The 55883-nt window shown below is 41.4% G+C and carries 67 protein-coding genes and 1 pseudogene (1 of these 68 running past the window's edge); 28 read left to right on the top strand and 40 right to left on the bottom strand.

The window, feature by feature from the left end:
- Nucleotides 1-762 carry the 5' portion of an amino acid permease gene (locus LQ203_RS16400; RefSeq protein WP_230159441.1) on the bottom strand. The gene continues 561 nt to the left of window position 1, outside the view, so 762 of the gene's 1323 nt are visible here — the first part of the coding sequence; it begins with the start codon at nucleotides 760-762; its stop codon lies beyond the left edge, outside the window.
- A 375-nt stretch (nucleotides 763-1137) separates the two neighbouring features.
- Entirely contained in the window at nucleotides 1138-1965 is an 828-nt protein-coding gene (locus LQ203_RS16395; protein ID WP_290370600.1) for an undecaprenyl-diphosphate phosphatase, read from the bottom strand.
- A 152-nt stretch (nucleotides 1966-2117) separates the two neighbouring features.
- Here LQ203_RS16395 and LQ203_RS16390 point away from each other — a divergent pair, with 152 nt between their 5' ends.
- On the top strand, nucleotides 2118-2861 hold the full coding sequence (locus LQ203_RS16390; protein ID WP_230159440.1) for a glycerophosphodiester phosphodiesterase: 744 nt from the start codon (nucleotides 2118-2120) through the stop codon (nucleotides 2859-2861).
- Between the two features lie 60 nt (nucleotides 2862-2921).
- Here the strand turns inward: LQ203_RS16390 and LQ203_RS16385 are convergent, their stop codons facing one another.
- Nucleotides 2922-3125, bottom strand: a complete 204-nt coding sequence (locus LQ203_RS16385; protein WP_063234094.1) for an alpha/beta-type small acid-soluble spore protein — start codon at nucleotides 3123-3125, stop codon at nucleotides 2922-2924.
- A gap of 167 nt (nucleotides 3126-3292) precedes the next feature.
- Between LQ203_RS16385 and LQ203_RS16380 the strand changes: the two genes are divergently transcribed.
- Nucleotides 3293-4579 (top strand): glycoside hydrolase family 18 protein, encoded by a 1287-nt coding sequence (locus LQ203_RS16380; protein WP_230159439.1) that lies wholly within the window; start codon nucleotides 3293-3295, stop codon nucleotides 4577-4579.
- A 273-nt stretch (nucleotides 4580-4852) separates the two neighbouring features.
- Nucleotides 4853-5845, top strand: coding sequence for a potassium channel family protein (locus LQ203_RS16375; protein ID WP_230159438.1), 993 nt, complete (start codon nucleotides 4853-4855; stop codon nucleotides 5843-5845).
- On the opposite strand, the gene LQ203_RS16370 is transcribed toward LQ203_RS16375, so the two are convergent.
- From LQ203_RS16370 to LQ203_RS16360, 3 genes are all read right to left on the bottom strand, one after another.
- Complete coding sequence (locus LQ203_RS16370; RefSeq protein WP_230159437.1) at nucleotides 5842-6246, bottom strand: YugN-like family protein; 405 nt, start codon at nucleotides 6244-6246, stop codon at nucleotides 5842-5844. The genes LQ203_RS16375 and LQ203_RS16370 overlap by 4 nt on opposite strands.
- A gap of 382 nt (nucleotides 6247-6628) precedes the next feature.
- Nucleotides 6629-7975, bottom strand: coding sequence for a glucose-6-phosphate isomerase (locus LQ203_RS16365; protein WP_230159436.1), 1347 nt, complete (start codon nucleotides 7973-7975; stop codon nucleotides 6629-6631).
- Nucleotides 7976-8123: 148 nt separating this feature from the next.
- Entirely contained in the window at nucleotides 8124-9287 is a 1164-nt protein-coding gene (locus LQ203_RS16360) for an iron-containing alcohol dehydrogenase (RefSeq protein ID WP_230159435.1), read from the bottom strand.
- Between the two features lie 209 nt (nucleotides 9288-9496).
- Between LQ203_RS16360 and LQ203_RS16355 the strand changes: the two genes are divergently transcribed.
- Nucleotides 9497-9730, top strand: coding sequence for a DUF378 domain-containing protein (locus tag LQ203_RS16355; protein ID WP_230159434.1), 234 nt, complete (start codon nucleotides 9497-9499; stop codon nucleotides 9728-9730).
- 201 nt (nucleotides 9731-9931) lie between these two features.
- Here LQ203_RS16355 and yugI read toward each other — a convergent pair whose 3' ends face one another.
- Nucleotides 9932-10336 (bottom strand): S1 domain-containing post-transcriptional regulator GSP13, encoded by a 405-nt coding sequence (gene yugI / locus LQ203_RS16350; RefSeq protein ID WP_061143894.1) that lies wholly within the window; start codon nucleotides 10334-10336, stop codon nucleotides 9932-9934.
- Between the two features lie 527 nt (nucleotides 10337-10863).
- Between yugI and LQ203_RS16345 the strand changes: the two genes are divergently transcribed.
- A complete protein-coding gene (locus LQ203_RS16345; RefSeq protein WP_230159433.1) occupies nucleotides 10864-11217 on the top strand; it encodes a helix-turn-helix transcriptional regulator in 354 nt (117 codons plus the stop codon).
- A 157-nt stretch (nucleotides 11218-11374) separates the two neighbouring features.
- Here LQ203_RS16345 and LQ203_RS16340 read toward each other — a convergent pair whose 3' ends face one another.
- Entirely contained in the window at nucleotides 11375-12544 is a 1170-nt protein-coding gene (locus LQ203_RS16340; protein WP_230159432.1) for an aminotransferase, read from the bottom strand.
- The gene (locus tag LQ203_RS16335) at nucleotides 12541-13041 is read right to left on the bottom strand and encodes an Lrp/AsnC family transcriptional regulator (protein WP_230159431.1); all 501 of its coding nucleotides are present in this window, start codon (nucleotides 13039-13041) and stop codon (nucleotides 12541-12543) included. Before LQ203_RS16335 ends, LQ203_RS16340 begins: the two co-directional genes overlap by 4 nt.
- A gap of 287 nt (nucleotides 13042-13328) precedes the next feature.
- Between LQ203_RS16335 and LQ203_RS16330 the strand changes: the two genes are divergently transcribed.
- Nucleotides 13329-14165 (top strand): alpha/beta hydrolase, encoded by an 837-nt coding sequence (locus LQ203_RS16330; protein ID WP_230159430.1) that lies wholly within the window; start codon nucleotides 13329-13331, stop codon nucleotides 14163-14165.
- Between the two features lie 3 nt (nucleotides 14166-14168).
- Here LQ203_RS16330 and LQ203_RS16325 read toward each other — a convergent pair whose 3' ends face one another.
- Nucleotides 14169-14351, bottom strand: a complete 183-nt coding sequence (locus tag LQ203_RS16325) for a hypothetical protein (protein WP_230159429.1) — start codon at nucleotides 14349-14351, stop codon at nucleotides 14169-14171.
- 121 nt (nucleotides 14352-14472) lie between these two features.
- Nucleotides 14473-14733 carry a DUF1871 family protein gene (locus LQ203_RS16320; protein ID WP_230159428.1) on the bottom strand — a complete coding sequence of 87 codons (261 nt, stop codon included), beginning with the start codon at nucleotides 14731-14733 and terminating at the stop codon, nucleotides 14473-14475.
- A gap of 101 nt (nucleotides 14734-14834) precedes the next feature.
- Between LQ203_RS16320 and LQ203_RS16315 the strand changes: the two genes are divergently transcribed.
- Nucleotides 14835-16010 carry a PatB family C-S lyase gene (locus tag LQ203_RS16315; RefSeq protein ID WP_230159427.1) on the top strand — a complete coding sequence of 392 codons (1176 nt, stop codon included), beginning with the start codon at nucleotides 14835-14837 and terminating at the stop codon, nucleotides 16008-16010.
- A 265-nt stretch (nucleotides 16011-16275) separates the two neighbouring features.
- Here LQ203_RS16315 and LQ203_RS16310 read toward each other — a convergent pair whose 3' ends face one another.
- The 4 genes from LQ203_RS16310 to LQ203_RS16295 all read right to left on the bottom strand — a co-directional run bounded on the left by LQ203_RS16310 (nucleotide 16276) and on the right by LQ203_RS16295 (nucleotide 18532).
- Nucleotides 16276-16890, bottom strand: a complete 615-nt coding sequence (locus LQ203_RS16310; RefSeq protein WP_230159426.1) for a PH domain-containing protein — start codon at nucleotides 16888-16890, stop codon at nucleotides 16276-16278.
- Nucleotides 16891-16930: 40 nt separating this feature from the next.
- Complete coding sequence (locus tag LQ203_RS16305; protein WP_230159425.1) at nucleotides 16931-17407, bottom strand: GNAT family N-acetyltransferase; 477 nt, start codon at nucleotides 17405-17407, stop codon at nucleotides 16931-16933.
- Between the two features lie 177 nt (nucleotides 17408-17584).
- The gene (locus LQ203_RS16300; RefSeq protein WP_230159424.1) at nucleotides 17585-17809 is read right to left on the bottom strand and encodes a hypothetical protein; all 225 of its coding nucleotides are present in this window, start codon (nucleotides 17807-17809) and stop codon (nucleotides 17585-17587) included.
- Between the two features lie 132 nt (nucleotides 17810-17941).
- Nucleotides 17942-18532, bottom strand: coding sequence for a peptidylprolyl isomerase (locus LQ203_RS16295; RefSeq protein WP_290370599.1), 591 nt, complete (start codon nucleotides 18530-18532; stop codon nucleotides 17942-17944).
- A 178-nt stretch (nucleotides 18533-18710) separates the two neighbouring features.
- Between LQ203_RS16295 and LQ203_RS16290 the strand changes: the two genes are divergently transcribed.
- Complete coding sequence (locus LQ203_RS16290) at nucleotides 18711-19097, top strand: kinase-associated lipoprotein B (RefSeq protein WP_230159423.1); 387 nt, start codon at nucleotides 18711-18713, stop codon at nucleotides 19095-19097.
- 40 nt (nucleotides 19098-19137) lie between these two features.
- Here LQ203_RS16290 and kapD read toward each other — a convergent pair whose 3' ends face one another.
- Complete coding sequence (gene kapD / locus LQ203_RS16285) at nucleotides 19138-19761, bottom strand: 3'-5' exonuclease KapD (RefSeq protein ID WP_230159422.1); 624 nt, start codon at nucleotides 19759-19761, stop codon at nucleotides 19138-19140.
- A gap of 270 nt (nucleotides 19762-20031) precedes the next feature.
- Here kapD and LQ203_RS16280 point away from each other — a divergent pair, with 270 nt between their 5' ends.
- Nucleotides 20032-21894: a transglycosylase domain-containing protein gene (locus tag LQ203_RS16280; RefSeq protein ID WP_230159421.1), complete on the top strand. Its 1863-nt coding sequence runs from the start codon at nucleotides 20032-20034 to the stop codon at nucleotides 21892-21894.
- A gap of 36 nt (nucleotides 21895-21930) precedes the next feature.
- On the opposite strand, the gene LQ203_RS16275 is transcribed toward LQ203_RS16280, so the two are convergent.
- Nucleotides 21931-22488 (bottom strand): DUF5366 family protein, encoded by a 558-nt coding sequence (locus tag LQ203_RS16275; RefSeq protein WP_230159420.1) that lies wholly within the window; start codon nucleotides 22486-22488, stop codon nucleotides 21931-21933.
- Nucleotides 22489-22821: 333 nt separating this feature from the next.
- On the opposite strand from LQ203_RS16275, the gene LQ203_RS16270 reads away from it, so the two are divergent.
- From LQ203_RS16270 to mnhG, 7 genes are read left to right on the top strand one after another with little or no spacing between them, the layout of a single operon-like run.
- The gene (locus LQ203_RS16270) at nucleotides 22822-25227 is read left to right on the top strand and encodes a Na+/H+ antiporter subunit A (protein WP_230159419.1); all 2406 of its coding nucleotides are present in this window, start codon (nucleotides 22822-22824) and stop codon (nucleotides 25225-25227) included.
- Complete coding sequence (locus tag LQ203_RS16265; protein ID WP_230159418.1) at nucleotides 25224-25646, top strand: Na(+)/H(+) antiporter subunit B; 423 nt, start codon at nucleotides 25224-25226, stop codon at nucleotides 25644-25646. Before LQ203_RS16270 ends, LQ203_RS16265 begins: the two co-directional genes overlap by 4 nt.
- A complete protein-coding gene (locus tag LQ203_RS16260) occupies nucleotides 25646-25987 on the top strand; it encodes a Na(+)/H(+) antiporter subunit C (RefSeq protein WP_230159417.1) in 342 nt (113 codons plus the stop codon). Before LQ203_RS16265 ends, LQ203_RS16260 begins: the two co-directional genes overlap by 1 nt.
- Complete coding sequence (locus tag LQ203_RS16255) at nucleotides 25980-27461, top strand: Na+/H+ antiporter subunit D (RefSeq protein ID WP_230159416.1); 1482 nt, start codon at nucleotides 25980-25982, stop codon at nucleotides 27459-27461. Before LQ203_RS16260 ends, LQ203_RS16255 begins: the two co-directional genes overlap by 8 nt.
- Nucleotides 27462-27467: 6 nt before the next feature.
- Nucleotides 27468-27944 carry a Na+/H+ antiporter subunit E gene (locus LQ203_RS16250; protein WP_230159415.1) on the top strand — a complete coding sequence of 159 codons (477 nt, stop codon included), beginning with the start codon at nucleotides 27468-27470 and terminating at the stop codon, nucleotides 27942-27944.
- Complete coding sequence (locus LQ203_RS16245) at nucleotides 27944-28228, top strand: Na(+)/H(+) antiporter subunit F1 (RefSeq protein ID WP_137016372.1); 285 nt, start codon at nucleotides 27944-27946, stop codon at nucleotides 28226-28228. Before LQ203_RS16250 ends, LQ203_RS16245 begins: the two co-directional genes overlap by 1 nt.
- On the top strand, nucleotides 28212-28550 hold the full coding sequence (gene mnhG, locus LQ203_RS16240; protein WP_230159414.1) for a monovalent cation/H(+) antiporter subunit G: 339 nt from the start codon (nucleotides 28212-28214) through the stop codon (nucleotides 28548-28550). The genes LQ203_RS16245 and mnhG overlap by 17 nt, the downstream gene beginning before the upstream one ends.
- A gap of 53 nt (nucleotides 28551-28603) precedes the next feature.
- Here mnhG and LQ203_RS16235 read toward each other — a convergent pair.
- The 6 genes and pseudogenes from LQ203_RS16235 to LQ203_RS16210 all read right to left on the bottom strand — a co-directional run.
- Nucleotides 28604-28774 (bottom strand): annotated as a pseudogene (locus tag LQ203_RS16235) (MOSC domain-containing protein); the annotation flags it as partial.
- Between the two features lie 4 nt (nucleotides 28775-28778).
- A complete protein-coding gene (locus LQ203_RS16230; protein ID WP_230159413.1) occupies nucleotides 28779-29171 on the bottom strand; it encodes a hotdog fold thioesterase in 393 nt (130 codons plus the stop codon).
- A gap of 129 nt (nucleotides 29172-29300) precedes the next feature.
- Complete coding sequence (locus LQ203_RS16225) at nucleotides 29301-29864, bottom strand: HAD family acid phosphatase (RefSeq protein ID WP_230159412.1); 564 nt, start codon at nucleotides 29862-29864, stop codon at nucleotides 29301-29303.
- Between the two features lie 15 nt (nucleotides 29865-29879).
- Nucleotides 29880-30977, bottom strand: a complete 1098-nt coding sequence (locus LQ203_RS16220) for an FAD-dependent monooxygenase (RefSeq protein WP_230159411.1) — start codon at nucleotides 30975-30977, stop codon at nucleotides 29880-29882.
- Between the two features lie 17 nt (nucleotides 30978-30994).
- Entirely contained in the window at nucleotides 30995-32095 is a 1101-nt protein-coding gene (gene ribD / locus LQ203_RS16215; RefSeq protein WP_230159410.1) for a bifunctional diaminohydroxyphosphoribosylaminopyrimidine deaminase/5-amino-6-(5-phosphoribosylamino)uracil reductase RibD, read from the bottom strand.
- Between the two features lie 14 nt (nucleotides 32096-32109).
- Nucleotides 32110-32859 carry a GTP cyclohydrolase II gene (locus LQ203_RS16210; protein WP_230159409.1) on the bottom strand — a complete coding sequence of 250 codons (750 nt, stop codon included), beginning with the start codon at nucleotides 32857-32859 and terminating at the stop codon, nucleotides 32110-32112.
- 254 nt (nucleotides 32860-33113) lie between these two features.
- Here LQ203_RS16210 and LQ203_RS16205 point away from each other — a divergent pair, with 254 nt between their 5' ends.
- Entirely contained in the window at nucleotides 33114-33509 is a 396-nt protein-coding gene (locus tag LQ203_RS16205) for a hypothetical protein (protein ID WP_230159408.1), read from the top strand.
- A 61-nt stretch (nucleotides 33510-33570) separates the two neighbouring features.
- Here LQ203_RS16205 and LQ203_RS16200 read toward each other — a convergent pair whose 3' ends face one another.
- A complete protein-coding gene (locus LQ203_RS16200; protein WP_230159407.1) occupies nucleotides 33571-35076 on the bottom strand; it encodes a leucyl aminopeptidase in 1506 nt (501 codons plus the stop codon).
- A 283-nt stretch (nucleotides 35077-35359) separates the two neighbouring features.
- Here LQ203_RS16200 and LQ203_RS16195 point away from each other — a divergent pair, with 283 nt between their 5' ends.
- Nucleotides 35360-35842: a divergent PAP2 family protein gene (locus tag LQ203_RS16195; protein ID WP_230159406.1), complete on the top strand. Its 483-nt coding sequence runs from the start codon at nucleotides 35360-35362 to the stop codon at nucleotides 35840-35842.
- Nucleotides 35843-36640: a cobalamin-binding protein gene (locus LQ203_RS16190; protein ID WP_356714615.1), complete on the top strand. Its 798-nt coding sequence runs from the start codon at nucleotides 35843-35845 to the stop codon at nucleotides 36638-36640.
- 102 nt (nucleotides 36641-36742) lie between these two features.
- On the opposite strand, the gene LQ203_RS16185 is transcribed toward LQ203_RS16190, so the two are convergent.
- The 5 genes from LQ203_RS16185 to LQ203_RS16165 form a co-directional block, all read right to left on the bottom strand.
- A complete protein-coding gene (locus LQ203_RS16185) occupies nucleotides 36743-37435 on the bottom strand; it encodes a 3D domain-containing protein (RefSeq protein WP_230159404.1) in 693 nt (230 codons plus the stop codon).
- Between the two features lie 129 nt (nucleotides 37436-37564).
- Complete coding sequence (locus LQ203_RS16180) at nucleotides 37565-37882, bottom strand: YuiB family protein (RefSeq protein ID WP_230159403.1); 318 nt, start codon at nucleotides 37880-37882, stop codon at nucleotides 37565-37567.
- Nucleotides 37883-37989: 107 nt separating this feature from the next.
- Nucleotides 37990-38469, bottom strand: coding sequence for an NUDIX domain-containing protein (locus tag LQ203_RS16175; protein ID WP_230159402.1), 480 nt, complete (start codon nucleotides 38467-38469; stop codon nucleotides 37990-37992).
- Nucleotides 38424-38621 carry a hypothetical protein gene (locus tag LQ203_RS16170; RefSeq protein ID WP_230159401.1) on the bottom strand — a complete coding sequence of 66 codons (198 nt, stop codon included), beginning with the start codon at nucleotides 38619-38621 and terminating at the stop codon, nucleotides 38424-38426. The genes LQ203_RS16175 and LQ203_RS16170 overlap by 46 nt, the downstream gene beginning before the upstream one ends.
- Before the next feature lie 97 nt (nucleotides 38622-38718).
- Complete coding sequence (locus LQ203_RS16165; protein ID WP_230159400.1) at nucleotides 38719-39936, bottom strand: NAD(P)/FAD-dependent oxidoreductase; 1218 nt, start codon at nucleotides 39934-39936, stop codon at nucleotides 38719-38721.
- A 469-nt stretch (nucleotides 39937-40405) separates the two neighbouring features.
- Here LQ203_RS16165 and LQ203_RS16160 point away from each other — a divergent pair, with 469 nt between their 5' ends.
- Both LQ203_RS16160 and LQ203_RS16155 read left to right on the top strand, forming a co-directional pair.
- A complete protein-coding gene (locus tag LQ203_RS16160) occupies nucleotides 40406-41398 on the top strand; it encodes an NAD(P)/FAD-dependent oxidoreductase (protein ID WP_230159399.1) in 993 nt (330 codons plus the stop codon).
- 301 nt (nucleotides 41399-41699) lie between these two features.
- Nucleotides 41700-42341, top strand: coding sequence for an SDR family oxidoreductase (locus tag LQ203_RS16155; protein WP_230159398.1), 642 nt, complete (start codon nucleotides 41700-41702; stop codon nucleotides 42339-42341).
- Between the two features lie 235 nt (nucleotides 42342-42576).
- On the opposite strand, the gene LQ203_RS16150 is transcribed toward LQ203_RS16155, so the two are convergent.
- Nucleotides 42577-42939: an iron-sulfur cluster assembly accessory protein gene (locus tag LQ203_RS16150; RefSeq protein ID WP_230159397.1), complete on the bottom strand. Its 363-nt coding sequence runs from the start codon at nucleotides 42937-42939 to the stop codon at nucleotides 42577-42579.
- A 343-nt stretch (nucleotides 42940-43282) separates the two neighbouring features.
- A complete protein-coding gene (locus LQ203_RS16145; RefSeq protein ID WP_230159396.1) occupies nucleotides 43283-43519 on the bottom strand; it encodes a YuzB family protein in 237 nt (78 codons plus the stop codon).
- Between the two features lie 304 nt (nucleotides 43520-43823).
- Here LQ203_RS16145 and LQ203_RS16140 point away from each other — a divergent pair, with 304 nt between their 5' ends.
- A complete protein-coding gene (locus LQ203_RS16140; protein WP_230159395.1) occupies nucleotides 43824-44891 on the top strand; it encodes an NAD(P)/FAD-dependent oxidoreductase in 1068 nt (355 codons plus the stop codon).
- A gap of 82 nt (nucleotides 44892-44973) precedes the next feature.
- Here LQ203_RS16140 and LQ203_RS16135 read toward each other — a convergent pair whose 3' ends face one another.
- Nucleotides 44974-45303 carry a YuzD family protein gene (locus LQ203_RS16135; RefSeq protein WP_230159394.1) on the bottom strand — a complete coding sequence of 110 codons (330 nt, stop codon included), beginning with the start codon at nucleotides 45301-45303 and terminating at the stop codon, nucleotides 44974-44976.
- 167 nt (nucleotides 45304-45470) lie between these two features.
- Between LQ203_RS16135 and LQ203_RS16130 the strand changes: the two genes are divergently transcribed.
- Nucleotides 45471-45707: a NifU family protein gene (locus LQ203_RS16130; protein WP_057912127.1), complete on the top strand. Its 237-nt coding sequence runs from the start codon at nucleotides 45471-45473 to the stop codon at nucleotides 45705-45707.
- Between the two features lie 180 nt (nucleotides 45708-45887).
- Here LQ203_RS16130 and thrB read toward each other — a convergent pair whose 3' ends face one another.
- The 5 genes from thrB to yutH form a co-directional block, all read right to left on the bottom strand.
- Nucleotides 45888-46832, bottom strand: coding sequence for a homoserine kinase (gene thrB / locus LQ203_RS16125; protein WP_230159393.1), 945 nt, complete (start codon nucleotides 46830-46832; stop codon nucleotides 45888-45890).
- The gene (gene thrC, locus LQ203_RS16120; protein ID WP_230159392.1) at nucleotides 46829-47890 is read right to left on the bottom strand and encodes a threonine synthase; all 1062 of its coding nucleotides are present in this window, start codon (nucleotides 47888-47890) and stop codon (nucleotides 46829-46831) included. The genes thrB and thrC overlap by 4 nt, the downstream gene beginning before the upstream one ends.
- The gene (locus LQ203_RS16115; protein ID WP_230159391.1) at nucleotides 47887-49185 is read right to left on the bottom strand and encodes a homoserine dehydrogenase; all 1299 of its coding nucleotides are present in this window, start codon (nucleotides 49183-49185) and stop codon (nucleotides 47887-47889) included. The genes thrC and LQ203_RS16115 overlap by 4 nt, the downstream gene beginning before the upstream one ends.
- Nucleotides 49186-49375: 190 nt before the next feature.
- The gene (locus tag LQ203_RS16110; protein WP_230159390.1) at nucleotides 49376-50290 is read right to left on the bottom strand and encodes a L,D-transpeptidase family protein; all 915 of its coding nucleotides are present in this window, start codon (nucleotides 50288-50290) and stop codon (nucleotides 49376-49378) included.
- Between the two features lie 116 nt (nucleotides 50291-50406).
- Nucleotides 50407-51408, bottom strand: a complete 1002-nt coding sequence (yutH, locus tag LQ203_RS16105; RefSeq protein ID WP_230159389.1) for a spore coat putative kinase YutH — start codon at nucleotides 51406-51408, stop codon at nucleotides 50407-50409.
- Between the two features lie 200 nt (nucleotides 51409-51608).
- On the opposite strand from yutH, the gene LQ203_RS16100 reads away from it, so the two are divergent.
- The gene (locus LQ203_RS16100; protein ID WP_230159388.1) at nucleotides 51609-52106 is read left to right on the top strand and encodes a phosphatidylglycerophosphatase A; all 498 of its coding nucleotides are present in this window, start codon (nucleotides 51609-51611) and stop codon (nucleotides 52104-52106) included.
- Nucleotides 52107-52215: 109 nt separating this feature from the next.
- Here LQ203_RS16100 and LQ203_RS16095 read toward each other — a convergent pair whose 3' ends face one another.
- Both LQ203_RS16095 and LQ203_RS16090 read right to left on the bottom strand, forming a co-directional pair.
- Nucleotides 52216-52983, bottom strand: coding sequence for a TIGR01457 family HAD-type hydrolase (locus LQ203_RS16095; RefSeq protein WP_230159387.1), 768 nt, complete (start codon nucleotides 52981-52983; stop codon nucleotides 52216-52218).
- Between the two features lie 23 nt (nucleotides 52984-53006).
- Nucleotides 53007-53444 carry a DUF86 domain-containing protein gene (locus LQ203_RS16090; RefSeq protein ID WP_230159386.1) on the bottom strand — a complete coding sequence of 146 codons (438 nt, stop codon included), beginning with the start codon at nucleotides 53442-53444 and terminating at the stop codon, nucleotides 53007-53009.
- A 402-nt stretch (nucleotides 53445-53846) separates the two neighbouring features.
- On the opposite strand from LQ203_RS16090, the gene LQ203_RS16085 reads away from it, so the two are divergent.
- Complete coding sequence (locus tag LQ203_RS16085) at nucleotides 53847-54113, top strand: DUF3055 domain-containing protein (protein ID WP_230159385.1); 267 nt, start codon at nucleotides 53847-53849, stop codon at nucleotides 54111-54113.
- Nucleotides 54114-54179: 66 nt separating this feature from the next.
- Nucleotides 54180-54470 (top strand): cytosolic protein, encoded by a 291-nt coding sequence (locus tag LQ203_RS16080; protein WP_230159384.1) that lies wholly within the window; start codon nucleotides 54180-54182, stop codon nucleotides 54468-54470.
- A gap of 31 nt (nucleotides 54471-54501) precedes the next feature.
- Here the strand turns inward: LQ203_RS16080 and LQ203_RS16075 are convergent, their stop codons facing one another.
- Nucleotides 54502-54777, bottom strand: coding sequence for a YutD family protein (locus LQ203_RS16075; RefSeq protein ID WP_230159383.1), 276 nt, complete (start codon nucleotides 54775-54777; stop codon nucleotides 54502-54504).
- A 113-nt stretch (nucleotides 54778-54890) separates the two neighbouring features.
- Here LQ203_RS16075 and LQ203_RS16070 point away from each other — a divergent pair, with 113 nt between their 5' ends.
- Together LQ203_RS16070 and LQ203_RS16065 are read left to right on the top strand one after the other, a co-directional pair.
- Entirely contained in the window at nucleotides 54891-55550 is a 660-nt protein-coding gene (locus LQ203_RS16070; RefSeq protein ID WP_230159382.1) for a YhcN/YlaJ family sporulation lipoprotein, read from the top strand.
- 82 nt (nucleotides 55551-55632) lie between these two features.
- Nucleotides 55633-55883, top strand: a 251-nt coding sequence (locus tag LQ203_RS16065) for a transposase (RefSeq protein WP_230155323.1), incomplete at its 3' end; no start/stop codon positions are given.

Genomic DNA, 55883 nt, shown 5'->3' with positions numbered 1-55883 from the left:
GACTCCCTCTGCTCCCAATACATGAAGCATGGCAAGGTTTACAGCTAAGTAAGCGACCATGACCACGACTAAGCCCGTTATGATTGCTCTCGGCAACGTTTTCTGCGGGTTTTTCATTTCTCCTGCCATGAAGCCGACATTCATCCAGCCATCATACGCCCAGAGCGTAGCCAAAATCGCACCGGCCATACTGATTTTCATTGAACCTTCACTGTTGATATTGAATACAGGCATATCACCTTGTGCGATACCGAACACTGCTATGAAAATGATGGGGATCAATTTAGCAACGGTCGATATGGTTTGTATCATACCGCCGTATTTTGTCCCCAGCAGGTTCATCCCTGCTATAAATACAATCGTAAGAATTCCTATTGCCAAAGTGTAGTCTGAAGCGATATTAAATATTCCTGCGACTAATAACCCGAAGTATAAACTGAGTGCACCCATGACTGCAGGTCCATATACCAATGTTTGAACCCAGCCGCATAGGAATCCCCATGCTTTTCCATACACTTCTTCCATATAAACATATAAGCCTCCCGTTTTAGGAATCCGTGTACTCACTTCCGCAATCGTCAATCCGCTTGCCAGGGTAATTAGACCACCTATCAACCAAGCCAACAAGCCCATGGTTGAATTACCGCTTAACTCAAGCACGTCACCAGGTCTCATGAAAATACCAGAACCAATAACTGTACCAACTACAATAGATGTTCCAACCCAAAAGCCAACCGTTTTCTTCAATTGGTCATTTCCCATGACGTCCTCCCCAGGTGTACACATGTACTTATTTTATACTAAAATTATATCATGAAAATTATCCAAGAATAGTTTATGTAATAGTCAGAATCTTCTTGTAAATAACAAGACCCATTGGTATTACTGTGCTCAGGGGACTATATTACATTTATATTTTTTTTACTAATTATGCCTGGAACTGCACTTAAAACCGAATATTTTTTTCAATACAAAAGATTATTCTATTTTTTTATCAAAAATAACGAATTAAAAATCTCTAAACATAAAAATCATTCGTTATATCATTTCGGTAATTCTCTGCATATTTTTCGGGCATAAAAAAACCACCCCATATAAACAGGGTGGTTTCACTCCTCTTTCATGCTTCGGTTCGTATTACCAAATAATGAATAGAAGCACAACTGCCAAGACAATCCGATAGATGGCAAATGGAGTCAATTTAACTTTATTGATTAATTTCAAGAAAAAGCGAATGCAGAATAAAGCAAAGATAAATGCACTGATGAAACCAGCGATAAAAAATGGCAAAACATCAGGTGTGAAGAATTCCCAATATTTCACGATTTTCAACAGACTGGCGCCTGCCATGATCGGCACTGCCATGATGAACGTGAAATCGGAAGCAGCCCGATAGCTCATCCCTAAAAGCACACCGCCGGAAATCGTTGAACCTGAACGGGAAAATCCAGGCCATAATGATAAACATTGAATTAACCCAACTCCAAGGGCTTGTTTATATGTGATTTGGTCAACCGTTTCAGCAGTCAACCTTGGACGGAATTTATCCGCAGCAATCATCAATAACGCGCCCAGGAACAATCCGACGATAACCGTCTTCATCGTAAATAAATTTTCATCGATGTAATCTTCGAACAATAAACCTAAAACGGCAGCCGGTAACAAACCGACGATGATCTGCAATAGGTTTAGCTTTTTGCCCTTCACAGCAGATGTGTCCTTCAATCTTCTTAATCCAAGCAAGTCCATAAACCGCCCCCAGAAGAGCACGACTACAGCCAGTATCGAACCAAGCTGGATGACCACCTTGAACGCATTGGCCACTTCACTCCCGTAAAGCTCGCTCGACTTCAGCCATAAATCATCGACGATAATCATATGCCCAGTGGACGATACTGGAGCAAATTCAGTTAATCCTTCAACAAGCCCAAGGACAACCGCAACAAAAATTTCCCACATATTCATTATTTTCACCTCATAATTCGAACACCTATTTATGGAAATACCATTAGTATTGTACTCGTTGTTTAAATCATTGTCTATTAAACATAGCTAAAACATTTTAAGGGTATATGTATGATAGGTTCTAGATAAAGTTTAAAGGGGAAGTGATGAATTTGCAAAGCATAAAAATTTTCGCCCATAGAGGGTCCAAAGGAACTCACCCTGAAAATACCATGGCCGCCTTTCAAAAGGCTGCAGAAATCGGTGCAGAGGGAATCGAGTTCGATGTCCATCTTAGTTCTGATGGGGAGTTGGTCATAATTCATGATGAAACACTTGATCGAACGACCTCACTTACAGGGTACGTAAAAGATCATTCGGCACAAATGCTGAAAACAGCGGATGCCGGGGGTAAATTCTCCAAGAAATTCCTTGGAGAGCCGATCCCTTTTTTAACGGATGTTTTCGACTGGGCCAGGGGTAATGCACTTTTGATGAATATCGAAATAAAAACGGATAAACTCGCTTACGAAGGAATCGAACAGAAGATTATAGATGCAATTCGTCAATATCGAATGGAAAGCCGGGTGGTCCTTTCCTCCTTCAACCATGATTCGATTGAAAAAGCGAAGGTGCTTGCTCCAGAACTTGAACGCGCTTTATTGTTCGAGGGGCTTCCTGATAACTTCGAAGAAATATTAAGTAAAAAAATGGAATCCGGATTTCATCCTGATAAAAATAGCCTCACTGAAGCCATAGCTGAAGCGGCAAAAAAACTTGGATACAAAATCCGGCCTTGGGTCGCCAATGATGAAACGGACATCATCAAGCTCGCTAAGATGGATGTGGACGTTATCATGACAGACTTCCCTGAAAAGGCAATCAAAATTTTAAAGGCTTGGAAGGCAACTAGCTGAACAATGCGAAAGAGAAGGAGCGATGCTCCTTCTCTTTCTAATCCATTTTTATTCAGTTAATTAACGAGCATATCCGCCTAATTGTTGCTCAGCCATTTGTACTAAACGTTTTGTGATTTCCCCACCAACAGATCCGTTAGCGCGAGAAGTAGTGTCAGCACCTAGGTTTACACCAAATTCACTAGCGATTTCATTCTTCATTTGTTGTAGAGCTTGCTCTGCACCAGCTACTACTAGTTGATTGCTGTTATTGTTGTTTGCCATTTGTTTTCACCTCCTACTAATATTAATTAGCATTTTAGGCTTAAATTATTATTGCCAATTTATTGAATTATTTTTTCTTTTCTATTCCTTCAATCCAAAGCTCTTTATCATGAATTTCTTTTTATGCTCATAAACTGTTAGGAAACTTTCAGTAGGAGGGAAAATAATTGCAAATACATGTGGTTAGGCCAGGCCAGACGTTATTTGGCATCGCCCAGACGTACAGCGTAACCGTCGATCGGCTCGTGGAAACAAATAAGATTCCTAACCCAAATAATCTTGTTTCGGGGCAGGCCCTTGTCATTCCAATTGTCGGAAGCTATTATTTCGTTCAACCGGGTGATAGTCTTTATTCCATTTCCCAAAAGGTTAATGTCCCTTTTCAAGAATTGGCAAAAATAAACGGAATTTCCGAAAATCAGTCCTTATCCGTGGGATATCGTCTCTATGTTCCGGCACGTAAGAAAAGGACCGCCGAATTCAACGGCTATGTCGAGCCGAGGGGTACGACCGTTGCACCTGCCCTTGTGACGGCCACAAGAGAGGCTGCGCCCTATTTAACCTACTTAGCTCCATTCAGCTTCCAGGTGCTTCGTGACGGCTCCTTAAAAGAGCCCTTGCTCGATGATTTCCCTGCCATCGCCAGGGAAAACAAAAATGTCTTAATGATGGTGATCACGAATCAGGAAAATGACCAATTCAGCGATGAGCTCGGACGAATCATCTTAACGAATACTTCCGTTCAAAATAAATTCCTGAACAACATCGTTGCAACCGCCAAGAAATACGGTTTCAGGGATATCCACTTTGACTTTGAGTTTTTGCGGCCGGCAGATAAAGAAGCCTATAATCAATTTCTCCGAAAAGCCAAGGAGCGATTCAAGAAAGAAGGATGGTTCATTTCAACGGCACTTGCCCCGAAAACAAGTGCGGAACAAAAAGGACGCTGGTATGAGGCACATGACTATAAGGCACATGGTGAAATCGTCGACTTTGTTATCATCATGACTTACGAATGGGGATTTAGCGGCGGACCGGCAATGGCAGTGTCTCCAATTGGACCTGTTCGCGATGTACTCGAATATGCCATCACCGATATTCCCGCCAACAAAATCCTGATGGGTCAAAACCTTTACGGCTATAATTGGACCCTGCCTTTTGTTCAGGGATCCACAGCCAAGGCTGTAAGCCCTCAGCAGGCCATCCAAATTGCGGCGGCCAATAATGTAGCCATCGAGTATGATGAAACCGCCCAGGCCCCACATTTCAGATATACAGATATTGAAGATAAGCAGCATGAGGTATGGTTTGAAGATGCCAGATCGATTCAGGCAAAATTCGATTTACTTAAAGAACTGAATTTGAGAGGGATGAGTTATTGGAAACTCGGCCTATCCTTCCCGCAAAACTGGCTGCTCATCAGCGATAACTTTAACGTACGCAGAAGGGTTTGAGGCCAGAATGAGCCTATCCTCAATTTCTTGGAATGCCAAAGCGTAAACGGGCATATAATCCATCAACGAGCATGAAGTCCAGGTTCAGGATACGTGACTCAACCACAAAAGCCTTCCGGCGTTTTCCGGAGGGCTTTTGTCATTTTCCCGTATTCTAGTTGCAGTTTTCCAGTTAATTTGCCGGAATTCATAACTTAAAGTTTTCCGCCTTCACCTTATGAGCAAAGCTTTTTTTGACCATACTAAAAGGAACAGCTTAAGGGGTGTGAAAACATGATTCGAATCAGTCCATTCAATAGCGCCTTTCCTAGAATTCCGCGTATCATTAGATTGCTTTCCATCATCGCGTTATTTTTGCTCTCATTCGGGATTGTGATTCACCTTGTGGAGCCAAAGAGATTTCCCACCTTACTTGATGGCATCTGGTGGGCAATCGTGACGATGTCAACGGTAGGTTACGGAGATTACACGCCAGTGACCAATCTTGGTAAAGTCATTGGGATCATCCTCATATTGTCAGGTGCGGGTCTGGTCACCTCTTATTTTGCGTATATTGCTAAAATGTCCATTTCCACCGAACAGCAATTTTTAACGGGAAAAAAAGAATTCAGTGGCGGCGGTCATATTATCATAGTGGGCTGGAATGAACGCTCCAAGAGAATCATCCAAAACATCCATGACCTTAAACATCATCAATCCATTGTTCTTATAGATGATACGCTGCAAAAGCACCCGCTTCCAAGAACGAATATCCACTTCGTTCAAGGAAAAGCTACTTTGGATCCCGTTTTGCAAAAAGCTAATATCAAACAAGCCATACGTGTCCTTATCACAGCGGACCTCAAGCAAGACGAGCTGCAAACGGATATGTTCTCGATATTAACGTTACTGGCTGTCAAAGGCATGAATCCGAGCGTTTATTGTCTTGTGGAGATTTTGACGTATGAACAAAAGGGAAACGCTTTACGGGCTGGAGCGGACGGGATCGTCGAAACGAATAAATTCGCAAGTAACTATATGCAGGATCGCTTATCTAAAGGGATTCTTTGGGATGCCGATGGGCAAAATGAAAGGCATGGATTGAACGTCAAAGAGCTGCCCCTTCAGATGGAATGGGCAGAATTAACCTTCAAACAGTTGAGCGTAAAGCTAATTGACAAGAACATGATATTGGTCGGTATCATTTCAGGAGGCAGGACAGTCATCAAGCCCCCTCTTGATGTAATCATACATCTTAATGATACCCTACTAATCATTGAAGATTAATGTAATAAAAGCTTTTCCAAATCACGGACAAGCGATTTTCCATAAGAGATATAGTTTTCAGGAAATTCAGCATCCGGGTCTTCCGGTTCAGCAAACTGATTGAAGGAAGCAGAGAGGTTACCGATATTCCCTTCATCGTCAACACCATCCTCGTATTTATGAGATAACAAAAACGGTTGTAAAAGTTCCACCATTACCCCATCCTTATCGAGTGAACCATCAACAGCCTTGAAAGGAACACGTAAGAACTGGTATCCATCACTGTCATCCATTTTATAATCAAAAGACCCGTGATCATAATCCCAGCCTCCGCCGATCACATAGCCTTCCGGTTTTAACTTCGTTTCCAGATCGAACAGCCCGAATGTTTTCCCTTCCAACTCAGAAGAAACTTTAATCATTGTAAAAAACCTCTTTCGCTAATTTTCTATTAGCATAACCAAAAGGTCATTAAAAAAACCTGGATTGACCCTATACTTAGCATAAAGGGGATCGAGCCTCCTCAATAATTTCCAAGCTCTTTTCACCTTGGTTGCTTCACCCGACTTCTCCAATTGCAATGGCTGGATCTCTCATCTCGATTTAGCGCATTTCCTGTTGCAACCGCTGGTTCGCCTGCAGCTTTTCTTTAGCTGTTTCACCCAATTATATCGGACTGGAGCCGCGCTCTCAGTCTCCCTAACCTCTTGATGCTACTGCCGAACCATTTTTGAGCAGAATTTGCAAGTTCAAAAAAAAGGTACCAAGCTGGATGTATATTACATCTGCTTGATACCTTTTTTATTATAAGCGCTGCTCTAGCTCCGCTTTTTTCTCTTCATAACCCGGCTTGCCTAAAAGCGCAAACATGTTCACTTTATACGCTTCCACTCCAGGCTGATCAAACGGATTGACACCTAATAGGTAACCGCTCATTGCACAAGCTTTTTCGAAGAAATACACAAGATAGCCAAAAGTATATGCATCAAGCTGTGGAACCGTTACGATCAGGTTTGGAACGCCACCGTCCGTATGGGCTAAAAGCGTACCCTCGAATGCTTTATTATTGACGAATTGCACGGTTTCCCCTGAAAGATAATTCAGACCATCCAAGTCATTATCCGCTTCTTCAATTAATAATTCATGACGCGCCTTTTCCACTTTGATGACTGTTTCAAAAAGGTCACGCCGACCTTCCTGAACATACTGCCCTAATGAATGCAGATCAGTTGAAAAGTTAGCTGATGAAGGGAAAATCCCTTTTTGATCCTTTCCTTCACTTTCTCCGAATAATTGTTTCCACCACTCAGAGAAGTATTGAAGTCCAGGCTCATAGTTTATCAGCATTTCAATGGTTTTCCCTTTATTGTATAGGACATTACGAACCGCAGCATATTGGTAGGCCTGATTATCAGCAAGCTCGGAAGAACTGAAGTCCACCCTGGCACGCTCAGCTCCCTCCATGATTTGATCAATATCCGCCCCGCTGACCGCAATCGGAAGCAACCCAACGGCTGTTAAAACCGAATAACGTCCGCCAACATCATCAGGGATTACGAAAGTTTGGAAGCCTTCCTCCGTTGCCACCGTTTTTAATGCGCCCTTTTCTTTATCAGTGGTCGCATAAATACGGCTTTTAGCTTCTTCCACTCCATATTTTTGTTCCAGCAGTTTCCGGAAAATCCTGAAGGCTAGTGCAGGTTCAGTGGTTGTACCCGATTTAGAAATAACATTGATTGAGAAATCCCTATTTTCCAATAGGTCCATTACGTCTTGCATATATGTAGAGCTTATATTGTTACCTACAAAAAGAATCTGCGGTGTATTCCTTTTGTCCGAAGGCAAAATGTTATAAAAACTATGTTGAAGCATCTCAACTGCCGCACGTGCTCCCAAGTATGATCCACCGATTCCGATAACCAATAACACATCAGAATCTTCTTTTATTTTTGCTGCCGCTTTTTTGATTCGCGAGAACTCTTCTTTATCATAATTGGCGGGTAAATCAATCCAGCCAAGATATTCATTGCCTGCCCCTGTCTGTTCATGCAGAGAATGGTGTGCCACTTTTACAGCATCCTGTAAATAAGTTATTTCATGCTCCCCGAAAAACGGCAGGGCTTTTGAATAATCGAAACGTATATGGGACATTCCAATTCCTCCTCGAATTTTAACTTTCCCTTTCACTTTATCTGATGTAATTCTCATAATCAAGAAAACATAAAGTAAAAAAACGGATTATGCCTTTCAAAGTACTCTCCCACCTGCCAAGGCGGGAGATCTGCAACATTTCACTGAATTATAATGAAGCCCTTAAAATGGCTAGGACATCTTCGCGGTTCAGGATTTTGAATCGTCCAAATTCCCCTCTGCTCATCGCTTTATCAGCCATGACTTCCAACTGTGAGTCATCGATGCCATAATCCGAGAGATTGGTCGGAGCCCCTAAGCTGCTCCAAAATGCCCGAAGTCGTTCAATGCCCTCTAATGCCGCTTCCTCATCCGTTTTACCTTCAGGATCGACATGGAACACGCGGACTGCAACTTGTTTAAAACGTGTGACATTTTCATGGAGCACATGTTTCATCCAATTCGGGAATAAGATCGCCAATCCGCCGGCGTGAGGGATATCATAAACCGCTGAAACGGCGTGCTCAATGTTATGAGTTGCCCAATCACCACTGTAACCAACCCCAAGTGAACCATTCAAGGCTAGATTTCCCGCGTATAAGATAGTGGCACGATGCTCATAATCCTCAAGTTCTTCCAATAATTTAGGAGCCGCTTCAATAACGGTCAATAACAGCGATTCACAAAAACGGTCCTGAAGAGGTGCATGCGTTTCCGGATGGAAGTACGTTTCGAACACATGTGACATCATATCAACCATTCCGTATACCGTTTGATCTTTTGGAACCGAAAAAGTATTTTCAGGATCCAAAATCGAGAATTGAGGAAATACCAATGGACTTCCCCATCCATATTTCTCTTTCGTTTCCCAGTTTGTTATGACAGAGCCTGAATTTGCTTCAGAGCCCGTTGCAGCTAACGTCAGTACCGTTCCAAATGGAAGGGCTTCTTCGACTGGTGCCTTTTTAATGACGAGATCCCATGGGTCCCCCTCATATTTAGCACCTGCAACAATGGCCTTTGTAGCGTCTATAACGCTTCCACCGCCAACAGCAAGTACAAAATCGATACGATGTTCTTTACAAATATCCACACCTTTTCGGACCGTTGAGATGCGTGGATTCGGTTCAACTCCGGAAAGTTCGTATACCTCTGCATCAATCTCTTTCAAGGCATTGATAACTTTTTCATATAAGCCATTTTTCTTAATGCTTCCTCCACCGTATACAAGCAAAACTTTATTACCGTAAGAGGGTATTTCCGATTTTAAGCTTTCAAGCTGACCTTTCCCGAAAATTACTTTAGTAGGATTTTTATAAGTGAAATTCTCCAATGGATATCTCTCCTTTTTATCTCACATAGACCACTTTCGCGACTATATTGCGTCCACTTTGTCCATGAATGTTTTTACTTTTCTTCATTATGACCAATGTTCCAGGTAAATACAAAATATCCGTCCGGTACTTTTGTAAGGATGTATATTTACATGATGAAAAAGCATGATAAGTAATGAACTAACCTATTTTAAAAGGAGGATGTACAATGAGTGGAATACAAAGAACTGCACTTGTACTTACAATAATCGGAGCAATAAATTGGGGATTAATTGGATTTTTCCAATTTGACTTAGTCGCCTCTATTTTCGGTGGACAAGATGCTACTTTGGCACGGATCATTTATGGATTGGTTGGAATTGCCGGTCTTGTTAATCTTGGACTTCTCTTCAAACCTAGTCCTGAAATTTCTAGAGAGCCTGAAACCAGACCGACTCGTTAAAAATCTTAAGTTCATGGGACATTGTTTATGACCTATATAATAAAGCCGGACCATGGGTTACATGACCGGCTTTATTATATTCCTATGCCCCGCCTGCCAATACGCGATAGGTAGAGGTAACTCTGTCTCATTATTACAAGACAGCCATGAACTAAAATGGACAAAAAAAAACCGACAAATCAAATTTGCCGGTTTACAAAATTATTTTTTGATTAAGTCTTCGCGTTGAGATTGTTCAATCCACTCTTGAAGTTTGTCTTTCAATGTGTTGAAACCTTCAGTAGATTCGATGTGAGATGTTGCTTTAACAGATGCTTGGCGTTTTTTCGGAGCTTTTTTCGGAGCTTCAGTACGCTCAGGAGCTTCTTCTGTAGCACGAATCGATAAGCCGATTTTTCCAGCAGCTGAATCGATGGAAAGAACTTTAACTTTTACTTCATCGCCCACTTTTAAATGTTCGTTGATATCTTTAACGAATCCGTGAGTAATTTCAGAAATATGAACTAAACCTTGAGTTGAATCATCTAAAGCAACAAAAGCACCGTATGGTTGAATACCAGTTACTTTACCAGTAACTACCGCACCAATTTCGAATTTTTCAGACATGGTAACACTCCTATTTTATATATATTTTTTCGTCTTTTCACGCAATAAAAAATTATATCACATAATTGGTAAATAATCAAAGTTAAGTATACCATACTTTTTAGGATTTTACTCATTAAAAATGTTTGTTTTTTGGAAATAATAATTAATATAAGATCGTTATATATAACTTATCCTAAAAATTTGCAAATAACCTTCATTTCCCTTAGGATATCCACTCTTTTTTCTAACGATTGAAATTAGAGAAATTCGACACCATTTCTCATGATCATAAAAAGGCTTTAAAGAAAGTAATATACAAGCTAAATATTCTTATTGGCCTTTTTATTCGCTGCATTCTGCACATTGATTATCATACTCGTATTCCTTAAGTCATTTGATCTTAGTTAACACCTTAAGACGTTTCGTTACTTCACTATGCGGCATGTTTTTCACAAAACTTACATATTCATCCACTCTTCTTGTGTTATAATATGGTAAAATAATTACATAAAAAATATATTTCCTGAAAAAAGGAGTGCATGACAATGTCCAATATCGCAAAGATTATCAGGCAATACCGAGAAAATCATAATCTCACTCAACAGGAACTTGCTTTAAAATTACGAATCGGCACAAAGAAGATTGAAAAGTATGAATCAGGTGAATCGGTCACTGATACACAAACCATTTTGCGGCTTTCAACCGTCCTTGATATTCCAGCTTCGGAATTCTTGAAGGATTCTCCAACCGGGAATGCTTCTGGTTTGGACGAAGACATAAAAAAGCTAATTGAAGAAATCGGAACCAAAAAGGCTGAACTCGTTTTAAGAGCAGCTAAAGATTTTAGCGAAGAACAAATTCTGAATGTTATGCATACTTTATATAAAACACAAGCCTAATTCAAAAAATGGTGGCAGTATGTGTATTATTTTTCAGAGTCCTGGATATACTATGATTAACACTTTCTATGTTAATCCATTAGATTAACTCTTTTTCTAATTCCCCCTATGGAAAGGGATCCGGCTGCTAGTAACGGCCGGATCCCAATTTTTTTGCCTATTTACAATGCTTCTTCATGAAACGTTCCATTCTTTTAAGCGCTTCTTGGAGCTGCTCCATGGAGGATGCATAGGAACAGCGGATATGACCTTCACCGCTTTCCCCGAACACATCACCCGGAACAACGGCCACAAGTTCTTCCTTCAAGAGTTTTTCAGCAAATTCCAACGAAGTCATCCCCGTTTTCTCGATCGAAGGAAAAGCATAAAAGGCTCCGCCAGGATTATGGCATTCCAGACCCATCTCATTAAATGATTTCACGATATAATTCCTTCTTCTGCGGTAACTCCTTCGCATTTCTTCAACGTCTTGCATTCCGTGCTTCAATGCTTCCAATGCAGCATGTTGGGCAACGGTAGGCGCACACATCATCGCATATTGATGAAGCTTGAGCATCGCTTCGGAAATTTCCTTAGGTGCACAAACGAACCCAAGTCGCCATCCTGTCATCGCAAAACTTTTCGAAAATCCATTGATGACAATTGTTCTCTCATGCATGCCCTCAATGGCAGCAAAAGAGGTGAATGTCTCATCATAAGCAAGTTCCGCATAGATTTCATCGGAAATGACAAGTAAATCATGCTTTTTAATAATATCCGCAAGCATCACTAATTCTTCCTGCCCAAGCTGGGTGCCAGTCGGGTTATTCGGCGAACAGATTAAAACAGCCTTCGTTTTAGGCGTAATAGCTGCTTCGAGTTGCCCTGGAGTCAACTTAAAGTCATCATCCTTGGAAGTTTGGACAGTGACCGGGATTCCCCCTGCCATGGTCACAAGCGGTGCATAGGCCACAAAGCAAGGTTCGACGACAATGACTTCTTCACCTGGATTCAAGATGCTCCTCAGGGCTATATCAAGCGCCTGGCTTGCGCCGACCGTGACGATGATTTGGTCCTCTGGACTATAAGAAACATGGAATTGCTTCTCCATGTAACCGCTGATTTCCGACCTTAATTCATATAATCCGGCATTGGCTGTATAAGAGGTATACCCTTCCTCCAAGGAGTTGATCGCCGCTTCCCTTATTGCCCAAGATGTAACGAAATCAGGTTCACCCACACCAAGCGAGACGACCCCTTCCAAATTCGCTGCCATATCGAAAAAACGGCGTATGCCTGATGGTTTAAGCTCTGCAATCGTCCTTGATACATAACTCGTTTTAATCATGGTGACACCACAATCCGCTTATCTTCTTCAGTTTGATCAAAAATCGTGCCATCGTGCTTGTATTTTTTCATGATGAAATGAGTCGTCGTGGAAATGACGGAATCAAGTGTCGAAAGTTTTTCTGAAACAAAGCTTGCCACTTCGTTCATCGAACGTCCCTCGACAATGACTGAAAGATCATAGACACCAGACATTAAATAAACGGATTGAACTTCTTTGAATTTGTAAATCCTTTTTGCGACCTCATCGAAACCGACCCCGCGTTTTGGAGTGACTTTAACATCAATCATCGCTGTGACACCATGGTATTCATCCACTTTTGTCCAGTTAATGACTGTTAAATAACGGACAATAACACGCATATCTTCTAATTTCTTCAATGTTATTTCTATGTCCGCTTCTGATAAATCGGTCATTTTAGCCAAATCCTTCAGATCAATCCGGCTGTTATTTTCAATAATTCTCAAGACTTCCAATTCCTCTTCATTCAAGTGCATTGGAAAACCCCCCTTTTGGAATTCACTAATTTAGATGTGACTTTATGGCGCTGGCAGATGTCTCACGAATAACCTTATTAGACTTTTTTAGAATCCTATATGACAATATAAATTAATAAGACTTATTCTGTCAGGATAAACTTACACTATTATATCAAAATTGGTCGGTGACCTGTTATAGTAATTGTCTTTTTTAATGACGATTCATACAATTACTGTTATGCAACAGTATTATAGGACCTTTTTTGGAATATTCAGGAGATTACCAACAACGGAGGAGAAGGTATATGGAAAGTCAGAAAATTAAAGGTGTCGAACGGGTAAATAATATCGAAATCTATTTTGAACATGACCAAATAGATGATTCCTTCCCCACCCTTGTGCTACTTCATGGTTTTTTGTCATCCAGCTTCAGCTTCCGTAAATTAGTGCCCTATTTAACCAAGGAATTCAATGTGATTTCACTAGATCTCCCTCCATTCGGGCAAAGCGGAAAAGATTATCGATATACATATTCATTCCGCAACATGGCCAATTCCGTTGTTCAGTTTTTAAAGGAGAAAGATATTCGGGCATTCAGTATAATCGGCCATTCCATGGGCGGGCAGATTTCCCTGCAACTCATCAAATCACATCCCGATCTGGTCGAACATGCCATTCTCCTTGCCGGTTCAGGCTATCAGCCTAGCTATTCGGAAAAAATGAAGATGGTCAGCTACCTGCCATTCTTTTCATTCGGGATAAAACGTTATTTACAAAAGTCAGGTATCGAAAAAAATTTAAAAAATGTCGTCCATGACCCGGCCATGATAGACGATGAGATGCGGCAGGGCTATCTAGGGCCATTCATAAAGAAACATGATATATTCCGTGCCTTAGGGAGGATGCTTCGAGATAAGGAAATCGATTTGTTGAAGGAAGAGCTCGCTGACATCCATACACCCTGTCTGCTGATTTGGGGAAGGCACGATAGAGTGGTGCCGGTGAATATTGGCCAAAGACTGCATGATGACCTGCCTAATTCCGAACTTGTTGTCCTTGAGGATTCGGGGCACCTTCTACCTGAAGAGAAGCCGGAAGAAGTGTATCGATTAATTAAGGGATTTCTTGGAGTGGCTAAGTAAAACCTACGAGTAAACTGCACAACTCACGAGTAAACTGCGCAATCTCACGAGTAAACTGCACAACTCACGAGTAAACTGCGCAATCTCACGAGTAAACTGCGCAATCTCACGAGTAAACTGCACTAACTCACGAGTAAACTGCACAATCTCACGAGTAAACTGCACAATCTCACGAGTTAACTGCACAACTCACGAGTAAACTGCGCAATCTCACGAGTAAACTGCGCAATCTCACGAGTAGAGAGCATAAAAAAACAACATAAAAAAGGTGCCCCTGATTTCTGGGTACACCCTTTTCACCTTTATATTAAATCGAACAGCTGGCATCATTTTTTATGATGAGCAACTTCTGAGCAACTTCCAGGCACTTGTCCATTTGAACGGATTCATCGAACGCGAATTCGTAAATGGATTTTATTTTTCTTGCCAGTTCCTTTGGGTTATCGATATCCCGGATCGCTACGACTGTATCCGCAATTTCCGGCTCATATAGATCCCATCCTATCTTGAATGGGTCCCACTCTTGCAAAACGGCAACCAACGCTATATTCATTTGCTGTGTATCCATATCATCATCACCTGCTCAATATTTTCAAAGAACATGATATCATAGTATCATAACAACAGGCTTTTCGCGAAGACGATAAATTTTTATTCGGGGTGTATATTTTGAACAAGTCAATTTTTGAAGAACATATTAACAGGGAAAATTCAGGGTCTGAAAAATGGGATAAAACCTCGCTCAAATCATTGTATGGGCGCGAAGATGTTCTCCCAATGTGGGTAGCAGATATGGATTTTGCATCTCCTGAAGGCATTCAAAAGGCGTTAATGGAACGCTTGAGCCATCCGATTTTCGGCTATACCGTCCCATCCGAAACGGTTTTCACCGAAATTCAAAGCTGGCTTAAAGACCGGCACTCCTGGCAAATCGATAAAGAGTGGATCTCATTTAGCTCTGGCATCGTTTCCGCAATTGGTACAACGATTCAAGCATTCACGAAACCGGGCGATAAAATATTGTTACAATCTCCCGTCTATAGACCATTTTTTGATATGATCAAAAATAATGATCGGGAAGTGGTCAATAGTCCCCTTACCATACAAAAGGACAGCTTTGAGATTGACTTCAAAGATTTTGAGGACAAGCTGAAAAGCGGAGTGAAACTATTCCTTTTTTGCAGTCCGCATAACCCTGGAGGACGCGTTTGGACAAAGGACGAACTATTGCGAATCGGAGAGCTATGTGAAAAAAATGATGTAGTCATCGTCAGTGATGAGATACATGCTGACCTATTTCATACAACATCGAGGCATTATCCGATCGCCTCACTTTCAGAAAAATTAGCGGATATAACCGTTACGTTAATGGCCCCAAGTAAAACATTCAATATTGCCGGCCTTCAGGCTTCATTCCTAATCGCCAGTAATGAAAAATTGCAGGAGCAATTGCAAAAGGTCCAAACGAAACTGGCCTTCAATGGTCTTAATATCTTTGCCTTAACAGCGATGGAAGCCGCCTATCGAGAGGGCAGGAATTGGCTCGAAGACATGATTGACTACATTGAGGAGAATATAAAAGTGGCAGAGGAATTCATAGCTGCTGAAATTCCTTCACTGCATGTCATGCATCCGGAAGCTTCTTTCCTGTTATGGATTGACTGCCGTGATCTTGGATTGACTGACAAGGAAATAAAGGAGCGACTGATCCATCAAGGAAAGCTCGCGTTGGAGCCTGGTTCAAAATACGGACCTGGCGGAGAAGGTTTCGTGCGAATGAATCTCGGTTGTTCACGCAGCATCCTGATGGAAGGGCTAAACCGTTTGAAATTGGCTTTTCCATAAAAAAAGCAAAGAACCAGGCAAAATTGTGCCTGGTTCTTTACTGTAATTGCTGTTGAAGGCCTTTTAGCAGCGTTCTTCCCTCTAGTACTTCTCTCTTCATGTCCTACCATAAAGGTATAAATCGGATAACAACTTGCTGTCATCGAAACTCCAGACGGATATCATCCCTGAAATGCCGGATATGCCAAATGAACATAGCCCTGGATTGAGTGATTTGAACAATAAAAAAAAAAGGCGGACACATCACTCTGTGTTCGCCTTCTTTTTAATTATTGATATACTTTTCAAAAACATAGCCGAAATCTTTCACATGGTATTTCTTCCGGCTGTCCATCAACCATTCAAAAGCAGCTGAATTAATTTCCTTGAAACTCGCGGCCATTTGGCTTCCCTCAGTCCGAACTTGGTTCAAAGTGGAAGAAGCTAGGTTTACACTTTGCTGGGCAAATTGAAGGGCATACTCATTCTCGTGACAAATTTCCGATATTTTCACGAGTGATTTGAACAAGTCCTTTAATTCTTCAATGAATTTTTTATGGACATCAATGGAGAAAGTCTTTGCACCGATCGAAAATTTAATTTCCGCATCCAGATCCACAGTGCCAGCCGTTTCAAGAGTCACGTTGGAAATATTATTCTGGCTATAGCTATATCTCGTAAGTGTCCGCTTTTTGCTTATGGCGCTTGTTCCATCCAAATGTATGAACGCCTGATTCGTGAAACAGTACTCATCGGTTTTTGACTTAATCAGGAAATAAATTTTTTCCTCATCTTCGTGCATGATATAGTCATCAGCATCCACCTTATCATAATCCGCAGGTCTAATCACACTTCCAATATCACTAAGACCAAGGGCATCAGCCGCAATCTTCTTAAACATTCCCATTCCCCCTATCAAAATTCAGGTGAAGTACACCCTATTATAAGTATTTCTCTAGTATTATCTCATCTCGGATCGGAATTCCATCAAAACTGTAAAATGGAATCTCGGGCTTGACCTTCCTTGATTCTTCCACTGCATTTTTAATGATTTCCGAAATGACATAACCACGCTTTTGAAAAAACTTCAAAGCCTGTAAATTATCATTCGTTGTAATCGCTTTAATAGTATGGCAATTTTTTTCTTTTGCGATATTTTCCATCACATAAAGCAACGATGAGCCCACACCCTGATTCTCATGCTCACTATTCAAAGAAATGATCTGACATACATGGTCGGATAATTTGTATGTTCCCAGCCCCGTGATTTTTTCATTCTCGCCCATCACTCCAAAACCCTCAAGTTCCGCATAATGAAACAAGCCTCTTGAAAAAACGACTTGGGTCGTCTCCCAGTGCTCTATGAAAAAATTTTTAACCGTATCTGCCGCAATCATTCTTTTAGCTACGATTTGCATAACAATTTACGCCCCCAAAATTCTATCTCTATGCTTATAGTATAAAATGCGTATGCTAATAAGGGAACATTTTATTCATTATTCCGGTCCTTTACAACCTTCTAAAAAACATAATACCATTCATACCATTCATGGATAATCAATATTCTTGGAATAATACGCTCGAATCTTCCGGGATCAAGAAAGAGTATCTTCCTTTATACGCTGATTCCTTTTAGTGACTTCATCTTCTAATTGCTTTGTTTTCATTTCTTCTTTCTTTGAATATCTTATAATTGCCCTCATCGTAAAAACGGCTGCAACTAAAAAGATGAAACAAGTTATACCAGCCGAGATATATTCAGTCTTGTCTTCTGGAAAGTAAAGAAACAAACCTAGTAAAGTATGATTGATAAAGTCCATCGGATCCTTCCTTCCTGATAGGGAATAAACTGCTTTATCCCATTATATCAATTACCAGAACAATCCACTAGTGGGGCCATTCCACTAAAACCTTAAAAAGCGAGAGGCATTAAGCCTCTCGCTTTTTAAGGTTTATAAAATGGTAATCCCTTTGATCACTACATCAACAGCTGGTTTGTCTCCCCCAACTGTCTCTACGTTAGCAATCGTATCAACAACGTCCATGCCTTCTACGACTTGTCCAAACACAGAGTGCTTATGGTCAAGCCATGGTGTGCCGCCTTGTTCCATATAAGCATTGATGATTTCTTCTGGATAACCGGCCTGCTTCATTTGCTCACCCATCCTGCTGTCCACGTGCTGTGCTTGCACGACGAAGAATTGGCTGCCGTTTGTTCCCGGTCCTGCATTTGCCATGGAAAGCGCTCCCCGCAAATTGAATAATTGCATGGAGAACTCGTCCTCAAATGGAGCTCCCCAGATACTTTCTCCACCCATTCCAGTCCCTGTTGGATCTCCGCCTTGAAGCATGAAATCCTTGATGACGCGATGGAAGATAATCCCTTCATAGTAACCGTTTTCAGCATGAGTCAAGAAATTCTCCACTGTCTTCGGAGCCAGCGTAGGGAATAGTTTGATTTTAATATCGCCCAGGGTCGTTTGCATGATGACCGCTTTTTCATTTTCCGATACTTCGCTTGTTAATTGTGGAAAGTTTGTCATTGTAGATAACCTCTTTCTTTTTTAAATAAAATGGATGATAACTCCATTTTCCATCTTCATTTGTACACTTTACACGATTTTTATAAAAAAAGCATCTTTGCGAAATTGAACAAATACGCTGTGAAAAATCGTTGTTCTTATGTATCATGAAGGAAGTTATAAGAAAGGTGGTAGGGAAATGTCTGAACAGGATTTTAAAATCGGCGATAAGGTTACCGCCATATATAAAACAGGAAAATACATCGGGGAAGTCACCGATATCAGACCTGCAGCATATCTTGTTAAAGTGTTGGCCGTTTTGAAGCATCCCATGCAAGGAGATCTTCATAACCCGAAGCAAACGGAAGTGTCCATGTTCCATCAACGGCGTGCTCTTGCATTCCGGGAGCAAACCAATGTGCCTAAGAATATGGTCAGGGTCTTTGAAGAGGAAATTCCTGAGTATAAGGAATCCTTAAGAGAAGCGGTTGAGAAAATGAAACGGTCCTTAAGCGAAGCACACACAGAGTGGAATGATAAAAGCTTACAGCTGCTTGAAGATCTAGCGGCGGATTATTTCAAATAAAGAATGATAAAAGCCAAATCGGTAGTATAAGATTTGGCTTTTATAACGCTAAATGATTCAATACCTTTGATAAATCAATGCGATCGCCAATTGTTGTCGGTTCATGGTTTTGCATATAACTCTTATCTTTCTCTACTAGCTTGAAGATATTATATGTCGTAATTGCATCATCCAGCGCCCTGTGATGCTTGCCTGTCCCCTCTTTGCCATAGGCCTGTACAGCCTTCCAAAGTCCGGTTTGATTTTGATCTCCAAAAAAACGTTTGTACTCGAGGCAAAGATCTGTTTGTTTTCCTGTAAAAGGAAATTCCATTCCTGATTTCTGACAGTTCTGACGGAGTACCTTCATGTCCATATTTCCCCAAGTCACAATTGTCGATGGGTGTTGCTCATCTATTTTCTTCAATAATGAAACCAGCTCCTCAAATGAAATCCCATGGTCCACCTGATCTTGGGTAATATTCAAGAATTTCTTGCATCTTCCCGTTAGGACTGGAAATTTCAATGGGTTAACAAAAGAAGAGTACTGTTCCTGAATTGTCTCATTTATGACAGAGACCAAACCTACTTCAATGATTTCAGGATAAAACCCTACTGGATTCGCTTTTCCTTCCGGCATCGTAAATTCAAAATCAATGAATACATATTGCTGTTGTTCCTCCATTTTTATGACCCCCTTCTTATTCTTGACATCAACATATAAACAAATATTGGTTTTTACTTTCTCATGACCATATTATAACAGAAGATTTAGAAAGTTTTTCACCGGATCGTACAACGCCATGATACGGCACCTGCATTCCTAAATTCACCAAAACTCTTTATTGTCTACCTTAATTGGATTATGATGGATTAATGAACCAAAAGTACCATTTTTAATCCCTGTACTTTTTCCAAGAACATACTAAAAATATATTAGTTAGGAAGTTGAACTATGCGCACGTATCTTGGTTATATCTCGATTTTCCTCTTAGTTCCTATATTGACCCTTTTCATTTTTCTTTCCTATCAAGAGTGGTCCTTAGCCCAATCTCCCTATCATGTACTAGACGAGCGGATTCCTATTGATTCGATCGAGCTGGCTCAGACAAGTTACATGACAGCTGCAAATGGAAAAGTGATCAGTGAAATTTCCAATGGTGAAAAACGGACTTACCTAAAACTTGAAGACATCCCTCTATTCCTTGAAAACCTGTTCATTGTTACAGAGGATCAAAAATTTTATGATCATGCAGGCTTTGACATATCCGGCTTAAGCAGGGCACTTCTTATCAATTCACAAAATAATAACATAGAACAAGGTGGCAGCACCATTACCCAGCAACTGGCCAGGAATGTATTTCTTACCCATGATAGGACGTATAACCGAAAACTTAGTGAACTCATTTATGCCTATCAATTAGAGCGAAAGAAATCAAAACCAGAAGTCATGGAGCTATATTTGAATGCCATATATTTCAGTAATGGAGCTTATGGAATTGAAGCCGCTTCCCAGTTTTATTTCAGTAAACCGACCGGGGAGTTAACCAAGGCGGAACTTGCCTTCCTGGCAGCAATCCCTAATAATCCTGAACACTATGATCCTCTTAAACATTTCGATGAAACGAAAAAGCGACAAGAGAGGTTACTTAAACAAATGGTAGCTGAAGGTTATTTAGAACAGATCGAGTATGAAAAGCTTATCAAAAGTACGATTAAATTAGACTTGTCCACCTCGGTAGACTTATATCCTGATTATGTGACATATGTTCATCAGGAATTGAAAAACCTGGTGGCATCCACTGAAGGTCTCACAAGATCTTTGCAAAGTTCTGATGAAGCTACACGTAAGAAGGCGGAAGCCGAGCTGGATAAACGGGTCGAAAAGCTTTTAAATTCCGGTGTAACCATCCATACCGCACTCGATACTAAGCTGCAAACGCAGTCCAAGACTGCTGTACAATCAAAAATCGGTGTCAATGATATCGAAGGAGCTATAGTGGTTATACAGCATCATACGCACGAGCTTGTCTCTTTGATTGGGGGAAAAGATTATAAAAAAAATTCTTTCAATCGGGCATACCAAAGCTTTAGGCAACCAGGGTCAGCCATAAAGCCACTTCTTGATTATGCTCCCTATATTGAAGAGACGGATGCTGACATCAATCAGCTCGTTAGCGGAGCAAGCTATTGCAGCAATAGTTATTGTCCAAAAAATTATAGCGGTGATAGCTACGGGATGGTCACATTAAGGAGTGCCTTCGCACAATCCTATAACACACCTGCCATAAGGCTTTTTGAAAAGACTGGCATGGAAAAGAGCTTTAAGTATCTGGATGCATTCGATTTTAAAAAGGTGACCAAAAATGACCACCATATCAGTTCGGCTATAGGCGGTTTCGAGTATGGCATGAGTCCGCTTGAACTGACGAATGCCTATACTTCCTTCAATGATGGAAACTATCAGCCAGCGCGCGCGATCATTAACATCACCGATCAAGAAGGTAAAGTCCTTTATAGCTGGAAGGACAAATCCAAGGAGATATGGAGCAAAAGCACCGTAGACAAGATGCGGCAACTTTTCTATGAAGTAACCCTAACCGGGACGGCCCGCAAAGCCTACTTTCCTACAGACTATATCGGTGGTAAAACCGGGACGACCAATGATGTGAAAGACATGTGGTTTGTCGGCCTGACACAAAACTACACAACCGGCGTTTGGATCGGAAGAGACAAGCCCTCCAATCTGCAATCCATTTATTCACACACACCTCATGTATTGATATGGAAAGATATCAGCCAGACTGCCGAGGAATAAAAGAAGGTGCCAATGAGGGCACCTTCTTTTTTATGGCTATATGGGCAGACTTGCAATAACACTGTTATACAGCTTCAATCCTGCATAAGCGACTATTGAAATCAGGGCAGTCCAAACGAAGATTGGAAAGAAAATCAATCCTACTAACCTAGACAAATTCAGGCTCGGGCTTAACTTATTGACAAAATAAATTAAAGCGACGACATTCGTTGCGATAAAGATAGATCCAAGCCCGATGATGAATTGAACACTGAACAATGAACAAGCGCCGCCAATGACATATATGACCGATCCCCTTCTTACACTGTTCAAAGCCTTGCCTTCTGAATCCTTGGAAAAGAATAATAAAGATAGCTCCAATACAGTATCGGAGATCAACTTCAATGCGGCAAAAACCATAAAGAATAATAAGAGCAATACGATAAGCAGTGCCAGCTTTATGCCTGTTTCAGAAAAAAACTCCAGCATGCCTTGATAGATTCCCAAATTCCCAAATAACTTGAGCATTTGCATTTCCCCATAAATGGCAAAGGAAAGACTGAATAATAGGATTGAAATGATCGGAAAGTAGCTAAGTAAATATGTGTTTTTCATGTTTTCTCCATCCATGCATCTTTTATCCTATATTATGCAAGATAACCCTTCATTTCACAATGGATAGTAAACTAGTTCTCCCTAAAAAAACTTTTTTTAAAAATTTTTTTTAGGTCGATTCCCTCTCCTTTTCTACCTATATATAAAACTTCATTTCAGTGGAGCTTCACTGTTCTTAAAGCCATGCAAACCCGCAAAAATTGCGTTATACTTTTAAGCGAGACAAGGATTGATTAAAAAAAATCCATATTCAACGGCGATTTCCTAACGTCTAGGATTGCGTGAAAAAAAGCATAATAAGACGAATGACTTCGTTTAAAAAGGGGGGACTTTATGTCTTTGCTTCATTGGGCGGTTTTATCACCGTTTCTCTTAGCATTTATTATACCAATATTATACAAATTATTCCGACAAATACACACAGGATGGTTTGTAATGATTTTACCGATTGTACTATTCACCTATTTTTCAAGGTTCATTCCCTTGACCAAACAAGGGGAAGTCATTACGGAAAGAGCTGCATGGATTCCCTCTCTCGGAATTCATGTTGATTTCTATGTAGATGGACTTGGGCTTTTATTCGCCTTGCTCATTACAGGAATCGGTTCACTCGTCGTTCTATATTCGGTTTTCTATTTATCGAAAGAGAAAGAAAGGCTGAACCAATTTTACGTCTTTCTTTTACTTTTCATGGGAGCGATGCTTGGCGTCGTCCTATCCGATAATCTAATTGTCCTATATTCGTTTTGGGAATTCACGAGTTTATCATCTTTCTTATTGATAGGATATTGGAATGAAAGGGAGCGTTCACGTTATGGGGCGCAGAAATCCCTGCTGATCACAGTGCTCGGCGGCCTAAGCCTGCTTGGAGGCATCATTCTCCTTTCTATTATGGGGAACACATTCAGCATACGTGAATTGATATTACAAAGCGGGGAACTTATGGACCACCCGCTCTTCACCCCTGCACTTTTGCTCGTGCTGCTTGGTGCGTTCACTAAATCAGCACAGTTCCCGTTTCACATTTGGCTGCCAGATGCGATGGAAGCTCCGACACCGGTCAGTGCTTACCTTCATTCGGCAACGATGGTCAAGGCCGGAATTTATTTGGTTGCCAGATTAAGCCCTGTTTTTGCAGAATCCGGTTTATGGTTCTGGCTCGTTTCGATTGCTGGATTGATTACACTGTTCTGGGGCTCGTTCTCTGCGATCAAGCAGACCGATTTAAAGGGGATTCTCGCTTTTTCCACCATCAGTCAGCTAGGGTTGATCATGTCGCTATTGGGTCTTGGTGCGGCAGCTCTCCACCATGAATCATTGGGCGAAAATATATACTTGGCTGCCACGGTTGCAGCTGTATTCCACTTAATTAATCACGCTACCTTCAAAGGCAGCCTTTTCATGGTTGCAGGCATCATTGATCATGAAACCGGTACCCGGGATATCCGCAGGCTTGGCGGATTGATGCAATTAATGCCAATTACTTTCACCGTCGCCTTAATCGGTGCCTTTTCAATGGCAGGCCTTCCACCCTTCAATGGTTTTTTAAGTAAGGAAATGTTCTTGGCCAGCATGGTGAATGTATTGGAACTGGATATCTTCAATATGGAAACATGGGGCGTACTGTTCCCTGTTCTAGCATGGGTTGCCAGTGTATTCACTTTTATTTATAGCATGATTGTCGTGCTCAAACCCTTTACAGGCAAACTTCAGTTGCAACTATTGGAAAAGAAGCCCCACGAGGCACCGATCGGGATGCTGATCTCCCCAATCATCCTTGCTTCGTTGGTCATCGTTTTCGGTATTTTTCCAAACTTGCTATCTTCACGAATCATTAAACCTGCGGTAGCTGGCATACAGCCAAGCTTAGTGGGTCCGGATTTCCAAGTCCATATCGCCTTCTGGCATGGATTCCAACCTGAAGTATGGATGACCGTCGGCATCATAGCATTTGGAATCCTTTTATACAAAACGCTTCAGAAGTGGCAGAAGATCACTCAGTGGATTCCTGAACGTATATCCCTGAATGCTTTGTATGATAACGGAGTAAGAGGGCTCGAACACTCAGCTTCCTCCGTCATGAAAGTATTAATGACAGGTTCGATTCGGACGTATCTGCTTTCAATCTTCCTATTCTTCATTCTTTCTTTGGGCTTTACGCTCTATTGGAAGGATGCCTTTAAATTCGATACAGGAAATTTTGCCCCGATTGGTTTTTATGAGATCGTATTGGCGGCGATCATCGTGATTGGCTCGATTGCCATTCTGTTTGCAAAATCCCGTTTAACTTCCATTATCATCTTAGGGGCCGTCGGTTATACGATTTCCTTATTTTTCGTTTTGCTTCGGGCACCGGATTTAGCATTGACTCAACTAGTCATCGAAACGATTTCGGTATCGCTGTTTTTGCTCTGTTTCTTCCACCTTCCGTTAATGGCAAGCAGAAGGGAAGAGCGAATGACCTTCAGGCTGAATAACGCCCTGATATCCATTGGTGTGGGAGTCATCGTGACATTGATTGCCCTTTCGGCACATAGCAATAAACTATTTGATTCCATATCAAATTACTATCTTGAAAATGCTTATAAGGAAGCAGGCGGGAAAAACGTCGTAAATGTCATTCTCGTTGACTTCCGCGGACTTGATACCATGTTTGAAATCAGTGTCCTTTCCATCGCTGCTCTTGGAATATTCGCGATGATCAAATTGCGGGCGACAGGGGGGAAAGACAAACCATGAAGCAAAATGACCTGATTCTCCAAACGGTTACGAAGGTCGCCGCCTTTGTGATCTTGCTGTTTGCGGTTGCCATCTTTTTAGGGGGGCATTATTCGCCGGGCGGCGGGTTTGTCGGTGGCTTAATGACTTCAGCCGCCATAGTCCTGCTGTTGCTCGCTTTCGACATTAAAACCGTCACCGGCATCTTGCCGATTGACTATAAGTTAATGATCGGTTCAGGCTTGTTCATATCAACCCTGACCGTTGCAGGTGGGTTATTGTTCGGGGTGCCGCTTATGACCCATGTATACCATTATATCGATTTGCCTCTTCTTGGGCATATCTCGCTTCATACTGCGGTACTTTTTGATTTGGGTGTTTATCTTGTGGTTGTTGGTGTAACGATGACCATTATTCAAACGATAGGGGAGAGTGAATAATGGAACTTTTAATGGCCATTGTCATTGGAATACTATTTATGTGTGCAACCTATTTAATGCTATCAAAAAGCATTTTAAGAATCATTATCGGTACGGGGTTGCTCAGTCACGGCGCCCACCTGTTGATTTTGACGATGGGCGGTTTGAAAGGCGGTTCCGTTCCATTGCTAAGTAATAAAGCTGCATCCTATGTCGATCCGCTTCCGCAAGCGCTTATCTTGACGGCAATCGTCATCAGTTTCGGAGTCACATCATTTCTGCTGGTGCTTGCATATCGGACCTACCAGGAGCTCGGTACGGATGACATGGAAGAAATGAGAGGTACGAAAGCAAATGAGTAATCTAACCTTCATGCCTGTTTTATGGCCGCTTTTCACAGGCATCTTTCTCATATTCTTTGCAAAAAAAATCAAGCTGCAAAGAGGGATTTCCCTTTTTTCATCTCTAATCGGAATAGCAATTTCCCTTTATCTAGTGTTAACGGTCCATAAACAAGGGATCTTGACTTTAGGTGTCGGCAGCTGGGATGCGCCATTCGGGATCGTGATCGTCGCAGATATGCTTTCTTCGCTGCTTGTACTGACCACGAATATCATTGGATTCGCCATATTGATTTACTCGTTTTACTCCATAGGTGAAGAACGTGAAAGACATTATTATTATCCTGTATTTCAATTTTTGTTGATTGGTGTAAATGGTGCCTTCCTTACGGGAGATCTATTCAATCTATTCGTTTTCTTTGAAGTCATGCTGATGGCTTCTTATGTGTTGCTTGTACTTGGAGGGACGAAAATCCAACTGAGGGAATCATTGAAGTATATTATCGTCAATGTTCTTTCCTCTTCCTTTTTCGTCATCATGGTCGCCTACCTTTATTCAGTTCTGGGCACATTGAACATGGCGCACATCAGCCAGAGGATAGCTGAAGTCAACCAGCCTGGAATCATCTCGGTGATCGCCATTGGTTTCTTGATCGTATTCGGTTTGAAGGGAGCCATTTTCCCTCTTTTCCAATGGCTGCCTGGGTCCTATTATGCTCCACCTATCCCGGTGATGGCGCTATTCGGTGCATTGCTGACAAAGGTCGGGATATACTCCATTTTCAGGACCTATACACTCTTGTTTTATCATGACCAAGATTTCACCCATACTTTTCTGGCAGTTCTTGCGATCTTGACCATCATCATCGGTGTCATTGGTGCGATTGCCTATTGGGATGTAAAGAAAATCATCATTTACAATATAATCATCGCGGTCGGTGTTATCATATTCGGCATCTCCGTCATGAATGAACAGGCCTTATCAGGCTCCATTCTATATATCATTCATGACATGCTAATCAAGGGTGCACTATTTCTGCTGGTTGGCATCATGATTAAAATCAGCGGGACGGATGATTTGCGGGATATGGGCGGCTTGATCAAACAATACCCTGTCCTGGCATGGACCTTCTTCATAGCTGCGATATCATTGGCGGGAATCCCACCATTCAGCGGTTTTGCCGGAAAGCTCCTGATTCTACAGGGAGCTGCAGAATCAGGGGCCTACTTTGGAATGGCCGTTGTCTTACTTTCAAGCTTGATGGTCCTATATTCCGTCATGAAAATATTCATGAACGGCTTTTGGGGAACTTCAAAGATTGATTATGTCTTACCTAATAAAACGGTAAATAAAATGCTGGTTCCTGCCGTTCTCCTTGTCATCATTTCCGTTTTATTCGGAGTAGGAACAGAATCGATTTACCCATTTATTACACAAGCTGTAGATACATTAATGAATCCCGATATTTATATCAAAGCGGTTTTAAAGGAGTAGTGCCTGATGTCATTCCAAATTTTACTGAATGTGTTCCTTGCGGTCATCTGGATGTTTTTAAAAAATGAGTTTAACGGGAGCACTTTTATCATCGGATATGTTTTGGGTTTGGGCATCATGTTCGTCTTCCGTCATTTTTTTAATGATCGTTTTTATTTGAACAGGGTGAACGCCGTGGTTCTATTACTGCTCATATTCGCAAGGGAACTCATATTCTCTAACGTTAGCGTCCTTAAAGTCGTGCTAAAGCCTAAGCTGGATATGAGGCCTGGCATATTCGCATTCGAAACCGTTCTTACAAAGGATTGGGAAATTACGATACTGTCGAATTTAATTACACTGACACCTGGAACACTTGTCGTTGAAGTTTCTGAAGACAATCGGATTCTTTATATACATGCGATGGACATCGCCGACAAAGATGAAGCCGTGGACAGCATTAAAAATACCTTTGAAAAGGCGATTATGGAGGTGAGCAAATAATGTTCGATCTTATATTAAAAATCGCGTTGCTCGGAGTTTCCCTTTCCATGATAGGATTCTTATACCGTTTAATCAAAGGGCCTTCCGTACCGGATCGAGTCATCGCACTCGATGCGATGGGAATCAATCTTATCGCAATCGTTGCACTTGCCTCCATTGTCATGGATACAAGCGCCTATCTGGAAGCCATTCTTCTGCTCGGAATCCTATCTTTCATCGGAACGGTCGCTTTCGCCAAATTCCTCGAGAAAGGGGAGATTATCGAAGATGACCGCAATCGTTGAATTCCTATCGGCCCTATTCCTTTTAATGGGGGTCTTTCTCTTTTTAGTCTCGGCTTTCGGCATCATCCGCTTGCCTGATGTCTATACAAGAAATCACGCTGTTTCAAAAAGCTCGACACTTGGAATCATGTTCATCCTGATCGGCACCTTGTTATATTTTTATTATAAACATAGCCATTTCGATTTCCGGGTCGTGCTCGCAATCATCTTTATCTTCATGACCAGTCCTGTTGCCGGACATTTAATCAATCGCTCGGCTTATCATTCAGGCGTTAAAATGTGGGATCGGAGTGTCCAGGATGATTTAAAGAAAAACCAGTGATCCCTGCCATCGCAAAAGAGCTGCCCTGATTACAGGAGCAGCTCTTTTCTGTCTCAATCCTTTAAAAACACCTGGTCACCCACTCTGATTTCACCTGTTTGTATGACCGAGGCATATACGCCAAAATGATTGTGCCTTTCCTTGACGACAGTTTTCAGGAGTGATGGATCTCTATGGGAATCGCTTGGATCGACAGTTATGATCATACAACGCTCACAATACCTTCATTCACTTTGGCAAGTCAATAACGGCTAATGTACAGCGTGAAATGCAGATAAGATGATCCTCTTCATCACGGATTTTCACGTCCCATACCATCGTTGTCTTCCCGCGATGGATTACGTTACCTTCAGCGGTAACATAACCAGAACGTACGCCCCTTACATGATTGGCATTGATTTCAAGACCGACTACAGCTTGTTTAGCGCTATCCACAAGCAGCATCCCCCCATAACTTGCAACGGATTCCGCAAGGGCAACGGAAGCTCCCCCATGCAATAAACCATACGGCTGCCTTGTCCGTTCATCCACCGGCATCGTCGCAATGACTTTCCCTTCTCCTACTTCTTTCATTTCAATCCCAAGCGTGCCTATCAATGACTTTTCAATATTTCTCTCCATCCCAATACCCCCAACTTTCATATTTTCCCCTACCATTTACATTGAAGAAATGAATCACTATTCATAATAGTATACATAAAAAGGATGACCCAAGTCTATCAAGTCATCCGTCAATTAATGTGAATTCGATTATTTGGAGAGTATTTCTTTTAATTCAAACCAGCTTGTCAGCCTTGGAATATCCAATTCCCTGTTATAGGAGTTATCCATTGCATACACTTTCGTGGGAATATCCAATAAGGTTTCCAGGACTGCCGGTTTATCATCAAAATAATAATCCAATTTCAATTTGCGAATCGTTTCAATTTTTTCATGATCCTTCATGCCGCAGTAAAAATGGTCATCCTTAACTGGAAAGCCGTTTTCAATCAGCCATTTTTTCGTACGGTCACCATGCTCCGCTTTTCTAGCGGTGATGTAATAGATTTCATGGCCATCGCGTTCAAGCTCCTGCAGCGTTTCCACTGCGCCCTCGAAAGCTGGACAGGATGAATAATACACTTCATCGGCAAGGCTGTTCCACATCTTGCCCCCAGCCTCTTTATCAAGCCCGAAAGCTTCATGGATTTCTAACGTCTTTAAGGCTCTGAATTCCGCTAAGTCTATGTTCTTATTAAGCTTTTCATTATAAAGATGGAACGCGAATTCCCTCAAATTAATAAGGGTATCGTCAATATCAAAACCGAATTTCATATCCTTCACTCCTATTCAAACATAAGCGGCGGCAAACTGTGATGCGAAGGAAATTTCCTTGTCCACCTGAATGGCCTGTAATCTTTCAATTTCGGCTTTTCTTTCCGGCTCAGCCATTTTAAGTCCAAAGAAGTCAGTATCCTCCTGCAGGATGCATCCTTGGATAAGCTCGGCTAATATATCGGCATCCTTCATGGCACAATTGAGTCCGAACGCACCTGTAGGTGTCATCGTATGGGCTGCATCACCTAATAAAGCAACGCCATCCTTTGTCCACGTTTCACAATAACTGCTGTAAACATCCAATAAAATGAAGTCATTCCAAGACCTGATATTTTCACACACAACCTTTTTTAATTCAGGAAAGGCCAAAAGTAAATTTTCTATGAATGGATCAAAGTGCTGTTTTCGCAATTGGGGAAATGAACCATGTTCTATATTCCATCCAATTTGGATGAAACCTCCAGCCTGAGTGAAGAGTGCAACCTGTGAGTCATTGACCAATGCCATCTTGATTGAAGGCTTCCACCCCTTTGGAGCGGGAATTTTTGCCCACAGTAAATCATAGCCATGATTTTTAATCTCGACTGGTATCCCCGCTTTTTTTCGAACGATGGAAAATCTGCCGTCCGCCCCGATTATCAATGAACTTTGCACTTCCAGATCATTCCCGCCATTTCGAGCCTTGACACCCGTAAAACGGCCTGCTTCATTCTGAATCAAGCCCGTGACCCTCGTATTCATCATCAATTGAAAAGAATCCAGCTTTTCGGCTTCATTCAATATAGCTGTAAGCAGATGATTTTGAGGGACATGTATCCCAACATGATCTACAGGCCATTCAGGGAAAATCCTTTTAAATATTTGGCCGTCATGCCAATATTCAATTTGTTCCATCTTAAGCATGCCAAGCTTTTTCACGCTCTCGAACAAACCGTGCTTTTTAAGAAGGCTCTCTCCTTCATCGTTCAAGAACTCACCCCTGAACTCCCTTGAAACTTCAGAATGCCTCTCAAGCAATACGACTGAAATGTCCTGCTTGGCCAGTAGGTAAGCTAACAGCGCTCCTCCAGGTCCCGATCCGACTATGCAAACATCTGATTTAACCAACATGCCTCTTCACCTGTTGTCTATTTTAATTTAGGATAAGCTGTGATGCGTATGTCCTCACCAAACGTTTCCACTCCAGAGAAGGAAACATCCATTGCTTCATCCATCGTATCCACATTCATTCCAGTATACGGTGTTAGTGAGTTTCTCCCGCCCAATAGTTTAGGAGCTATATAAATCAAGTATTTATCGATGAGCCCCTCCCTAAGGAAAGAGGCATTCACTTCGCTTCCACCTTCTAGCAAGACATCCGTAATCCCCTTTTTATACAGCTCTTCCATCAAAGTCCTAAGATTAAGGCCCGTCTCATTTTTGGGGACGAAAATGAATTCGATCCCTTTTTCACGTAAAGCCTCCATTTTATCCGCAGGTGCATCATCCTTCGTTACGATCATCGTTTTCGTATCTGATACTTGGACAACATTGGCGTCCAATGGAACACGCAGTTCACTGTCTAAAATGATTCGGATCGGATTTTTCCCTCCACCTTCCGGGAGTCTGGTCGTCAGTGATGGATCATCTGCCAAGACAGTTCCAATTCCGACAAGAATGGCATCCGCCTCATCACGCAGTAAATGAACGGAATGACGGGATTCTTCTCCTGTTATCCATTTAGAATGGCCTGTATGAGTTGCAAGTTTCCCATCCAATGTCATCGCAAACTTCGATATGACAAAAGGACGATTCGTCGTCATATTGTGAATAAAACGCTCATTCAGTCTTTGCGCTTCCTTTTCCATAACGCCAACTTCCACTTCTATGCCTGCATCCTTCAGGATCGATATCCCTCTCCCGGCAACTTCCGGATTAGGATCTTGCGTTGCCACCACAACCCGACGGACACCTGATTCCTTCACTAAATTTGCACATGGGGGTGTCTTTCCATAATGGGAACACGGCTCAAGTGTCACGTAAAGCGTTGCACCTTCTGCATACTCACCCGCCATTTTGAACGCATGGACCTCTGCATGCGGTTCACCTGCTTTACGATGAATCCCTGTCCCTGCTATCACACCGTCTTTAACTATGACGGCCCCGACCACTGGATTTGGATTGGTTTTTCCTTTAGCACTGGCAGCTAAATCCAGTGCCAACTTCATGTAATATTGATCATCATTCATACGGTTAGCTCTCCTTATACAATCAAAGTTGGCTTCTCTTTTGGAATATGTCCAGACTTCTTAACCTTTGTATCCAGATAGAAACTATTATCTTCCGTTAAACCGCCCCAAAGCGGGATATGGTCCTTTGCCGCAAGTCCATGCTTCATGAGGGCATCCAACTTTTTAGGGTTATTCGTAATTAAAGTCACCGGATCCTCACGCAGTCCCCTCAACACTCGAATGGCCCCCTCGTAAGATCGTGTATCGTCTTCAAAACCTAAAGCTTGATTCGCCTCGACTGTGTCATAGCCTTCCTGCTGAAGCAAATAGGCAAGAGACTTGGAGAATAGGCCGATCCCTCTTCCTTCATGGTCCGCAAGGTAAAAAATGGCTCCGCAACCATGCTCGGCTATCATTTTCATCGATTGGTGGAGCTGGTAGCCGCAATCACAGCGTTTACTGCCAAAGATATCACCCGTATGACAGATGCTATGCATCCGGACAAGTGCATCCTCCGACTTTTCAAAATCTCCATACACCAATACAGAAGATTGCTGGCCAAAAGCAAGGTTGGCTTCAGAAAGGGAATCAAGCACAGCTTCCTTATCATTATCCACGCCATCGAGCTCAAGCCATGTGTACCATTGGAAAACCGCAGAGAAATCTCCTTGTTCAACAGGCAAGTTTACTGGCCCCACTAGGCATATATCAGCTTTTCCCGGGGTTTTGAGGATATTCATTTTATCTATTAAAAGGTCTTTTGTTTGTTGGTTTATTTTCATGATAACATCACCTATTTTATAATTTATAGTGTGCCTACTCCTTACTTTAGGTAAGTAAGTATATTACTATACACTATACCTGTCAATGAAGCAGTTTACAAATAATAGTGTGTCTTTCTTATTAATTTCCAAGAAGATTTTTTCAGAAGAAGGGTTATTCACTAACGGCTATCATATCTGCCGATCGTTATACATATTTTATCGTATAAAGAAATCGTGTCTATAGACAGACTAAACGAAAGGAAGGAAACCTTTTGGAGGATTTCCCTTATTTTTTATATGATCATGGCCTATTTCAATCTCCCGGCGGTGCAGCGAATATGAATCACGAAACTGCAGGATTGATGCGTTCCTACTCGGCACCCAATCCAGATTTGTTAGTTAAATCGGCAAAAACCTCGCAATCTTTATTTCTGGATGTAAAAAAAGTAATGGACACCATAGCCACATCCAAACCGTTCTCGAACCGGTTGATGACTGCTGCCCAATCATCAGAAAAGAGTGTCGTGGCAGAAATGATACGAAAAATAGGCATTAATAACGAACCTGATATCATGTATAACCCTGATGGGATCCGGTTTGATTTCCACCCTAAAACAGGGGATGTAAATTGTCATATCATCGTCAGCTTGAAATGGAGGGATACCTAACGATTCAACACCTTTTGATAAAAAAATCCGAAGCCCATTTTCGGCTTCGGATCTTTTGGGTTCATTTTGATTTAGATTCAAAGGTTTCAACCAATAATGCAAGCGTTCGTGCCATGACGCCGGTCGCCCCTGCCGTGCACAATTCGGAGTTGCTCGAAGTCGTGGATGTCCCGGCAATATCCAGGTGGACCCATGGAGTGTCTTCAGCAAATTCACCGATGAAAGCGCCACCCATGATGGCATGCCCTGCCCCGCCAGGTGAATTATTCAAATCCGCTATTTTACTATTGCGTACACGCTCTTTGTCCTTTTCTGTAATAGGCAGCCTCCACATGGGTTCCCCGGCCTCCTCTGAGGCTTTGAGGACTTGTTCATAGAATTCCACGTCATTCGTCATTGCACCCGTCATATCCATACCCAGCGCCGTTATAACACCACCCGTTAAAGTCGCAACGTCAACCAGGTATTTTGCACCGTGATGTTTAGCGTACGTCATCGCATCTGCCAGAACCAGCCGTCCTTCGGCATCCGTATTCAATACCTCAATCGTTTTTCCGCTCATGGCAGTGATTACATCATCCGGCTTGAAAGACTCGCCGCTAATCATATTATCTGTGGATGGAATGACAGCCACGACATTTTGATCCGGCCCCAATTCGCCGATAATTTCCATTGCACCCAAAACAGCTGCCGCACCACCCATGTCCGTCTTCATTCCGACGATTCCAGCCTTTGTTTTCAATGAGTACCCGCCCGTATCGAATGTAATGCCCTTACCAACCAAACCAATAACATCTTCCCATTCCTCTTTACCTTGATACTTCAGGACGATCATTTTCGGTGGCTCGACGGAACCTTGATTGACAGCAAGGAGGGCGCCCATTCCCAACTTGAGCATATCTGCCTTTTCTAGGATCTCCACTTCAAATCCAAAACGCTCTCCCAAAGCAGATGAATAATCGGCAAGATCCGTGGAAGTCAACAAATTCCCTGGTGTGTTAACCAATGTTCTCGCTGAGTTCGTCGCTCTTCCGAATATTCGCCCTACATGAAGTGCGGCCCCGATCTCTTCTTTATCCGATTCACTGTAAACCGTAATCGATTCGATGGTCTTTTCGACCTGGTTCGATTTCTGCTTGTATCCGGCAAATTTATAGGAAGCAAGTTCAAATGCCTCAGAACAAGCATGCGCAGCGTCCAATGCATCCAGATTTTCAGTCGTGAATGTATCCAAAGCAATCGAAAGCGTCGTAAGCTTGGATTCTGCAATCGTTTTACGCGCTTTCCCCAAAGCTTCACGCAGCGTTTCAAAGGAAAGTTCTTTTTCCTTGCCTAACCCTACAAATATCAATCTCTTTACTCCTAATTTACCTAATGTATGTACTTTGACTACTGATTTTTTCTTGGAAGAGATTTCTCCAGCTTTCACTAACTCGGTTAGCTGACCGCCTAATTTCTCATCGGCTTCTTTCCCTAAGCCTGTGAATTTTATCGGTCTGTCGAATACACCTAGAATCAGGCATTCGGCGATCATATCTAAATTCATGGAATCTTTTACTGTGAACATTCTGCTACCTCCTCCATTCGATTACTTTCATTATAACGAAATCTTCCAAAATTTTCGAATTAGGCATTTCATTAATATTAACCAAGGATATTGTTTAAAATGGGTCACTTTAGAGTAATAGTATAAGAAAGATCATATTTATCCTTATATCCAGCAGGGAATCGACCGGATTGGATGGAACTAATTAATAAGGGCCTCATAGCCCCTTGTACTAAGCAGGATTTCTTATTTACCCAAATATAGATTTCATCGTTACTTATTTCTAGAAAGAAGGCTGATACTCTTGGAATTATTTCTCAACTTCCCTTTAATCGCAGCATTGATTGCCATTTTCTTTGCTCAATTCATTAAAGTACCCATCCACTTCATAGCTTTCCGCAAAGTAAACTGGTCACTTCTTAACTCGACGGGCGGTATGCCCAGCTCCCACTCGGCTGCCGTGTCAGCACTCACGGTAGCCGTAGGGATTGAAACTGGAATGGACTCTCCTGTTTTCGCCGTTGCCGCGATCTTCGCCATCATCACGATGTTCGATGCAACAGGAGTAAGACGGCAGGCAGGAGAACAGGCAGCCGTCTTGAACCGACTAGTTACGGACTTCAATACATTTGTCGAGCAAGCAAAAAACTGGCAGAAGAAAGCAGATAAACAGAAACAACAACAATTAAAGGAACTGTTGGGCCATAAGCCAATCGAGGTATTTTTCGGAGCCTTGACCGGAGTATTCATTGCACTTGCACTTCACTTTTTCATCTTTCAAGGGTAGGTGGTTCATTTGAAAATAATCTCTATTTGCCCCAGCAATACTGAACTCTGCACATATCTAGGCATTGAAGATCAGCTGATCGCTATCGATGACTTCTCGGATTGGCCTGATACCATCCAGCATCTCCCTAAAGTGGGGCCGGATTTATCGATTGATATCGATCATGTAGAATCATTAAAACCTGATTTGGTCCTTGCTTCACTTAGTGTACCTGGTATGGAAAAAAACATTGAAGGATTAAAAGAAAGGAACCTCCCACATATCACATTCAATCCGCAATCACTAGAAGATATCGCGAAGGATTTGCTAACATTGGGCGAGGCCATGGATCTTAAGGAGAAAGCAGAGGAACAGGCTGCCAAATTCCGTGATATCATCCTTCAATATAAAAATGTCGCCGAAAAAATCGAAATAAAGCCGTCCCTATATTGGGAATGGTGGCCAAATCCCTTATTTAGCCCTGGGGGGGTTAACTGGTTATCGGAAATCAGCCTTCTTGCAGGAGGGTATAATGTTTTCGAAGAAGTAGACATGGCAAGCATTCAAGTCACTTCGGAAGAGGTCCTGAAAAAGGATCCCGACCATATTTGCTTAGCATGGGTCGGTGTTCCTTTACGAAAAGTAAACCCGGAGCTGGTCAAGAAACGGAAGGGGTGGAACGATTTAAAGGCTGTGAGGGATAATAACATTCATATTATGGAAGAACCCTTATTCTGCCGTCCATCCCCACGTTTACTGGATGGATTGGCAAAATTGGCAAAAACCCTGCACCCCGAAGCATACAACGGCATTGAGTAAAGAGTGTATTGGAAATTAAACTACATCAAAAAGGCTGCCTCAACTAAGGGCAGCCTCTTTTGCTTTCTCCAATCTGTTTTCAATGGTTTGCCCAGCACTTCATTAAAAAGCAAAGGAAGGTACATTATTGTTCAACGCCTTTTCGGCAATTTTTGGCTTGAATACCTGCCTGATCTTGGTTTCATTCAACTTGTTTAGCTGTTCTTCAGATAACTCGCCGTTTCCTTTTTGCACAACATACACTTCAAGGGTTTTCTTCCCCCAGTTCTTATACACATCTTGTACCGTTTCGTAGTATAGATCCAGGTGGTTTCCTTTTATCGCTCCCCCCTTATCCGCTACTACCCCATATCCATAGCCAGGAATCCAAAGGATTGTTCCTAGGGGAAATACAGCAAGATCGGCAGCAATGGTGGAAAACAGATCCCGTTTCACCTTCACTCCTGAATAAGTAATTCCATAAGATGGACTTTCCGGGTACTTTCCGGTTGATTCATAGCCTGCTGTATAGCCTGTAGCCAATACTTCATGTTTAGGGTATTTCAAGAGCTCGAGTGCTTCGTCTATTGTCTTTGGACCATTGCTCATGGATGCCGATGCAACCAGTGTTGCCACTTGGTCGCCCCTATGTATGGCTTTGTATTCGAGACCGAGCATTCGATTTTGGCGCATGGCCTCTTCAAAAGGATGGTCCTCGTACGTAGCCCCAAAAACATGATATAAGGTTGAATCGATGGCCAAGATGAATAATATGATAATAGCGACCCTTAATAATAATGCCTTCAAAATCTTCATATGTATTTGTTTCCACTCCTCTCACAAGGATATTTGTTCCCTTTCCTGAGTGAAAGTATTCATAAAGCATAAAAACAATCTTTTTTCACACAAAAAAGAACCGTCTTTCATTGACGGCCCTTCCCTTTTTTAAAACATTTGATATCCTTTATTTCTTAAAACCCTAATAACCACACCAGCTAAAATCGCGCCAAGCAGCCCGCTTGATAAAATAATGATATCTGCCGAATGCAATGATGTAAGGTTCGTCCCAAGGTGTGAAAAAGATATTCCTGGATTTCTGAAATATTCTATTAGCTTTGTTTCATTGACAATGACAATGAAGACGATTGGAAATAAGAAGACCATGATCCACGAAGAACGAAAGAGCATATTCAACAAAAAGCCAATTCCGAAAAACAATATGAAAAATAAGAGTATTGAGATAATTAAAACAGGCAATGGCATGTTAATCTAGACCCTCCTTAAAAGCACACCTTTAGTTTACTGAAAAAATAATTGCCACGTCAACGACTTAATACCAAATAATTCCGAAGAATAGATAATTAACCAAATCACATGAATAATTTATACGATGTATACCCAAATTGATCTCCCGGGTTCACACCGTCGAGCATTGTTTGCATTCTTTCCTTTTTAAAAGCTAAAAGCTGCTCCAATAATACAGAGTGCTTGCCTTCTTGGACCAGTAAATCAGGGTCAAAAAATTTAGCTTCATATAATTCATCCAATTGAGCGGTGACTTCAAAACTGAGCGGTTTTAGTAAAAATATTAACATATTATCACTTATATCCCCTTTGATGACTCCGCTTCGCACTCCCACCATACCTTCGACTTTCGTATGAATACCCGTCTCCTCCAACACTTCCCTTACGACAGCATCATCAACGGTTTCGTCATTTTTGACAAAGCCAGCCGGGAGCGACCACTGCCCTTTCAATCCGCCATACCTTTTGTTAACGACCAACCACTCACCTTTATCCGATATCACAAGGCCAGACACTGCCAGCCAAACATTTTTGCATCGTTCCACCAAACTCCACTTCCTCCATTATGATTCTTTTTATGTAGTGTAAACTCCAAATCACAAAACCTATGATGACTAAAACGTTCAAGTTCAGGATGATTTACTTTATAGTGCTCCATCCCCCTTATCCCATTATATTCCACCTGCGAACGGTACATACTCCGGACTCCTGGTACATTCTTCGATACATGCCAATGAAAAAGCCATTCAGGGACAATCCCCAAATGGCTTTTTCCTATTATATATCGAAAAAACTTAAAGGACGTTGAATTTACCCTTTTTAGCAACGAGAGAAGCTCCGCCAATCAGTAACAATGCTCTGTTGTCGACCATCTTCTTCAAGAATGATGCAGTCTTACCTGTCACTTTCTTGCCGAATACAACCCCAATCGCATTGTCATCGCCAAGCGAGCATACCGTTCCTTTGTTTTCGAATGTGAACGTATCAAGGTCACTTTCGTTACGAACCAACTTAGTTAGGTTTTTGGCAATGACTTCACCTTGCTGCATGGCTATTTGTGCAGTCGGTGGATATGGCCGATTAATTTCTTCGTTGATGATCAACGCACAATCACCTACGATGAAAATATCATCATGCCCTGGTGCACGCATATCAAGGTTCACTTTAATCCGCCCGCGCATAGCTTCAAATCCTGAAGCTTCAATCACGGAGTTACCACGCACTCCAGCGGCCCATACAACGGTTCCGGCTTTGATTTCTTCCACTTCATCTTCGCCTTTTCCCACGATGATGCCTTCAGGGGTTGCTCCCTTGATCGGTGTACCTATTTTAAATTCCACACCTTTTTTCTCAAGGTAAGAAACGGCATAATCCACCAATTCCGGATCGAAACCAGGAAGGACCGCTGGTGCTGCCTCAACACAGTACATCCGAACCTTTTGGAAGTCGATGTCGTATTCTTTACAAAGTTTAGGGACACGGTTTGCCAATTCACCAAGGAATTCAATACCAGTAAAACCAGCTCCACCAACAACGATTGTCAAGCGGTCTTCATTTTTCTCTGCCTCGGAGCTGTAAGTAGCAAATTGCAATTGTATATGGTCACGTATTTTACGTGCTGTGTTCACGTTAGAGATGGAAAAAGCATATTCTTTTAGTCCTTGGATCCCAAAAGTTTCTGATTCAGGCCCAAGTCCAATCACTAGGTAATCATAAGAAATTTCGTCGTTTTCAAGGATGACTTTTTTGTCTTCTGTCTTGACTTCCAAAACAGAATCTTGGATGAACTTAACTTTGTTGCCGTTAATGACACTTTTAATTGGATAGCGCACACGATCATGATGAAGCGTGCCAGCAGAAGCTTCATGCAGCCATGTTGTTTCATAGTGGTAATCATTTTTATTAACTAACACGATTTCAGCCTCATTTTGACCTAATGCCTTCTGCAAGCGAGTAACGGTCATCAAACCACCATAGCCTGCTCCTAAAACAACGATAGTTGGCTTTTTCAAAAGAATTCGTCCACCTTTACGATATTTTCTTGTGATGCTTTCCATAACTAATATTTATTTTATTAATTTCCATTATAAAAAGCACTCTTATACATTTGTGACGTATTTCACGTAACACTTCATAATTTTCATGAAAAATTCATAAAATTTTACCAATTGATATATAAGTAAATATTAGTCTTTTTCCATACCTTTGACAAGTAACAATCTGAACTTTTTCGTATAAAAATCAAACCCAAAAACGCTACTTTTTTACCAGAAAAGAAGTATATCCACACTATATCCCCCAACCTTAGTAAAGAGTATCCTCACCTGCATATTGAAGGAAGGGCAAAGGATATTCATCATATAACGCGTTATTATAGTCAAAACTTTCTAACTTTTCTAATCTTTCTCCTTTTTTAAAGATTCAACTATGTTAAAATAAGAGAATAAATTTCAGCAAACCTAGTATATCGGAGGGATAACGTTGGAAGTTAATGAAAAAGTTTATGATATCACCATCATTGGCGGAGGCCCAGTTGGGCTATTTACTGCATTTTATGGTGGCATGAGACAAGCATCCGTAAAAATCATCGAGAGCTTACCTCAATTAGGCGGACAATTGTCAGCTCTTTATCCTGAGAAATTCATCTATGATATAGCAGGTTTTCCTAAGGTGCGTGCTCAGGAGCTAGTGAATAATTTAAAAGAACAAATGGCAAAGTTTGAACAGACCGTCGTCTTGGAGCAAGCCGTTCAAGAAGTGGAAAAGCAAGCCGACGGAGTTTTCAAGTTAACGACAGATAAAGAAATCCATTATTCCAAAACCATCATCATTACGGCTGGAAATGGTGCTTTCCAGCCCCGTCGCATCGAAATTGATGATGCAAGGAAATATGAAAGCAGCAATCTTCACTATTTCATCGACGACCTTAATCATTTTGCAGGCAAAAAAGTGGTGGTCTTCGGAGGCGGTGACTCTGCAGTGGACTGGGCACTAATGTTGGAGCCCATCGCTGAGAAAGTGAGCATCATTCACAGAAGAGATAAGTTCCGTGCCCACGAACATAGTGTAGAAACCCTTAAAAATTCAAAAGTTGAAATAAAGACTCCTTACATACCTTCAGAGTTGATTGGTACTGCAGGACGGATTCATACAGTTGTCATCAAGGATACAAATGGTGAAGATACAGAAACGATGGAAGTGGATGCAGTCATCGTCAACTACGGCTTCGTTTCTTCTCTTGGTCCCATTAAAGAATGGGGACTTGATATTCAGAAGAACAGTATCTTGGTGAATTCCAGAATGGAAACGAATATCCCAGGGATATATGCAGCAGGTGATATCGCAACATATGACGGTAAAGTCAAATTAATTGCAAGTGGTTTTGGTGAGGCACCCACTGCTGTCAATCACGCCAAGCAATATATAGACCCAAAAGCAAAAGTTCAGCCAATGCATAGTTCCTCGATGTTCTAAACCGAAATCCGGCTTTCATAGCCGGGTTTCAGACTGTAGACAAACTCGATAATAACGGAGTTTGTCTACTTTTTTTTTTGAAGGTTTGTAAAATTCCGCAGGCGTCTCGCACAACCGTTCCAATTAACTTAGATGGAACCGCTTTTGACTACAAACTGGAACCGGCTTACATTAAGCCGGTTTTTTAGTTATCCCCAATTCCATGATTGTGGATAAGTTTTTTCATTAGTTATCCACATGCTTAATCTTGTTATTCATAGGGTAAAGAATAGGAAAAGATCAGAAAGGAGAATGCACATATATGAATATTTTAATCGCAGGAGCCCATGGAACGACCGGAAAGCAGATTATTAAGGAATTATCGAAAAATCCACAAATGAACGTATACGGAATGATCCGGAAAAAAGAACAGGCCCAAACGATAAAAGGACTCGGCGGGCATCCCATCCTTGCAGATTTAGAGGGAAATGTGGATAAAGCAGTGGATAACATGGAAGCCATCATTTTTGCAGCTGGTTCCGGACCAAATACGGGACCTGATAAAACGACAGCTGTGGATAAGAATGGTGCGATTAAACTTGTTGATGCGGCCAAGAAAAAGGGAATCGACCGATTTGTCATGTTAAGCTCCGTCGGTTCTGATCATCCGGAGCAAGCCCAAGAAGGGATGCGCCATTATCTTGAATCAAAGCGTGATGCAGATGAACATTTAAAAGCAAGCGGGCTGACATACACGATTGTCCGGCCGGTTGCTTTGACAAATGAACAATCTGTCGGAAAAATCTTTGCGGATGAGAAAGTGGATCATACGAATAAGTCTATTCCAAGAGCCGATGTAGCCACCGTTCTTGCCCAATCAGTAACAGAGGAAACTACATTCAACAAAACATTCGAAATTTTTAGCGGCACCCTTCCCATCAAGGAGGCTCTGAACAATATTTAAAAGTAGAAAATAAGCATGAAAAAGAGGCACCTTTATCTGGTGCCTTAAAGACTGTCGACAAACTAGATAAAAACCGAGGTTTGTCGACAGTTTTTTGAGGTTGGTAAAATTCGAAACGAAGGACACTCGCTTTCCGCGGGAGTCTCGCACACCCGTTCAACTTTGTTTTATCCTTTTACCTACAGTCTTAGGGGCACCCATATCTAGGCCCCCTTTTCTAAAAGATTTGAGTTTCTTAGCAGTTTTCCGGCGTACCAGCGTTTTTTGCCGTTTTGAAGGAAGACCCGCAACCGCATGAAGCGATAGCATTTGGGTTTTCGATCGTAAAGCCTCCACCCATCATCGTTTGTTTATAATCAATTACTGTGCCATTCAATATATCAGCATCCCCGCTATCCACAAGGATCTTAATTTCAAACTGTTCCAGCTGGCTATCTTTCTCTCCGGGTTCTTTTTCAAAACCCATTCCGTAGGATAATCCACTGCAGCCTCCGCCTTTAACGGCCACTCTTAAAAAGGAACCCTCTTCACCATTTTGTTTCATCATTTCTTTTATCTGAAAAGCAGCAGCTTCCGTTACTTGAACAACTTCACTCACAATAAATCCCTCCTTCTTCTGATATGTGAGATAGACTATTTCTCCTTATAGTATATACCAAAGAATTTCCCCCGCTCAATTTTCCTGCTTGAAAAAAGAAAAACACATCAACCTGGTCGAAATCGATTTTCGCTTGGCTTTATAGGTTCAATCAAACACTGTACAAGAAGAATGATTTTTGAGATTTACTCTCAAGGAACAGTTGCATCCTATTTAACTGGAGACTACAATGGTACCCAAGTATCTGAAGCTAGACTTCTAATATCGCCTGCGACATTTCAAGTAGAATAGAAAATGAAAAGGCAGCCCCGGAAGGAACAGCCTTTTGATTTGTCCTTGATGATTAAAACATTTGATATTCATCAATGAACTTATATATATTTTCCACCAATTCATCCGTTGTCTCTCCTGAAACCACTTCACCGTTAACAAGTGCATATAAGTTACTGGAACATTTTCCGCAATATCCCAAACAACCATATTCAATAATATCTAAATTAGGGTCGCGTTCTAATCGTTCAAAAGCTTCTTGAGCGCCACTGGCCAAATTACTTACACAAAATTCAATAATCGGGTACATTGCTTCACCTCACCATTACTAACAATCCATCTTATTACTTTTCCCAACTCCAGTCAATATTTACGCATAAAAAATAAGCTGATTTCAAGATACCGGTTGTGATTTCCTTTTATATTCGTTATACTTTTGTCGGGGTATGTAAAAAAAGAAAATTATCTAATGTTTTTATTCTTACTACTAATTGGGTATATATATTTAATTAAACTATAAAGGGCTTCATTTGGGGGAATCCTATAGGGGTACTTGTTTTCACAAGTGAAACAATTATCAAATTTTCAATAGATCAAATAAAGGGGAAAATCATATGAAGAATTTAGTCATACTTGGTGGTGGGTATGGTGGTATGCGCATGTTGCAAAGATTGCTGCCTAATCAGCTTCCTGAAAATGTGAGCATCACACTTATCGACCGTAATCCTTATCACTGTTTAAAAACGGAATATTATGCTTTAGCAGCAGGCACCATTCCAGATCAACACATCCGTGTTGCATTTCCTGAACATCCTCGCTTGAAGAACGTATACGGAGAAGTACTTTCCATCGATATGGAAAATAAACAAGTCATTATAGAAAATCAAGATCCTGTCGTTTATGATGATTTAGTCATTGGCCTTGGCTGTGAAGATAAATACCACGATATTCCTGGCGCAGACACACATACTTATAGTATCCAAACAATCGATAAATCACGTAGCACATATTCTGCATTGAATAATTTAGGTGCAGGTGCAACCGTTTCGATCGTTGGTGGCGGACTTAGCGGTGTTGAACTGGCAAGTGAATTGATCGAAAGCCGCTCAGACTTAAACGTTAAGTTATTTGACCGCGGACCGCATATTCTATCAGCATTCCCAGAAAGATTAAGCACCTTTGTCGAATCTTGGTTTGATAAACATACGATTGATATCATTCATCATTCAAATATAACCAAAGTAGAGCCAAACCTTCTTTATAATGGCGACGAAGCCGTTCAAAGTGACGTTATTGTATGGACAGCTGGAATTCAGCCAAGTAAAATTATCCGCGATATGGATATTGAGAAGGACCGCCAAGGAAGAGCTGTCCTGACGCCTCAGCATTTCCTTCCATCAAACGATAGCATCTTTGTAGTCGGCGACTGTGCGAGCTTACCGCATGCACCTAGTGCGCAATTAGCTGAATCTCAAGCTGAGCAAATCGTCCAGGTCCTTGTGAAAAAATGGGCAAATGAACCACTTCCAGAAAGCTTCCCTACCATGAAATTAAAAGGGACATTAGGCTCCCTTGGGAAGAAACAAGGTTTTGGTCTTGTTGCAAATCGTCCTATCACTGGAAGAGTGGCACGCCTCATGAAATCAGGCATTCTCTGGATGTATAAATACCATAACGGTTGATCTACAACTTTCATATGCCACATTTCAAAAACTGACCCATGCGCTCCTGTATGGGTCAGTTTTTTATTTCTTCCATTATATATCAATTCTGCATCCTATATCCGTATTTTTCCATCGTTTCCACCACTTTTTTGAGACGTACATTTCCTTCTGCAATGATCTCATCTTCAATGCGGACCAGTGGATAAAATAAGTCCTCTTCGATCATCTTCGCGGCAAAGCTCTTTTGGTTCATCTTTTCTGGAGGATTATACATATCTATATAGGAAATCTTGAATTTCTGCTCTGGAAACTTTCTTGTTAAAGCGGCTTCTAGCCACTCACACGTATCTTTCGATGAGGGGAGATTCACACAGCTTGAGCAAATTTGTTCCGCTCCATATACTTCTATTTCAATTTCTTTCTTAACCATGCTATCCCTCCATTATTTTAGTTTATTTGATTCATTTTGAATACTTTTAAGAAACATTCACCGGTTTCCAGCTTATCTGAATAATATAGATTATATTTCCGCAAAGTTACAGTTGGATTTTTTACTATCTTCGCATTATAATATGATTATGAAAGGAGTCGATTGCAATGTCTAACCAAACAATGGAAGTACAAGTTCAAGAAGTTCTAGATAAGCTTCGTCCGTTTCTTCTTCGTGATGGCGGTGACTGTGAACTAGTTGACGTAGAAGATGGAATTGTAAAATTACGATTACTAGGAGCTTGCGGAAGCTGTCCAAGTTCGACCATTACACTAAAAGCTGGGATTGAGCGCGCCCTTCTTGAAGAAGTGCCTGGTGTAGTGGAAGTTGAACAAGTTTTCTAATACCCTTTAATAATAACAAGCAACGTATAGAAGAATCCTTCTTCCATATACGTTCAACCATTTTCATACAGACCAGAACTTGTTATAGAAATAAAGCTGACTCGGCTTTTGCCCTATCAAAATTGATACGGCTTGACGCGGGTCAGCTTTTTTTATAACAGTCATTAAGTTAAGTATGGCTCACAATTTCAAAAATTTCAATTTCTTTTTTTCTTGCTCTGATAGGATTGCCGTATGGCTGCCATCATTATCGATTTCCAGCTCTTTCACAAGAAACTCCGGAAATTCCTCCTTCAATCCAGTGAGCACCCTTTCAGATTTTTCAACGGATGCCAGGCATAAAATAGTGGGACCCGCTCCGCTTAGAGCTGTACCAAATCCACCTTCTTTTTGGACAACCTCTTCAATAATTGCTAAATGGGGGACTAGCTCTGCTCTATAGGGCTGATGGAAACGATCACTTTGCATCATTTCACCAACTAGCTTCCAATCTTTCGATAAGACTCCGGCAAGCAAAACATTGGCGGCTGCACTTCCGCTTATCGCATCTTTATAGGGAAGTGAATGTGGGAGAACATTTCTTGAATCCTCCGTAAGCAATTCAAAATTGGGAATGATGGCAATCACCTTAACTCCTTCGATTGGAAACGAAACAACATCGGTTCTTTGCTCTGTATGAAGGCCCACAACCAATCCGCCATAAACAGATGCCCCTGCATTGTCAGGGTGCCCTTCAAAGAGTGAAGCATGCCTATTCTTTTCCTCATCGGATAAATGGAGTTCACCTACGATGTTGGCTAATTCAATACCTGCTACAATGGCAGACGCACTGCTGCCAAGACCGCGTGCCAGTGGAATTTCACTAGAGACGAAAAGTCGGCATGGAGATAGTTCCTTTCCATAAGAAGCCGCCGTTTTCTTGGCAATTTGGACGATATAATTACGATCATCCCTTGGAAAAACGGACATTTCCTCTGAAAGTGGGATGACTTCCCAATGATCTGATGAAGATCCGTGTATTTCCAAGTAAAGCCCTAGCGCCAGACCGATGGAATCGAATCCTGGTCCTAAGTTGGCCGTACTCGCTGGCACACGGATCAAGAACATCTCGGAATCCCCACTCATGCCTGTTTCACACCTTGCAGATGTTCTAAAATGACCTCTTCATCCATTGGCAGCAGTGTCGGTTGGATCGTGCTTGTATCGACTGCTACATTTGGATCTTTCAATCCATTCCCTGTCAGAACCGCAACGATCTTACTTCCTTTTTTGATTTCACCGCTTTTTAATTGTTTATAGATGCCTGCAATGGAAGCACATGATGCTGGCTCTGCAAACACTCCTTCTTTTTTAGCAAGGAAATGATAGGCTTCCAGAATTTCTTCGTCTGTCACCTCATCGATTTTACCTTTTGACTCATTTGCTGCTTCCACAGCGAAGTTCCAGCTGGCAGGATTACCAATCCGTATTGCTGTTGCAATCGTTTCAGGATTTTCAATAATGGTATCGCGGACAATCGCAGCTGCGCCTTCCGCTTCGAACCCTCTCATTTCAGGAAGGCCCGTTTGTTTCGATTCATTATATTCTTTAAACCCTTTCCAGTATGCTGTTATATTCCCTGCATTCCCAACTGGAAGCGCCAATATATCCGGCGCAGAGCCAAGAGCGTCACAAATTTCAAACGCCGCCGTCTTCTGCCCTTCGATCCGATACGGGTTGACCGAATTCACAAGTGTTATTGGTGAACTCTCGCTAAGAGAACGGACGATTTTTAAAGCTTGGTCGAAGTTCCCCTCGATCGAGATGATTTCTGCTCCGTACATAACGGCTTGAGCAAGCTTGCCCATGGCGATTTTACCTTCTGGAATGACTACGATGCAGCGCAGGTTTGCACGAGCAGCATAAGCGGCTGCAGCAGCTGATGTATTCCCGGTAGAAGCACAGATGATCGTGTCGCTGCCCTCTTCGATCGCTTTGGCGACGGCCATGACCATTCCGCGATCTTTAAACGATCCTGTCGGATTCGCCCCTTCATATTTTACATGTAAGTCGATTCCCCACTCTTCGGATAATCGATTCAGTCTAATTAAAGGTGTATTCCCCTCCAATAGGGATAGTGCAGGTGTCTTTTCATTGACTGGTAAAAATTCTTTATACGTGCTTATAAGTCCTTGCCAACTCATTTGATTTCCTCTCCTTCAACTCGGTATGTACTCTTCACTTCTCTTACCATATTGTAATCATGTAATTTCTGTTTTATTTGCTCAAATGCAGCCAAAGTGGAAGTATGTGTAACTAATACGATTTCGGAAGATTCCTTTTCATCCAACGGCAATTGAAGGATTTTATCGAATCCTACCCCATGCTCTGCAAATAAATTGGTGATTCTCGCCAAAACACCCACTTCGTCCTGAACATGTAATCGAATGAAGAACTTAGCGGAAATTTCAGTCGCGTCTTTTAATTGTTTCGGGAATTGCGGTGAAACGGCACTTCGGCCATTTACGCCAAGCCTCATATTCTTGATGACGGTCACCATATCCGAAACGGCGGCCGTCGCTGTCGGAAGACTGCCTGCTCCCGGTCCGTAAAACATCGTTTCCCCTACAGCTTCCCCATAAACGTATACCGCATTATACTCATTATTTACTGATGCTAACGGGTGTGCTTCCGGAAGAAGTGCAGGTTGGACACTTACTTCGACCCTGTCTCCCGCCCTCGAAGCGACTCCAATCAGTTTCATTGTATAGCCAAGCTTTTTACTATATCTCAAATCCTCTTCGGATATATCAGTAATCCCTTGTACCTCCACATCATTCAAGCCAATGTTCATTGAGAAACCAAGTGTGGATAGTATCGCCATTTTACGGGCTGCATCCAATCCTCCTACATCGGCTGTTGGATCCGCTTCAGCGAATCCAAGCTCCTGAGCTTCCCTCAATACGTCATCATACGTTCTGCCTTCTTTGCTCATTTTCGTTAATATGAAGTTCGTCGTTCCATTGACGATTCCCATCATTTTCGTGATTCGGTCAGAAGATAATCCATCAACAAGACCACGTAAAATCGGGATACCCCCGGCAACACTTGCTTCATAGAAAAGGTCACATTTATTCTCAGTTGCTAATTCAAGCAGGTCCGGACCATATAAAGCCATCAAGTCTTTATTGGCCGTGACGATATGCTTTTTATTTTTTATTGCCTCTATTAGATAATGGCGTGTTTCTTCAATTCCACCCATAACTTCAATCACAACATCAATCTCGGGATTCGAAATGATATCTTCGGGATTGTCAGTTAATATTCCTTTATCAATCTCGACAAGCCGCTCTTTCTTCATGTCTTTGACAAGTATCTTCTTAATGGAAATGGAACAGCCTACTTGATGCATAAGCTTGTCCTGATGCCTTTCAATGATTTGTACGACTCCTGATCCGACTGTACCTAACCCCAATAAACCGATCGAGATGGCTTTCATATTTGGTTCCCCCTAAAAAACTGTTTTCCTGAAGAAAACACTTGTATTTGTATAGTAGACATTATAAGTTTAATTCATATAATTATCAATAGTTAGAAAAGATGAATACACGAACATTTTTTGTCCATCCCTTGAAAGAGTAAGAGCGGATAACACTTATTTTTTTATGGGAAAACCATTTTAATGATTATTAGTTAACCGACTTTAATGAATCATTTGTCCCCATTATTATATGTGGCTTTTGCTCGGGATCCATCCATTTCAGTAAACTGAGGACGTTCTTTTCAGCAGTGGCTGTACATCCTGCCGTAGGTTTTGTTTCACCTCTCCAAATATGAAAAAAGATTGCACTGCCTTTTCCTTTTATGATGGGGTTCGTATTATAATTAATGACCGCCCCATACTTATAGAGTTCATGATTCATCCTTTCGAAAGACTTCCATTTACCTTCGGGATTTCCTTTGTAGGTTTTCCACTTGTTATAATCGTTGGATGTTTGATCATCAATCCAGTAGTCATATTTTGTCGTTTTCTTATAACCCATTTTCACGCCTGCCGGCTTCGTTTTGCTTCCAAAAGCCGTACCGAATGAATAAATACCAACCGGGGATTTTCCATCGCCCTCTTTTTTACTCTTCGTAAAGCCGTTCTTCCCAATGACGCCTTCCATCTTCTTTAATGCTCGTCGCCATTCGCCTTTTTTCTTCTCATATGTTTGGATCGTGACCTTCGTGTCACTCATCGACTTCCCTGTCACCGATACAATTTGGTTGACGCCTTTTCTCGTATCGAATTTCTTTTGCAGGGCTTTTTCACTGGAGCTGAAAACCTCTTTTGCATCCGCCATACTGATATATGCAGTCTTTTTAGAGTGACAGACCTTATACCAGTCTCCAGTTCTCCCACTGACTGATAGCTCAGTATTTTTCTTATAAGTTTTTACTGTTTTACTTGCAGCCGACGCCTTTTCTTTCAGATCCGTAGTAGTCTTAATGACAATTTTGAATTGAGTTGCTTCACAACTTGTTTTCATTTCTGCCTTAGCAGGCATTGTCGCTTGGATGACTAACAGGAATAAAAGGGCGGCCATCATCATCCTTTTCATGGACTAATCCTTCCCGAACTTGAAGTAACCCAGTTAATATCTAACTATTCAAAAAAATCTTGTTATTATCATAACATAGTAAGTAAAGATGAATCATATTTCTTTCCAGTTTTCATCTAAATCCAATCGATTTGTGGCAAATTATATTTCTTGGCGGGGACTTCCGCCAATTCATAAAAGTTTTTGAGGAATGACTCATATTGTTGGGATGACTTCGTGATTGAAGATATCTTATCCTCCAGTTCATTCGACCTTGACTCCGTTGTTTTTGAAAAATACTCCTCCACTGTTTCAAAGTAATGGATGGGAAATAGCATTCTGGAATATAACAGCCGGGCTGAAAAACTTGAGAACGGTTCAATGGTCTGATATTGGTGAAAAAAATGTCCAATTCCCCGCTGATGGGTATGCACATTTTCAAAATAGTGTTCCCTCACCCACTCTGCGACATCCCTGGTTCCGTGGTCAAAAACCCAATCAAACGGATTTTTCATCCATTTATTGCTTTTCCAAGTATCATGTAAAAAGCGTTCATAACATACGGTTCCACTATCGACAATTTGCGGGGTATCATCAATTTCCGTGTCGACTAAATATTGAATCGCATTTTCACCTAATACCATATAATAGGGAAAGGTTTCTATAAATAATTTTTCAAACTGGTTATCAGGATGAGCATTCAGCTTATCCCTCCAAATCCCTTCTAGTTGATCGATCCTTTGTTCCCAAAGTTCCTTCCATTTACCAATTCTTGAACATGTTTGAATCGTTTCATTGATACCTCTTCCACGCTGATGGAATCTGGCCAGACGTCTTCCTGGATTGAAATTTTTCGGACCTTCCAAAGCCTGATTGGCAAGCAGGATGAATAATTGTTCATCCGCCTCAGAAACGTAACTGCCATGATTGGCAAGAACAAAGGCCGAAACGTGACGATCTCCTTGTGAAATCAGATATTGAGACATTTTATGGCGTTCGACTAATTCCTCCTGCTCCATATTCTCAATGGGAACGATGCTGTAAACCATATTTCCTGACAGGAAGCTTGGAAACCTGCTGTTGGCTTCTTCGCGCTCAACTTGTATACCGTAATTATTAAAAATGATTTCTTCTATCATGGAATGGCCCCCTTCTTTAAATGGATATAATAGAAATATTGGACATCATATACTTATATATATGTGGAATAACCCGTTTTCTGAATGATTATCGAAACCTTCTTAGAAAATCGGAACATCTTACATGATTTTTCACTTTAAAGAAATCAAAATACAGGCATTTGAACTATCCCTAAAAATATAGAGAAATGGGTGATGACATGGCTAATATTGAACAATCAATGTCAGAACAAACGGCTCGAAGATGGCTAAGTGAACGAGGAGTGAAGCTGGAGGATATCGCTGAGCTTGTCATGTATTTACAATCAAGTTATCATGAAAATCTCCAAATCGCCGATTGCCTTCACAATGTCGAACGGGTCCTTTCCAAACGCGAAGTCCAAAATGCCATCCTGACCGGCATTCAATTGGATATACTAGCTGAGAAAAAACTGCTTGAGGAACCTTTGCAAAGCATCATTGAAATAGATGAAGGCCTTTATGGGGTCGATGAAATATTAGCTTTATCCATCGTTAATGTTTACGGATCCATCGGCTTTACCAATTATGGTTTCATCGATAAACAAAAGCCGGGTATCTTAAAATATTTAAACGATAAAAGTACAGGTAAGGTCAACACCTTTTTAGACGATATCGTTGGGGCAATTGCAGCTGCCGCTTCAAGCAGGCTTGCCCACAGAACCAAAAATGCAGAATAGGAATGTCATATGTTCCTTTAATGGTTTACAATGATAAACCTCCAGTGAATGGAATTTGAAGTTTTTCGACATAAAAAAACCAGGGCTGCCTTAGCAGACCTGGTTTTTTTCATTCGAAGTGCCATAGGTCGAGCGTGTCCACCACATATGTTGGCTGCTCCTTATATTGCTTTAAGCGTTCTTTTGTCGTAACGCCAGTATGTACAAGCAATGTATCAATACCCGCATTAATGCCAGCCATGATATCCGTATCGTAGTTATCGCCAACCATGATGGTCTCTTCTTTAGGCACCCCTAATACTCTTAGAGCTTGCTCCACTATGACGGATTCAGGTTTTCCTATGAAAATCGGCTGTACCTGAGTCGAAACGGAAACAACGGATGTCAAAGCACCATTCCCCGGCAAAAGTCCTTGTTCAGTAGGAATGGCAATATCCCCATTGGTCGAAATGAAGGTGGCGCCATTTCTAACTGCAAGACTGGCTTTTGATAACTTTTCATAATTGACACCGCGGTCGATGCCCATCACCAGAAAGTCTGGATGATCATCCACCAGCTTCATTCCTTTTTCCTTTAGCGCCTCGATAATGCCTTCTTCCCCCACTACATAGACGGATGCATCTTTCTTTTGCTCAGCTATGTAGTTCGCAGTGGCCATGCTTGTCGTAAAAACCTGATCATCTTCCGTTGAAATGCCGATGCTTCTCAATTTATCCGCTACCTGTGCCGGAGTCCGGGAAGAGTTGTTTGTTACGAATAAATAAGGGATATCCCTTTTTCTTAGTTCATTTATAAACCCTGCCGCTTCCGCAATTTGTTCCGTCCCGCGGTACATGGTGCCATCTAAGTCAATTAAATACCCTTTATACGACTTCATTCGATTTCGCCTTCCTAACGCTACTAGTTTTTAAAAGCAGACACAGGTCCCAATTCATTTATTAAATAATTTCTCACCAAATTTGGAAACTGTTTGAATGCCTCGATATTCTCCTTGAATACGGTATGCAGTTCTTTGTGATCCACTTCAATGAAATCCTGAACCAGCATTTTCCTTAACGGCAGCACATTTTTAAATTGTATCGCTTTATCTTCTGAAATGACCTTTTCATCATGCAGAATATCGATAATATCTTCATAACTGCCTGGATCACGCATAATAAAACCATCAATTACCGCATTCCCTACATCCAACACGGAATCGATCGAAGTATGTATAAGCCTTTCAGCAATAAGTTCGGAAACGTCTCCATCCCAATTATCATGCCCTTCAAAAAGTCCAAGCTGCTTTTCAAGAAAACCTAATATTTGTTCAATCTTTTGGCGGTCTACAAAATACATTTTTTCCAGATCCTTTCTGATCTAAGGTGATATAGGAATCATTTCTATAGTTGAATGGTCAGCCCTATTAAACTTATGTGCCATTCCAACCTTATTCTTTGATGATACCATAGCTTCTCCCTTACGCTCAATTCCTTCGACTAGAGCCTTTGAACCAGTACCTTTACAAAAAGCAATAGTAACGCATCCATCGGCCATTTTTCTTCCAGTTAAAAACCACAATTACGGCACCATTTGTATTCTTAACAAATATTCTTTGATTGATGAATATACAAGCGGTATGATGCATTAGCTTGAAGAAGTACCAATTCAGCCAAGGAGCGCCAAAAATGGCTGTTCCCCTATTGTAGTCACTTTGTTATGATGGAATTACAAATGAAAAGATAAGAAGAGAGGGATACTATGGAAGATCGTTTTTATTTATACAACGACGTCGTTGATTCAAAAACCCGGTTCATAAGTTTCATGGGTGCGGAATCAAGATTCGATTTGGCCATTACAACAACCGATCGCTTTTATGGAAAAAAACTTGTATTAAATATGCAAAGTAACCGATTCGCGATTATTGGACCAGATGATTTAGAAGAGGAAGGCTATCTTGAGCATGCCTTTCAGTTGACAGAAGCGGAAGCCGAAGAACTAAGTCACTTTTTAATGGAAATCGTCTGAAACCTGAAGTTTTTTTCTTAAACGGGAAAACCTACTGAATGTACGATTACATGAGGGGGGATTACCTTGGACAAAGAAGAGGAATATCACGATTTCTCCAATGTCGAAAAGCAGCGGGATTTTTTGATTCCTGAAGAATTTCCCGAAGGACCTGTTGGATCACCCATTGCAAAAGATGAACCAGTGCAGAATAAAAATACACCATGGCAGGAAGGGCAACGATATCAAAGTGCCTTTAATTATGAAAATAAATCGCTGCACGAAAACTTACCTCGAAAATATCCTGGTGCTCATCCGACACATGATGATTCAGAAAAAGATGAACAGCCTCCTTATAAAGGATATGGAAGCTCTTAACTTGGAAGGCCAGAGTCAGTTCTGGCCTTCTTTATTTCTTTATTTTCTTCACTACGAAATATGGACAGCCAAAATTACAGTATTCATATAAATATTCACTAAGCGTGCTTATTTTAGTATCGAACGTCGCTTTCTGATTCGTATCATCAAAAAATCCACGAAGTCTTAATTGGCCATAACCCCAATCGCCTACAATATAATCATACTTCGTTAAAATCTCACTGTATCTCGCTTTAAACGCTTCTTCGTTATAGCCTTCCCTTTCATCCTCGATGATTTCATAGGTCAAGTTATTGATGTTAATCATTTTTTTCACCTCTCATAAATACATTCCTTATTTAAATTATAACTGATTCCCCATCAATTACTAAGCGAAATATAGAGAAATATGTTCATCCTAAAGTTACGGGGGTGTAATTGATGAAAAAAACAATAATAACGATAGGTTTAAGCTCGATGATTGCACTAACCGGATGTTCCGATAAAAAAGATCTGGGGCTCGGTGCAAAAAACCATGCTGGTAACCCGACAAACGTAAATAATCCAACTCAATATTATGACGAGGATTATCGTAATCATGACAACAAAAGTGATGATTTCGGCTTTACACGCACAAATAAGACGACTCATGATGGCCGTAACATTTCCAACAAAACAGCTTCCATAGATCGTGAACAACTGTCTGATGTGATTTCAAAACTTAGTGTACAGATTCCAAATGTCAATGATGCCGCTACCCTCGTTACTGATGAGGAAGTGCTTGTCGTATATGATACCAATACCAAGGATCGGACGGAAACCGCAGACCAAGTTAAACGTACTGCCATGTCCATCGTGCCTCGCTACTATCATGTCTATGTCAGTGATGACTATCAAACCCTTGCCCAAGATGTCGAGAATTTCTCTACATTGAAATCCGGCAGCAAAGGAATCGACTATACAATCGAACAAACAATCAAAAGAATGCTGAAATCGCCTCAAGGATACAAAATGAGTAACGAAGAAAATGAAAATGGAGAAATGGTTAACGATAAAAGAGATCATCACGATAACATACACCAAAAAATAGATAATCTTTAATCATCCAATAAAATGAAAGGACCGAATTTTGAACTGCACCCCAATTGTTAGACAACATCTAACAATTGGAGGTGCAGTTTTTTTGACTAAATATACGATAGACGAAAAATTACATGCAGTTTTAGAGTACTTAGAAGGGAAAAAATCCTATAAATCCATTGCACAAGAAAGAAATGTAGGTTTATCCCCTCTGAAAAGATGGGTCGCTCGCTATCTAAAACATGGGATGGAAGGACTTGCTTCATCCTATACAAATTACACTCTGCCCTTTAAACTAGAGGTACTTAAATATATGAACGAATATGGGGCATCAATCAACGAGACCGCTGTACA

Source organism: Peribacillus sp. Bi96, from assembly GCF_918698115.1.
Taxonomy (GTDB): Bacteria; Bacillota; Bacilli; order Bacillales; family DSM-1321; genus Peribacillus.
This window is presented reverse-complemented; position numbering and strand designations above follow the sequence as displayed.

What these genes read in the sequence shown, in the direction of transcription:
- LQ203_RS16395 (WP_290370600.1), bottom strand. Translation starts at nt 1,965, where the DNA reads ATGAATATGTGGGAAATTTTTGTTGCGGTTGTCCTTGGGCTTGTTGAA.
- LQ203_RS16385 (WP_063234094.1), bottom strand. Translation starts at nt 3,125, where the DNA reads ATGGCAAACAACAATAACAGCAATCAACTAGTAGTAGCTGGTGCAGAG.
- LQ203_RS16375 (WP_230159438.1), top strand. Translation starts at nt 4,853, where the DNA reads ATGATTCGAATCAGTCCATTCAATAGCGCCTTTCCTAGAATTCCGCGT.
- LQ203_RS16370 (WP_230159437.1), bottom strand. Translation starts at nt 6,246, where the DNA reads ATGATTAAAGTTTCTTCTGAGTTGGAAGGGAAAACATTCGGGCTGTTC.
- LQ203_RS16365 (WP_230159436.1), bottom strand. Translation starts at nt 7,975, where the DNA reads ATGTCCCATATACGTTTCGATTATTCAAAAGCCCTGCCGTTTTTCGGG.
- LQ203_RS16355 (WP_230159434.1), top strand. Translation starts at nt 9,497, where the DNA reads ATGAGTGGAATACAAAGAACTGCACTTGTACTTACAATAATCGGAGCA.
- yugI (WP_061143894.1), bottom strand. Translation starts at nt 10,336, where the DNA reads ATGTCTGAAAAATTCGAAATTGGTGCGGTAGTTACTGGTAAAGTAACT.
- LQ203_RS16345 (WP_230159433.1), top strand. Translation starts at nt 10,864, where the DNA reads ATGTCCAATATCGCAAAGATTATCAGGCAATACCGAGAAAATCATAAT.
- LQ203_RS16340 (WP_230159432.1), bottom strand. Translation starts at nt 12,544, where the DNA reads ATGATTAAAACGAGTTATGTATCAAGGACGATTGCAGAGCTTAAACCA.
- LQ203_RS16335 (WP_230159431.1), bottom strand. Translation starts at nt 13,041, where the DNA reads ATGCACTTGAATGAAGAGGAATTGGAAGTCTTGAGAATTATTGAAAAT.
- LQ203_RS16330 (WP_230159430.1), top strand. Translation starts at nt 13,329, where the DNA reads ATGGAAAGTCAGAAAATTAAAGGTGTCGAACGGGTAAATAATATCGAA.
- LQ203_RS16320 (WP_230159428.1), bottom strand. Translation starts at nt 14,733, where the DNA reads ATGGATACACAGCAAATGAATATAGCGTTGGTTGCCGTTTTGCAAGAG.
- LQ203_RS16310 (WP_230159426.1), bottom strand. Translation starts at nt 16,890, where the DNA reads ATGTTTAAGAAGATTGCGGCTGATGCCCTTGGTCTTAGTGATATTGGA.
- LQ203_RS16305 (WP_230159425.1), bottom strand. Translation starts at nt 17,407, where the DNA reads ATGCAAATCGTAGCTAAAAGAATGATTGCGGCAGATACGGTTAAAAAT.
- LQ203_RS16300 (WP_230159424.1), bottom strand. Translation starts at nt 17,809, where the DNA reads ATGGACTTTATCAATCATACTTTACTAGGTTTGTTTCTTTACTTTCCA.
- LQ203_RS16295 (WP_290370599.1), bottom strand. Translation starts at nt 18,532, where the DNA reads ATGACAAACTTTCCACAATTAACAAGCGAAGTATCGGAAAATGAAAAA.
- LQ203_RS16290 (WP_230159423.1), top strand. Translation starts at nt 18,711, where the DNA reads ATGTCTGAACAGGATTTTAAAATCGGCGATAAGGTTACCGCCATATAT.
- kapD (WP_230159422.1), bottom strand. Translation starts at nt 19,761, where the DNA reads ATGGAGGAACAACAGCAATATGTATTCATTGATTTTGAATTTACGATG.
- LQ203_RS16280 (WP_230159421.1), top strand. Translation starts at nt 20,032, where the DNA reads ATGCGCACGTATCTTGGTTATATCTCGATTTTCCTCTTAGTTCCTATA.
- LQ203_RS16275 (WP_230159420.1), bottom strand. Translation starts at nt 22,488, where the DNA reads ATGAAAAACACATATTTACTTAGCTACTTTCCGATCATTTCAATCCTA.
- LQ203_RS16270 (WP_230159419.1), top strand. Translation starts at nt 22,822, where the DNA reads ATGTCTTTGCTTCATTGGGCGGTTTTATCACCGTTTCTCTTAGCATTT.
- LQ203_RS16265 (WP_230159418.1), top strand. Translation starts at nt 25,224, where the DNA reads ATGAAGCAAAATGACCTGATTCTCCAAACGGTTACGAAGGTCGCCGCC.
- LQ203_RS16260 (WP_230159417.1), top strand. Translation starts at nt 25,646, where the DNA reads ATGGAACTTTTAATGGCCATTGTCATTGGAATACTATTTATGTGTGCA.
- LQ203_RS16255 (WP_230159416.1), top strand. Translation starts at nt 25,980, where the DNA reads ATGAGTAATCTAACCTTCATGCCTGTTTTATGGCCGCTTTTCACAGGC.
- LQ203_RS16250 (WP_230159415.1), top strand. Translation starts at nt 27,468, where the DNA reads ATGTCATTCCAAATTTTACTGAATGTGTTCCTTGCGGTCATCTGGATG.
- LQ203_RS16245 (WP_137016372.1), top strand. Translation starts at nt 27,944, where the DNA reads ATGTTCGATCTTATATTAAAAATCGCGTTGCTCGGAGTTTCCCTTTCC.
- mnhG (WP_230159414.1), top strand. Translation starts at nt 28,212, where the DNA reads ATGACCGCAATCGTTGAATTCCTATCGGCCCTATTCCTTTTAATGGGG.
- LQ203_RS16230 (WP_230159413.1), bottom strand. Translation starts at nt 29,171, where the DNA reads ATGGAGAGAAATATTGAAAAGTCATTGATAGGCACGCTTGGGATTGAA.
- LQ203_RS16225 (WP_230159412.1), bottom strand. Translation starts at nt 29,864, where the DNA reads ATGAAATTCGGTTTTGATATTGACGATACCCTTATTAATTTGAGGGAA.
- LQ203_RS16220 (WP_230159411.1), bottom strand. Translation starts at nt 30,977, where the DNA reads ATGTTGGTTAAATCAGATGTTTGCATAGTCGGATCGGGACCTGGAGGA.
- ribD (WP_230159410.1), bottom strand. Translation starts at nt 32,095, where the DNA reads ATGAATGATGATCAATATTACATGAAGTTGGCACTGGATTTAGCTGCC.
- LQ203_RS16210 (WP_230159409.1), bottom strand. Translation starts at nt 32,859, where the DNA reads ATGAAAATAAACCAACAAACAAAAGACCTTTTAATAGATAAAATGAAT.
- LQ203_RS16200 (WP_230159407.1), bottom strand. Translation starts at nt 35,076, where the DNA reads ATGTTCACAGTAAAAGATTCCATGAATTTAGATATGATCGCCGAATGC.
- LQ203_RS16185 (WP_230159404.1), bottom strand. Translation starts at nt 37,435, where the DNA reads ATGAAGATTTTGAAGGCATTATTATTAAGGGTCGCTATTATCATATTA.
- LQ203_RS16180 (WP_230159403.1), bottom strand. Translation starts at nt 37,882, where the DNA reads ATGCCATTGCCTGTTTTAATTATCTCAATACTCTTATTTTTCATATTG.
- LQ203_RS16170 (WP_230159401.1), bottom strand. Translation starts at nt 38,621, where the DNA reads ATGTACCGTTCGCAGGTGGAATATAATGGGATAAGGGGGATGGAGCAC.
- LQ203_RS16155 (WP_230159398.1), top strand. Translation starts at nt 41,700, where the DNA reads ATGAATATTTTAATCGCAGGAGCCCATGGAACGACCGGAAAGCAGATT.
- LQ203_RS16145 (WP_230159396.1), bottom strand. Translation starts at nt 43,519, where the DNA reads ATGTACCCGATTATTGAATTTTGTGTAAGTAATTTGGCCAGTGGCGCT.
- LQ203_RS16140 (WP_230159395.1), top strand. Translation starts at nt 43,824, where the DNA reads ATGAAGAATTTAGTCATACTTGGTGGTGGGTATGGTGGTATGCGCATG.
- LQ203_RS16135 (WP_230159394.1), bottom strand. Translation starts at nt 45,303, where the DNA reads ATGGTTAAGAAAGAAATTGAAATAGAAGTATATGGAGCGGAACAAATT.
- LQ203_RS16130 (WP_057912127.1), top strand. Translation starts at nt 45,471, where the DNA reads ATGTCTAACCAAACAATGGAAGTACAAGTTCAAGAAGTTCTAGATAAG.
- thrB (WP_230159393.1), bottom strand. Translation starts at nt 46,832, where the DNA reads ATGAGTGGGGATTCCGAGATGTTCTTGATCCGTGTGCCAGCGAGTACG.
- thrC (WP_230159392.1), bottom strand. Translation starts at nt 47,890, where the DNA reads ATGAGTTGGCAAGGACTTATAAGCACGTATAAAGAATTTTTACCAGTC.
- LQ203_RS16115 (WP_230159391.1), bottom strand. Translation starts at nt 49,185, where the DNA reads ATGAAAGCCATCTCGATCGGTTTATTGGGGTTAGGTACAGTCGGATCA.
- LQ203_RS16110 (WP_230159390.1), bottom strand. Translation starts at nt 50,290, where the DNA reads ATGAAAAGGATGATGATGGCCGCCCTTTTATTCCTGTTAGTCATCCAA.
- yutH (WP_230159389.1), bottom strand. Translation starts at nt 51,408, where the DNA reads ATGATAGAAGAAATCATTTTTAATAATTACGGTATACAAGTTGAGCGC.
- LQ203_RS16100 (WP_230159388.1), top strand. Translation starts at nt 51,609, where the DNA reads ATGGCTAATATTGAACAATCAATGTCAGAACAAACGGCTCGAAGATGG.
- LQ203_RS16095 (WP_230159387.1), bottom strand. Translation starts at nt 52,983, where the DNA reads ATGAAGTCGTATAAAGGGTATTTAATTGACTTAGATGGCACCATGTAC.
- LQ203_RS16090 (WP_230159386.1), bottom strand. Translation starts at nt 53,444, where the DNA reads ATGTATTTTGTAGACCGCCAAAAGATTGAACAAATATTAGGTTTTCTT.
- LQ203_RS16085 (WP_230159385.1), top strand. Translation starts at nt 53,847, where the DNA reads ATGGAAGATCGTTTTTATTTATACAACGACGTCGTTGATTCAAAAACC.
- LQ203_RS16075 (WP_230159383.1), bottom strand. Translation starts at nt 54,777, where the DNA reads ATGATTAACATCAATAACTTGACCTATGAAATCATCGAGGATGAAAGG.
- LQ203_RS16070 (WP_230159382.1), top strand. Translation starts at nt 54,891, where the DNA reads ATGAAAAAAACAATAATAACGATAGGTTTAAGCTCGATGATTGCACTA.